Below are 57671 nucleotides of genomic sequence, written 5' to 3'. Positions count from 1 at the left end.
GCGAAGGAGCTCGAAGGCTACGTCGAGCCCAAACCGGTCGCCGAAGTCAACGGGTTCCGCTACGACTACCAGGCGATGCTCGCCAGCGCGATCGCCAAGCCGTCCATGGCGTTCGGGCCGCTGTTCGAGAAGTTCGACTCGCCCCGCAAGGCGGCCCGGCTGCCCGGCCCGCCGTATCACTTCATGTCGCGGGTCACCGAACTGGTCGGCGAGACCGGCGTGATGAAGGCCGGCGCCGAGGTCGTCGTGGAGTACGACGTCCCCGCCGACGCCTGGTATTTCGCCGAGAACGGCGCCGCCAACGGGCACGAGACGATGCCCAACGCGGTGCTCATGGAGGTCGCCCTGCAGCCCTGCGGTTGGCTGGCCAGCTACGTCGGTTGCCCGCTGGACGGTGAGGCGGACCTGTTCTTCCGCAACCTGGACGGGACCGGGACCCAGCACCGCGAGGTCACTCCGGCGACCGGAACGTTGCGAATCCACGTGAAGCTGAAGAGCCTGGCCAAAGCCGCGGGCACCATCATCGTCGGCTTCGACGGGGAGATCACCGCCGACGACGGACCGGTCTACACCTTCGACACCGTGTTCGGCTACTTCAAACGCGAAGCGCTGCAGAACCAAGTTGGGCTCCCGGTCAGCGACGAACAACGTGCCGCACTGGCGCAGGCCTGCGAGGCCCCGGTGGTCGACTTGACCACCCAACCGGCCGAGTTCTTCGGCGCGGGTGCACGGTTGGCGGACCCGATGCTGCTGATGGTCGACCGGATCACCGGCCGCTGGCCCACCGGCGGCGCCGCCGGACTGGGACAGTGGCGCGGCGTCAAAGACGTCAACCCCGGCGAGTGGTACTTCAAAGCGCACTTCTTCCAGGACCCGGTCCAACCGGGATCCCTGGGCATCGAGATGCTGTTGCAGGTCCTGCAATTCGGGATGCTCGACCTCGGACTCGGCAAGGAAGCCGGCCCGTCCGCACGCTTCGAGCCGGCCGCCCTGCACGACGCCATGACCTGGCGGTATCGCGGCCAGATCATCCCCACCAACAAGCAGATCACGGCGCAGGTGGAGATCACCCGGATCGTCCGCGAGGACGCCGGCGTCCTCGCGGTCGCCGAGGCATCGCTGTGGGTGGACAACAAGCGCATCTACACCGCGAGCAACCTGGGCATGCGCATCGTCGCCGGCACCGGGGAAGGGCGCTCCTCGGCCGGTGCCGGCACCATCACGACATCCGCTCCGGCCGCGGTGTCGGCGGGAGGTGCAGTCGCGGCGGCCGCGACCACCACAATGGAAGTCACCCTGGATCCGGTCAGCGACTCCTGGATCGTCGATCACTGCCCGACCTATGTCATCCCCTCGCTGCCGATGATGTCGGTCATGGACCTGTTCGCACAGGCGGCAGCCCGCGCCACCGGCGGAGCCAAGGTTGTCGAGGTCACCGATGTCCAGATGGTTCGGTGGGTCGTGGTCGACTCCCCGAAGCAGCTGCGGGTGGTGCTGGAGCAGACGCAGCAGGCCGGGTGTTTCCAGGGCCGACTGGAGGTCTGGCGTGATGCTCCGCGAGCAGAGTTGTCCCGCTGGGAGATTCACGCGCACGCCGTCGTCGCCACGGCCGCGCAGTACACCGGTGAACCGGAACCGCCGGCCCCGCTGGAAGGTGCGGTGCCCTACGCCAACCCCTACGACGGAACCGTGTTTCACGGTCCGGCCTTCGCGGCCCTGACCGATGGCGCCCGCATCGGCCGCAACGGCTCAACCGGAACGCTCGCGATCGACCGCTGCGCCGTTCCGGCCGGCGAACTGCAGCCGGGACTGCTGGACGGCGCGTTGCACGTGATACCGCACACCGCTATGAGCGTGTGGACCACCGACACCGACCCCGCGTCGTATGCCGATGCCCGCGACCCCGATGTCGGATTCCCGCGCCGCATTCTCTCGGCCCGGTTCTACGCCGACGCTCCCGTGGCGGGAACCGTTGATGTCGAAGCCCGATTCGTGGGCTTCGACGACGACGAAGGCCGCATGCCGACATTCGACCTGTGGCTCAGTGCCGACGGTAAACCCTGGGCGCGCATCCGGATGGCCGAGTTTCTGCTGAGCAAGGGCCCGCTGGCCGAGGTCGGCGGTCCGGAGCGCCGCGCGTTCATGGGGGACCGCCAGCCCGTCCCCGGATTGTCGCTGAGCGAGCGGCTCGGGCGCGGCGTCCTCGAACTCGACACTGCCCGGATGGCAACACTCGACTGGTTCAAGGGCACCCTGCAGGCCGTGTACGGCACGGACAGCCAAGGTGATTCGCTGATGGTCGACATCGTGACCAAGGAGGCGGTGGCAGACGCCGTCCACAACGCGATTCATCCCTCCCGGGTTCAGATCGTCGACGGGCAGGTGAGCTGCCCGGCGCTGCCGCTGGAGCGCATCACCGTCGAGGTCGAGAAACTGCGGCCGGGAGCGTGTCGCGCGAGCGCGTCATCGGTGACCGACTGGGAACCGGTCCGAGCCTGGTGGACCGAGAGCGCGGGGATGCCGGACGGCTGGTTCGGGGAGTTGGCCCTGGGGGCGGTGCTGTCGCGCTACGTACGACACGTCGTGGTCACCGATCCGGCGGCGATGGCGGCGGTGCGCGGCCGGCCCGTCCTCTTGCTGGCCAATCACCAGGTACAGGTCGAGTCGTTGCTGGGCACCACCATCGGATCGTGGCTGACCGGTACGAAGGTCGTCACCATCGGCCATGCCAAACACGAAACGGGCTGGGTCGGCAATCTCTTGCGGATGATCGATACGGCGGCCGGCAAGGAGCTGGGGCATCTTCGCTATTTCGACCAGCAGCAGCCCCAGGAGTTCTTCGGTCTGGTCGATGAGCTCAAGCGCGAAGCCGCGGCCCTGGGAGTGTCGGTCATGGTGCACGCCGACGGGACCCGCAGCGTGAGCTCGGGCCAGCGGGTCGAGCGGCTGACGTCGACATTGCTGGACATGGCGATCGAGATGTCGATGCCGATCGTGCCGGTGTACTTCGCGGGCGGTTTACCCGAGGAGCCGTTGCCGCACAAGCTCGAAGTTCCCTACGGCCATGCCGCCCAGGACTACATTTTCGGCAGGCCGATCCTGCCCGAGGAGCTGCGCGGTCGGCCCTACGCTGAGTTGCGGCGTTACGTGATGGATGCCATCAACGCGCTCGCACCGTTCAGCGATGCGCCGCATCCACCGAACTACGATGTGGAGAGCCGGATTACCGCCGCTGCCCCGGGCGCCTCGCCGCTGGAGTCGGTGTGGTTCTGCATCGAGGACGCGCTGGATTCCCTGCCCGTCGACTGGCGAAACCTGGTCACCGACGATGACTGGGAGACCGTCAAGGCGGATGAGTTCAGTCCGTCCTGACTCAGAGGCTGGGTGCCGGCCTCGCCGGAGCCTTGTTGACGGCGGCCGAGGCGGGCGGCTAGCTTAGGGGCGATCGCGGCACGGCCGTCCAGCTGCGCAGCTGGGCGTAGATCGGCCTTCAACGAATCGTGACCAACCAAGTCTTCGCAGACAGGAGCCCACTTATGGCGTCAGCATCTCTGGGCGTCTACACGTGCCTCGCGTGTGTCGTGTTGCTTACCCTGGCACTCTTTTTGTCCAGCAAATCCTGATCGGTCGCACGACCTCACGGATGTAAATTCCACTGGCCGCAGTCCTGGGCCAGGACATCGTTGACGTCGACTTCGATCCCCCCGACGATCGGCCCCGGGTTCGAGGCGGTACTCACTATCCGCTGATAGAGCACTGCACCGGGGTCGACCTGGCCGCGCGACCAGGATCGGGTCTGCCAGGCCCACCGCTTACCGGGTGTGCGGGAGACCCCGATGACACCGTCGGCGGCCGCCCACTGGCACACGTTCACGCCTCCGTAGACGCCGGTGCGCTGCACTCCCAGTACCGAGTTGATTCCCCGAAACCATTGCAGTGCCACGGTGTTCCAGGTGTTGCGGTCGATGTCGTCGTCGACGCTGAAGAAGATCGGCGCACTGCGCCCGCCGCCTGCCGCGGTGTGCAGCTGCCAGGCGGTCTGCGCGTCGGAGACACCGCCGGGGTATCCCCGGGTGAAATCCGACGGTGCCGTCCCGCCCGGCTTGCCGTACTGGTAGTTACTGACGATCACCAGTCCCGCGGCGGTCAGCGATTCGGCGTAGGGCCGGGTGATCGGCTTGGCGCCGAAGTGCGAACCAGGCCGCGACGTCGACACGTAGTTGATGACTCCGGCATGGCCGGCGGCCCGGATGTCCTGCGCCGGAATCTGGCGCATGGCGTAGTCGATGAGCGTGGGAGCCGCAGCCGACGCCGTCGGCATTCCGGTGGTCGCTGCGCCCAGCCCGGTGAGCGCCGCGGCGGATGCGTACCGCAGTGCGTCACGTCGGGAGACGTGGTTCCGAGGGCGGGAAGTCCGCGGAGAGTCAGGCACGGGCCGATGTTAACAATGTGGCTGCTGTTAATGGTGTTGCCCGCGCCGAGAGCGCTCGGACGCTTTTCCGCAAAGATCGTCGCTTTGCCCGGAAGGCGAGTCGTCGGCGGATACGATTCGTGCGTGTCGACGCCGGTCAGCAATACATCGCCGACGACTCCGCGCGCACCCGAGGTCCTGTTGGTGGTCGCGGGCTGGTGCGTCGTCGCGACGTGCTTCGCTGCGATGGTAACGACCGCTTTGACTGGCGGATCATCGATATCGGCTGTCGCCGAAGCCATCTCGGGCGCGGCGTTGGCGGTGTTCGTGTTGCTCCATACGCTGACGCTCTACAAACCCGCCGGCGCCGTCGCCTACTTGGCCATCGCGGTGACTGTGGGATTCGGCCTGGAGGCGTGCAGTATCGCGACCGGCTTCCCGTTCGGCTTCTACACCCATCACGTGGAAGGACCCCGTGCGTTCGGCGTGCCGTTCACGGTGGTGGCGGCCTGGGCGATTCTGGCCTGGGTGGCTTGGATTCTGGCCCGGGTGATTGTGGGCGAGTTCCGGAGCCGGACGCTGTCGGTCGTCGTGACACCCGTCGTCGCCACCCTGATCGTCGGCGGCTACGACCTGGTGATCGACCCGATCGGGGCCTACGTGCGTCAGATGTACTCCTACCGGTCACCGAGCGGGGTTCTGGGCGTGCCGTTGAGCAACTACGTCGGCTGGGTGATCACCGGGTGGGTGCTGTTCCAGACATTTGCCTTGATTGAACGACGGTGGCGACGGGAACCCACCTCCGTCACCCGGTCGGCGCTGTTGATGCCGGCCGTCATCTGGTTCGGACTCGGCCTGCAGGTGAACCTCGGGCTGCTGCGCGCGGGCGACGCCACGACGACGATCCAGGGCACACCCGTTGCACTGGCCGACATCTATGAGACATGCGCTGAGATGACGTGGTTCATGATGGGCCTGGTCGTGGTCGTCAGCGTGGTCCGGCTCTATCAAGGCACGCCGGCGGCGTCGCCGGAGACCGCCGACTAAAGGCGCACACGGGCCGCTACCCGACCACGATGGGACGCGGCATGACGGTGAGCTTGACCCCATAGCGCGGTGTGCCGAGACCGTAGCCGCCGTGGCGGCCGGCGCCACCCGGAGGAATCGGGGGAGGCATGGCGGTCATCGACCTGCTTTCCGGGGCGACGGTCCAGCCGCTACCCGTCCCGGCGGTGGGAGCACCTGTCGGGGTGGCCGCCGCCCAGCTGGGTGGCGCCGACAACGAACCGACCAGGGTGGCGCGGCCCACACCGGCAGCCACCGGGGAGCTGGCGCCGCCGGCAGCGCGGCCGGCGGCCTCCAGCCCACCAGTGGCCGTCGACGCCAGTGTCATACCGGAGGCCGGGCCGAGCCCGGCGCGGGACAGGGCGGCTGTGCCGCCATCCATGCCGCGTGCCAGAAACCCGAGCGTGGCCAGCCCGGAAAATCCCTCGATGTTGCCGCCGGGGTCGAAAATGCCGGTTGCGGCGATGGTGTTCCACAACTGGGCATTGATATTCAGACCCGACCCATCGTCGCTGCCCCAGGTATCCCCGAAGAGGCCGTCGAAGAATTTGGTCCAGTCCCAATCGGGTGACGACGGCGAGGTGCCCTCCGCCGGCGACGCCATGCTCCGCAACGCATTGGGCAGCTGGGCGTGGGCATCGGTGGGGTCTACACCGCCGGCGGCCGGCCCGCCCTCGTCTTGATGGGTGGTTTCGGGAGCATCTGCGAAGGGGATCAGTTGTGTGGCGGTAGCGGAAGCCGCGGCGTAGCCGTACATCGCGACGGCGTCTTGCGCCCACATCTGGCCGTAACGAGCTTCGGCCGCTGCGATGGCCGCGGTGTTCTGTCCCAGCGCGTTGGTCTTGACCAATGACGCCAGCAGCACCCGGTTGGTCTCGATGGCCGCGGGCGGCACGGTCATGGCGTGGGCCGTGGCATACGCTTCGGCCGCGGCGTACGCCTGTGCCGCTGCCTGCTCGGCCTGCTCGGCGGTCACGCCCAGCCACACAAAGTAGGGTTCGGCCGCCGCCGCCATCGCCGATGCCGATGGCCCCCACCACCCTTGACTGGCTAGGCTAGCCACCAACCACTCGAAAGATGTTGCTGCCGAGCGCAGTTCCGAGGCCAGCAGATTCCAGGAAGCCGCAGCGGCCAACATCGGCCCCGATCCCGGTCCGGCGTACATCCGTGCCGAGTTGATCTCCGGTGGAATTGATCCGTAGTCCATTACCCAAAATCCTTTCAGTAGAACGAGATGACGTTCGCGGCGTCGGTCGCTGCGTATGACTGCGCGCTGCGCTGCAGCGTGTTCACGAACGTCTCGTGCACCGCAGCGGCTCGCTTGCTGATCGCTTGGTACACCTGGGCGTGCCGTGCGAACTGAGCCGCGGTCAGCACCGAGACCTCGTCGGCGGCGGCGGGAATCACGCCGGTAGTCGGCGCTGCGGCGGCGGCGCTCTGCGCGGCCACCGTATATCCGACGCCGCGCAGATCGGCCGCTGTCGCGGCCAGTTCTTCGGGCAAGGCGGACACAAAAGACATCGGAAATCTCCCTCGAGAAGGCATGACGAATTACGCTGCTAAAAGCGGATATTCGCGCGTCACGGCAGCGCACGTCCACGATGAGGACAGCGCTGATACGGTACGGCGCGAACCGGTTCAGAAGGTGAAAGCAGCGCCGGGGCAGGATTCGAACGAAATGATCGTCGAACTCGGATAAGGACTATCGCTCGGACTCAATGTCGCTCTCACCTCCTCACGGCCAGGGCACACGGGGATGCCGTTGCGGCGGGCACATCGGGACAAACCGAACCAGCGCGGAGTCGGCCGGACGGCACCCCTCTCGACAGAGTTTTGGCACTGCACGGCGTATCCAGCCATAGGCCGAAAGCCACTTGGGCTCAACCCTTAAGCCGGGAAGAGCTGTCCTGACCCTGGGCGTCTCTCGACGTTTGAGGTCAGTGGCCTGTATCCGTACAGACGCCTCACCTAGCGAGGTGCGTTCGCGGCCATGGTGGCATCAACGGTGGGGGTAGTCAACTCGAACGAGCAGCTCCGCATACCCAACTGCGTTGCCCAAAAAGGCCAATGCACCCCGAAACGCACTGTATGACAGTGCTATTCGCAATGTAGAGAAATTTGCCCGCCGCAGGAACACGCCATACCGGCGAAAGCCTCGACACGGCGACGGTGGTGAACCACACGAAATACCAACGGATCCCGAGCCCAGCTGATCGACCGAATGCTCGGACGGTGTCGTAGACCGACGATTCGGTGAATCAAGCCGTGCTACCTTCGAAATGGCCGGCGGCCGATCCCTACGCACGTGGTTTCCTGAGCACGGATCGCGTCCGCCCTTGACCTGAATCACCCCATTTACTTAAATGGGCTAGCAGTCACATCAGCGACTACGGAGGAACTTGTGCAGACGTCGGCGTCCGAGGTCTCCGTTGGTTCCGACTACTGCGGTCCCCTGCTCGGGTCCGGCAGCCACCTGGAACGCGCCACGCACGACGCCCTGGACAGGCTGCAGCAGGTGTTGACCCTGCACCCAATGGGCGCTGACCGATTCCGGGCGGGGAACGAGGCCGGCCGGTTCGGCCGAATCTTCGGCGGCCAGCTCATCGCCCAGTCGATGGCAGCGGCCGCGGCCACGGTGCCCGGGCTCACCGCCCATTCGATCCATGCGTCGTTTCTGCGCCCAGGCGACTCCGCCATACCTCTGGAGATCGTCGTCGACCGCACCCGCGACGGGCGCACCATGTCGGCGCGGCAGGTCACCGTACAGCAGGACGGTCGCACCCTGATGGTGGCGACGGTGTCCTTCGACACCAGCCCCGACAGCACAGACACCACCCCCGTGCCGCTGCCCGGACCCGCACCGGAAGCCCTGCCGCTGCTGCAGCACTGGGTACAGCACGCCCCGCCGTACCTGGCCGGGCGGGGTAACACCTGGATCGAACGACCCCCACCACTGGAAGTCCGCACCGCCGAAGCGCCCGTCTTCCTCGGCGGCGCACAGGCGCCGGGCCCGCGTACACATTGGATGCGGTTGCCACGCGAGATCGACCGCGACGCGCAGCTGCACGCAGTGCTGCTTGCCTATGCCAGCGATTACCTACTGGTGGACACCGCATTTCGTGCCCACCCGGAGCCGGTCGACCATGCCACGCACACCGGCCTGACCCTGGACCACAGCGTCTGGCTGCACCGTCCGGTCCATTTCGATCGATGGCACCTCTACACCCAGCAGACCGTCGCCACGGCCGGCCACCGCGCCCTGGTGCACGGCACCATGGTGGATGCCGCCGGTCGCCATGTGGCCAGCACCGCTCAAGAAGTCCTGGTCCGGCCGATAGCCGAGGCGCCCGGACGACAGAAGCCCGAGGATCGGTAGACCTGAGTTCGTATGTGACCGGACAGACGCTGCATGTCGACGGCGGAACGCACGCGGCGGGCGGCTGGTACCACCATCCCGACAGTGGCGATTACGTACTCGGTCCGTCACGGCCTACCAACACTTAGCAACTCCACGCGAAGGAGAGCCGTATGCGGTTCGCTTTCACCTATCCGATCATCACCCATCCGTGTGATCCCGAGTTGGCCTCCGCAGGCGGGGTGACCACCGTTGCGCGGGCGGCCGAGGCCGCCGGGTTTGACGCCATGGGTTTCACGGACCACCCGGCGCCGACCCAGCGCTGGCTCGACGCCGGCGGCCACGACAGCCTCGATCCCTTCGTGGCGATGGGATTCGCCGCAGCGCACACCGAGAAGATCCGGTTCATCCCGAATGTCGTCGTCTTGCCCTACCGCAACCCGTTCGTCGTGGCGAAATCGGGTGCGACGCTGGATCTTTTGTCGGGAGGAAGGTTCACCCTGGCCGTTGGTGTCGGCTACCTCAAGGGCGAGTTCGCCGCTTTGGGGGTGGACTTCGATGAGCGCGCCGCACTGGTCGAAGAGAGCCTGGACGTCATCCGAGCTATCTGGACCGGTGATGACGTCTCGTTCGAGGGCCGACATTTCCGGGCGCACGGGATCACCGCGCATCCGCGACCGGTCAGCAACCCCCATCCGCCGATCTGGATCGGCGGCAACACGGGAAAGGCACGTCAGCGGGTGGCGACGCGGGGTGACGGCTGGGCGCCGTTCCCGGCGCCGCCCGGTCTGGCCAGCACCGCCCGCACCGCCGAGATGAACTCGCTGGAAGCCCTGGCAGCAGGCATCGACGACCTGAGACGACGCTGCGAGAAAGCAGACCGTGACTGGTCCACCATCGACGTCTGCTTCTCGAACCTCGCCGGCGGCCGCCTCGGCTACGACGACTTCGATCCCGGCGCCTATCTGGACGGTCTGGGCCGCCTGGCCGAGATCGGCGTGACCTGGGTCCAGGTCGCGGTCCCCGGCGACAGCCTCGGCCGGGCCGTGGAGGCCCTATCGCATTTCGGTGAATCGGTGATCAGGACGTTCTAGGAACGTCCGGCCAGTACTCTTCGGAGTTGTGACGCGTTCCGCTTCGCGGCGCGAGGTGCTCAGGTATGCCGCGCTACTCGGCCCGGCGCTGGCATTGCCCGGTGCCCTCGGGGCGACGGTCGGCGCGCCGCGGGCCGGTGCGAACGGGCTGCAAGTCATCGATTTCGCCCACCGGCTGGTGTCGCCCGAACAGATCAAGGCCGCCGGTTTCGACGGGGCGCTGGTCTACGTCTCCGAGCTCCGGCCGGGCGCCACCTTCGATTTCAAGCCCGTCACCCGCGACTACGCCGACGGCCTCCGCGCCGCCGGCCTGCAGGTCGCCAGCTGCTACCAGTTCGGCAAGCCAGGTTGGCCGCAGTCGCCGTCGGACTTCACCCGGGGATACGACGGCGGCGTGGCCGATGCGCGGACGGCGCTACGGTTGCACGCCGCCGCCGGGGGACCGCCGTCCGCGCCGATCTTCTTCAGCGTCGACGAGGACATCGACGCCACATCATGGAAGAGTCTGGCGGTCCAATGGTTTCGCGGGATCAATTCCGTACTGGGCGTTGACCGCACCGGAATTTACGGCGGCGCCCGGCAATGCACCTGGGCGATCAACGACGGCGTCGTCGGAAAATCGACCAGCCCGGGTCACCGGTGGGCGTGGCAGACCCGGGCGTGGTCGCATGGGGACCGCGAACCGGCGGCCGTACTCTTCCAACGAGAAATCGTCACCGCGACCGAGCCGGGTTTCGTCATCGACGACGTACATGTCGACGTCAACGACGTCCTCGCCGCGGACTTCGGCCAATGGGACCTCGCCCGACAATAGGGAGAACTTTCGTGATCGGCACATCCTGGGACGCACCACGAGTGGCGCGATGGTCCGGCGTCCTCGGTGTCGTCCTGCCCGCGATCACCTTGCTGGTGTACCCGATCTGGTCTTTCCCGGGAACCCGAACGCAGTCGGTCGACGTGGCGCGGTGGGCCGCCGCGCACCACGATCGGTTGGTCCTGACGATGGCCCTCAATACCGTCGGCGTCACGCTCTGGTTCGTCTTCGGTGCCGCGGTGTGGACGTACCTGCGGGATCGCGTTCCGATGAAATCGATCCTGCCGACCTGCTTCGCCGCGGGCTTCATCGGATGCGTAACGCTGCTGCTCAGCGGATTCACCGCCTTTGACCTGCTGCTGTACCGGCGCCGCAGTGCCGACGCGGCGGCACTGCTCTACGACCTGACGTTCGGACTGCTGGCCATGTCGGGGATGCCCCTGGTGGTGGCGCTGGGCGCGTTCGTGATCGCGGTGTATGCCCGGCAGACGTTGCCGTCGTACGCCGGCCACCTCGCGCTCGCTGCCGCGGTAGTCCATCCGGTGCTGCTGCTGACCTTCGTCTTCCGCGGCGGCCCGCTGTCCCTGGAGGGATATGCGATCACCGCAATGCCGGCGTTCTTGTTCGCCTGGATCCTCGGGACAGCGCTGGCGATGCCACGCGCCGGCGATGGCGCAGCCCCGGGTGCGGCGTCAGCGCCGCGTCGCGGGTCCGGCGCGCGTATCACCTCGCCAGGGCGCTAGCAGTAGCTCGCAGGCGCGCCGCATGTCGCGCTCGGCCTGTGCAGGGGTCGTTTCACCCATCACGGCCCAGGACAAGATGCCGTAGGCGCACTGCTCCACCAGTAGTGCCAGCTGGGTGTCGGCCGGTGCGGGCCGGGCGATGCCGGCGACGGCCAAGACGGCGGCGCGCAGGTCGAAGTCACCGCTCGCCGTTGATTCGGATCGCCGGGCGTTGACCGAGGTGATCATTGCGCGGGCCAGCCGCGGACGCGCGAGCATCGATCGACAGATACTGACCATGAGGTCGGTGACGTCGGCCGCCGGACAGCCCGTCGGCGGGTGCGACGGACCGGCGGTCTGGGTGTAGTGCAACAACAAGGCGCTGAACAGGTGATGCTTGGTGGGGTAGTAGCGGTAGACGGTCGCGATCGATACCGCGGATTGATCGGCCACGTCCTGCATCCGGACGGCCTCCAGCCCGTCGCGGGCACCGAGTCGGGCCGCGGTGGCAAGGATGCGCTCGCAGCGTTGTCGTTGCGCGGTCGTGCTGGGGGTAGCCGCCTCGCGCTCAACCGGCGGGCGGGGCATCAGTGGCTTGGGGGGGCTGTTCGGAGCAACTTCTGCATCAGCCGATGCGAGGCGAGCACGGCTTCGGCACGATCTGAGGTGGCGCGCAGGGCAGGACTGTCGGCGTGGGCCGAGATGACGTGCACCGGGCCCTGGGAGAGCCGGCTGAGTCCTTCGCGCGCGACATCAGCCGGATCGGACACCCGCAACCCCGGCACGTCGAAGTTGAGGCCGGCTCGTGCCATGGCGGGAGTCCTGGTCACGCCGAGCACCAATTCCAGTACGTGCACGTTGTAGTCGCGCAACTCCAGCCAGAGGCCCTCGGCGTAGATCCGGGTGAACGCCTTCGCGCCGCCGTAAACGGTCTGCCGGGCCGAACCGAGATAGCCGGTCAGCGACCCGACCAGCAGCAGACCGCCGCGCCGACGGACGCGCATCGGCCCGCCGAAATGATGGATGAGCGCCAGCGGTGTCCGCACGTTCAGGTCGAGGACGCGCCCGAAGGCCGCCGGATCGCCGTCGAGGAACTCCGCACTGTGGGTGTTGGCTCCCGCGTTGTAGATCAGCAGACCAACCTCGAGCTCCGTCGTCGCCTCGACGATCCGCGTGACCGCGTCCGCACCGGCCAGATCCAAAGGGAGCTCACGGACACGCACGCCGCGTGCCCGGCACCGATCGGCGGTGTCACGCAGCGGCTCTGCCTTGCGCGCGATCAGGACCAGATTGATGCCGGCGTCGGCCAGCTGGAATGCGAACTCGGCGCCGACACCTTCGGAGCCGCCGGCTATCACAGCCCAGGGGCCGTACTGCTGGGCCCACTCGGATTGATCACCGCTGGACAAGGCACGCCTCCATAACTAAAATTCATTCTAGTTTTACTCGGAAGAGGTTACCTCACCCTCGTGGTGCAACGGAAGGCGCAGAGCCATTGCGGTACAACGGCCCCCGGATTCGGTCCCGCTGATGCGGCTCGGCTTGGCCACACCGGTCGTCATCCAGATCCCCGGTACGGCATCGGACTGGGAAGCCGAAGGCGGTGTCGAGGACATCAGCCGGATCGCTTCGGCCGCCGACGAACTCGGGTTCGCCTACCTCACCTGCTCGGAACACGTCGCGGTGCCCGACGAGGCCGCGGCCGGGCGCGGGACGACCTACTGGGACCCGTTGGCCACCCTGTCGTTTCTCGCTGCCCGTACCCGCTCGATCCGGTTGGTGACATCGGTTGTGGTGCTGGGCTATCACCATCCGTTGGAGATCGCCAAACGTTACGGGACCCTCGACCGGCTCAGCGGTGGCCGGCTGACCCTGGGTGTCGGAGTGGGATCGCTGCGCGAGGAGTTCGACCTGCTCGGCTGTGCGTGGGACGACCGCGGCGCCCGCGCTGACGATGCGATGAAGGCGTTGCGGGCGGCACTGTCGGACACCCGCCCCGCCTATCACGGAGCCTTCTACCGGTTCGACTCGATGGTGGTGCAGCCGTGCGCCGTACAACAGCGGGTGCCGATCTGGGTGGGCGGCCGCACCCGCCGTTCGCTTCGGCGGGCGGTGGGCCTGGCTGACGGTTGGGCGCCGTTCGGCCTCAGCGTCGGCGAACTGGCGAAATATCTTGGCTCCGTGGACCTCCCGGACGAGTTCGCGGTTGTCTTGTCGACGCCTCCGCTGGACCCGATCGACGCCCCGCAGCAGGCCCTCGATCGGATCGGCAGGCTGGCTGACATCGGGGCCACCGATGTGAGCTGTGTGATCTCGGCGCGCTCTTCGGCGCACTTCTGCGACCAACTGGCCGCACTTGCCGAGCTGGCCGACCTCCGGCAGCGGGAGCGGCGATGAGCGAGCAACGGCTGGCCGACTTGGAGCGGCGTCTGCAGAAGATCGAGGACGAGCGCGCGATCGAGCGGCTGATCGCGTCCTACGGTCCATTGGTGGACGCCGGCGACCCCGAATCGGTCGCCGCGCTGTGGCGACAGGACGGCGTCTACGACGTCGAAAACTGGCTGATGAACGGCCGCGAGGAGATTGCGGCCATGGTGCGCTCTCGTGGCCACCAGGAGCTGATCGCTCGCGGATGTACGCACTTCCTGGGGCCGGCAGTGGTCACCGTGAACGGCGACGAGGCGGTCGCCGTGTGCGAGTCGACGCTGCTGGTCAAACAGGGCAGCGAGTTTCGCGTCGCGCGCGGCGGCGCCAACTATTTTCACTTCGAACGGGTGGCCGGTTCGCCCGGCCAGTGGCAGATTGTCACGCGGATCACCCGGATGCTGGACGGCGCCGCGGAGAGTCGCGCGTTACTGGTGGACGGCGTTGCCGGGCGCATCCGTTGAGAAGCCCACGGCGTAGCGGCCGAGACGGCCGAAGTCGGTCCGCACAACCCGGCGGCTAGACTGCGCGGAAAAGCGCCTATCCGCCGGCACGGCAGGGGAGATTAATGGATCTGCGGTGGTCGGAGGAAGACCGGGCATTTCAAGCTGAGGTTCGGGAATTTCTCGACCAGAAACTGACCCCTGAGCTGCGCCGCGCGGGCCGGCTCATGACCAGTGTCTACGCCGATCACGAGGCCAGCATGGCGTGGCAGGCGATTCTGCACGAGCGGGGCTGGGCGGCGCCCGCGTGGCCGGTGGAGCACGGCGGCTGCGACTGGAGCCTGACCCAGCACTACATCTTCAGTCGCGAGTCGACGCTTGCCGGCGCACCGTCGCTGTCGCCGATGGGAATCCGGATGGTCGCGCACGCGATCGTCCGGTACGGAACGGACGCGCAGAAGGACTACTTCCTGCCCCGGATCCTCACCGGTGAGGTGTTCTTCTGCCAGGGCTACTCCGAGCCGGAGGCCGGATCGGACTTGGCGGCCCTGTCGATGGCGGCCACCGTCGACGGCGATGACCTGGTGTGCACCGGCAGCAAGATCTGGACCACGCACGCCGGCGAGGCGAACTGGATGTTCGCCCTGGTGCGCACCTCCCGGACCGGCAAGAAACAGCAGGGCATCACGTTCGTGCTGATCGACATGAACTCGCCCGGTATCGAGATCCGGCCGCTGGTGATGACTTCCGGCGAAGAGATCCAGAACCAGGTGTTCTTCGACGAGGTGCGGGTCCCCAAGACCAATGTGATCGGCGAGATCGACAGCGGCTGGACGGTCGCGAAATATCTGCTCGAGTTCGAGCGCGGCGGCGGCGCGGTGGCGCCGGGCCTGCAGGTGGTGGCCGAAGAGATCGCTACGGCGGCAAAGAGTCAGCCTGGGCCGGGCGGTGGCAAGCTCGCCGACGACGACGCCTTCATGCGCAAGCTCGCGGACGCGCGCATTCGCGCCGAGGTTTTGGAGATCCTGGAATACCAGGTGCTCACCGCCGTCGCCGAGGGACGCAATCCCGGGGCGTCGTCGTCGATGCTCAAGATCTTGGGCACCGAGCTGAGCCAGGAACTGACGGCGCTGGCGTTGGAGGCGGCCGGACCGCGGGGGCGCATCTATCAGCCGCATGTCACCGCGCCCGGCGGACCGATCGCCGACTACCAGCCTCCCGCCGACGGATATGCGTCCGGCGAACCGTGGCAGGCGGTGGCCCCGCTGCGCTACTTCAACGACCGGGCCGGCTCGATCTACGCCGGTAGCAACGAAATTCAGCGGAATATTCTGGCCAAGGCGGCATTGGGGCTCTAATGGACTTCAACCTGAACAATGAGCAGCAGATGCTGCGTGACGGCATCACCAAGTTCCTCGCCGCGCGCTACGACCTCGAGACGAGCCGCGCCGCAGCCAAGACCGGCGCCGGCTGGCAGCCCGAGATCTGGCGCGCCTTCGCCGGCGAACTGGGCATTCTGGGTGCGACGTTCTCTGAAGAGTTCGACGGAATCGGTGGCGGCGCCGTAGAACTCATGGTCATCACCGAAGCGCTGGGGCACGCGCTGGTGATCGAACCCTATGTCGACTCCGTCGTCGTCGCCGGCGGACTGCTGCACCGCTCCGGCAGCCCGGTGGCAACCGGCCTGCTCAAGGAAATCGTGGCCGGTACCGCGGTTGCGGCATTGGCTGCCGCGGAGCCGGATTCGGCCGATCGTTGGCAGGACGCGGTGACCCTGGCGCGTCCCGATGGCGACGGCTGGGTGTTGAACGGCTCGAAGATCATGGCCGTGGCGGCACCGCTGGCGACGCATCTGCTGGTCACCGCGCGCATCGAGGGCGAGGACGGCATCTCGTTGTTCCTCACCGAGGCCGACGCCGCCGGCATCACGCTGCACCCGTATCGAACCATCGACGACCGCAGCGCGGCCGATGTCACCTTCACCGATCTGCGGCTTGGTGCTGAGGCGTTGCTGGGTGAGCGGGGCGGCGCATGGCCGTCGTTGGCTCAGGCCCGGGACGAGGGTGCCGCGGCGATCTGTTCCGAGGCGGTCGGTTGCATGCGGAAAGTGTTGGCGGACACCGTCGAATACTGCAAGCAACGCCAGCAGTTCGGGCAGCCGATCGGTAGCTTCCAGGTGCTGCAGCACCGTATGGTCGACATGTTCATGGAGGTCGAGCAGTCAGCTGCCGCGGTCTACCTGGCGATCCTCAACCTCGAGGCCGACGAAGCCTCCCGTGCCCGTGCGGTGTCGGCGGGCAAGGCCACCATCGGCCGGGCGGCCCGATTCGTCGGCCAACAGGCGGTGCAGTTGCACGGTGGGATGGGCATGACCGAGGAGTTGGCCATCGGCCACTACTTCAAGCGGCTCACCGCAATTCAATACGAGTTCGGAACCACCGACTCCCACCTGGCCCGCTACGCAGAGCTGACAAAGGCGTAGCCGGGGCCGGCTACTTCTGCAAGTGGTGCGGGCAGTAAGCGTTGGCGGCGATCGCCGCGAACTGCGCGGCGCCGTCCATGGTCAGCCCGGGGTTGTCGGCCGTCAGTTGTTTGACGACCTTCAATCCCGACTCGCCGTTGTTAGCCATGCTGCAGACGGCATGGCCGGCCACAATGGCCTGATCGCTACTGGCGAAAGTGAGCCCCGCGGCTTTTAGGGCAGTCAGGAAGGCGGCGTCGCCGCCGCCGCCGTCGCCATCATCGGGATCCGCGTACGCCGGCGCGGCACACCCGATGACGGCGGCAATGCCCAAGACCGATAACAGACTGCGCATGCCGTTCCTCCTACTCTTTACTCGGCTGCCTGGCGTCTCCATACTGTGCAATTCCTCTACTGCGACGTGATGAGACGGGCGATCTCGATGTAAAGAGGGATACCGATGGTGACGTTGTAGGCGAACGTCAAACCCAGCGATGCGGCCAGCGGCAGGCTGGGGCTGGCTTCCGGAATCGCCAGCCGCTGGATGGCCGGCACGGCGATGTAGGACGCCGCGCCGCACAGCACGGCGAACAGGACGTAGGTGCCCAGCTGGAAGTGGACGCCGGTCAGCTGCGAGTAGGTGTGTGCGACAAACAGTCCCAGCGTTGCGAACAGGTTGGGAGCCAGCAGGCCGAACACGATGAAGCCACGGCCGGCAGACTTCAGGTCCTTCAACTTGCGCGCCGCAGTCAGACCCATCTCGAGCAGGAAGAGGCACAGGACTCCCTGGAAGGCGGTGACGAAGACCGGGTCGTCGACGCCGGTGACCTTCGAGCCCTGCAGACCGCTGATGAAGCCGATCGCGATACCACCGAGCAGCAGGCAGATGCCCGGGTTGAGGAAGACCTCCCGCAGCAATTCCGGGCTGATCAGGCGCCCGTTCGAGGTCACTTCGGTCTCCGCACGACGTTCGGGGGTCATCTCGATGGCCAGACCGCCGGTCGGGTCACCGGAGGCCTGCGCGGCACCGACGGCTGCCGGGACGGAACCGGCCGGCACCGTGTAGCCCGGCTCGTGCGGCATGTTTCCGGCAGCGTCCATACCCCGGTGGCGCAACCGGGCAACCAGGAACAGCGCCACCAAGCAGCCGGGGATCTCCATGATGGCCAGCATGACGGGCATGTAGGCGTCGAAGGCCATGCCGATGGTGGCCAGCACGCCCATGCAGGTGGCGAAGGTTCCGGCCGAATCGGAGCCGTAGTACCCGGCGACCGTTGCGCGGTCGACCTCTCGCATCTTCGTCAGGTACTTCAGCAACAGGTAGGCGATGGTGCCGATGACGAAGTTCAGCACGAAGCCGGTGACCATGAACCCGAGGATTCCGCCGACCTGGGAGAGGTCGATGCCGGCGAGTTCCTCGCCACCGTGCCAGCCGATGGCCAGCAACAGGTACATCGTCAGGCCCTGATAGACCGCGTTCGGAAACTCGAACGGCACCTTGGCCAGTGCGAGAAGGAAGCCGAAGTAGAAGAACAACAACAGTGGCTTGAACAGGTTGTGCGTGAAGTTCTGCCAAAACTCGAGAAGCATGTCTCTCTCTTTCGGGGGAGGTGGGGAAAGGTTTGGCGCCGCTGTTGGGCGTCAGCTGAGGGGCGTTGCGGCTTTCTTGGCGCCCTTGAGGTGCACGGCGTGAACGCCGGGCTTCCTCGACAATTCGTCAAGCAGTTCGTCGAGTCCGGCCTGGTCGACGTTCCAGTGCTGGACCGCCTCGGGCTGGCTCTGCAGCTTGGCGATCACCGCGTCGAGCTTGACGGGAGTCTTGGCTTTGCCGCCCTGGATCCGGATGCGCCCGCTGGGCACGGTGCGGGGGCTGGCGCTTCCCAGCGCGCCGCCGGCCATACTGCCCAGCGCCGCCTGGTTGATCAGGCCGCCGGCCATCCCCGAGGCGGGGGCGGCAGCCAGGCCTGCGGCGGGAACGCCGGTGGCCGCCAGCCGGATTGCCGGGCTGGCAGAGGCCCAGCTCGGCGGGACGGACAGGTTGCCCACCAGGTTCGCCTCGGACATGGTGGCCGACACCGTCGACGCCAGGCCTGCGGAGGCGGTTCCGGCACGAAGCCCGGCGCCGAGACCGCTGAGCGGCAGGCCTTCGAAAACCCGGCCCACCGGAGTTCCGAACTTCAGCGCGTTCTGGATGGGGAAGTTGGTCAGCAACGAAATGTCGTTGAACGGCGTGGTCAGCCCCGCCGGACCCTTCAGGGCGGAGAACACCGACGCGAAGTTGGCCGGAGCACTCGGATTGCCGGTCAGCTGGGTGAGCAGGTTGTTGACGAAGGTGTTGTACTGGGTCGCCAGGTTGGCCAGGAAATCCAGGATCGAGTTGCTGCCCGAGGTGGCTGCCGCCGACCCCGCGTTGGCCGCTGACGTGGCTGCGGCGGTCCCGGTGGTGGTCTGCGGAGGCTCGGTGAACGCGGTGATCTTGGTGGCCGCGGCAGCCGATGCGGCGTAGGTCTGCATGGCGGCGGCGTCCTGTGCCCACATCTCCAGGTACTGGGCTTCGTTGGCCGCGATGGCCGCGAGATTCTGGCCGAGGAAGTTCGTGGCGTACAGCATCTGGTTCTGGGTGCGGTTGGCCGTAACGACTTCCGGCGGGACGGTCGCCGCGTGCGCCGCTTCGTAGGCGGTGGCCGCGGCCTGCGCCTGGGCGGCCGCCTGAGCCGCGGTGGCCGCGGTCGTCGACATCCAGGCGGTGAAGGGCTGGGCGGCGGCCGTCATCGCCGTTGCCGACGGACCGGTCCACGATTCACTCGCGAGCGAGGCGAGCACCGCGTTGTATTCGGATGCGGCGGTGCTTAATTCGCTGGCAAGACGCCCCCACGCCGTGGCGGCGGCAATGAGCGACCCGGAACCGGGGCCGGCGTACATGTTGGCCGAGTTGACTTCCGGCGGGAGCAAAGAGAAATACATTTCGACACCCTTATCTGGTCGAGTGCGACTGAGTCAGCTGGGGGAGGCCACGTTTCGTCATCGCTGGGTCACTCATCCAGTGCCGGGATCACGATGATGGTGGCCGCCGCGGGATCGGCTTCACCCGGCGGAATGGGACCGAAGGCATCGGATCCGCCGCTGTTGCGCATGGAACGGGTGGCCGCGCCGACGGTTTGGGTTGCGGTGCCGCCTATGCCGCGGCCCAGCAGGCTGGACAGGGCCATCTCACCGAACATGGCGTCCTGACCGGCGACCGCCGCCATCGGGGCGGCCTCCAGGGTTGCCGGCAGTGACGAAGCCATGCTGACCAGCTTGGTCGCCGGCGCCGCGACCGCCCAGGAAGCCGGTACCGACAACTTCCCGACCGTCGCGGCGTTGCCCAGCACGCCCGTGGCACTGCTCAGGCTTGCCGCCGGTAATGCCGTTTGCGCCAGAGGTGCCAGCGGCAGCAGCGCTCCGGTGATGGCTTTCGGGCCGGCGAAGAAGGACTGTGCAGCCATCCCGTTCATGATCCAGGAGTACATCTGCCCGAACGCCAGCCAATAGCCACCGGGGATGGTCGACCAGCCGAGCGGGGTCGTGGGCCCGACCAGTGTGGAGAAGATCGTGTTCCAGCTGTCCAGGAATGAAGTCGATGTTGTCGCCGCCGCGGTCCCCACGGGGTTGGAGGCCAGCGACTGCAGCGCCTGGGGCATCGAATTCAGCAGCTGGGAGACCTGCTGCGAGATGTTGGAGGCCGCCGAGTTTCCGGTCGCCTCTGCCGATGCCGCCAACTGATTGGCCGTGCCGGTCGGGTTGGTGGTCTCCGGTGGCTGGTTGAACGGGGTGAGCTGCGTCGCCGCGGCGGCCGATCCGGCGTAGCCGTACATGGCCCCGGCGTCTTGGGCCCACATCTCCGCGTAGTGAATCTCGGTGGCCGCGATCGCCGGCGTGTTCTGCCCGAGGAAATTCGTCGCGATCAGGGTTGCCAGCTGCGTCCGGTTCGCCGCGACCACCGGTGGCGGCACCGTCGCGGCGAAGGCCGCCTCGTAAGCCGCTGCGGCGGCGCGGGCCTGGTTGGCGGAGAGCTCGGCCTGTGTGGCGGTCGTGCTCATCCAGGTCACGTAGGGCTCGGCTGCCGCGGCCATCGAAGTGGACGACGGCCCCGACCATTCCCCGGTCAGGCTCGAAACCACGGATTCATAGGACGAAGCCGCAGAACCCAATTCGGCCGCGAGCGCGTCCCAAGCCGAAGCGGCCGCCAGCAGGGGGCCGGAGCCCGCACCCGCGTACATACGGCCGGAGTTGATCTCCGGCGGCAATGCAGCAAAATCCATCTCGGGTGACTCCTTACGTCACGCGTTCTGACTGCCGACGCTGAAAACTCGCCGTCGGAACCCAAACCTTAGACGGCCGTTGTCTATTCAAGGTTCCTGCGATGTAAACAGCGTGCGACTTTTTCAATTGACAGTGGTACCAGTGGATCTTTGAAAACTGTTGTGAGGCAGCTGTCATCAAGCTATCCGCAGCGATTCCCCGCTTACATCAAGCTTTTTGACGACTTTTATGCCGTTAATTCCAAACGTAAGAAAGCGCAGCCGGTTCGAGTTTTCCGGCTGCGCCATCAGCCGGATTGCCGAAACCCGTCCACGCCTTTTTGTTCGGGCGGAATTCTCTTCACAATCGTCATCTCAGTCGACTGATAGTACGCAGGGTTAGCTGGAAACTAGCTGTCAGCGAACTGGGTCTTCCCTGTCGCTGTGCTGCAGGCGGCCTGTCAGGCTTGCGGGCGCCGCCTTGACCGCAGGTCAGCGGAACCGGACGTGCAAGGTCGCCAGGCCGAAGATCTTCCGGTTGTCAGACTTCGCGGCGACCAAAATGGTACCGCTGCGGGTCGCCGGGTCCAGCGACTTGATCCGCCCGCTGAACTCGATGTCGGCGCCCTCCTTGGCGGAGACGATCGCCGGCGCCGACAGCCGTACGGCGTAGCGGGTGACGGCGCCCGGGTCACCGGTCCATGCGGAGGCGAATCCCGCGCCCAGACCCATGGTGAGCATGCCGTGCGCGATCACATCGGGGAGGCCGGCCAGCTTGGCGATGTCCTCGTCCCAGTGGATGGGGTTCGCGTCGCCGGCGACACCGGCGTAGTTCACCAGGTCGCCGCGCGCCAGCCGAGTGTGGCGTACGGGAAGTTCGTCGCCGACCTTGACGTCGTCGAAGGACGGGGTCGCCGGGGTTCGGGTCAGGCCGCCTTCGGAGATCCGAACCTCGCCCTCGGGACGCACCGTCTTCTCGTAGGCGGCATCGGATTCGCCGACGTCGAGAATGTTGACGTCGTGCATCATCGCGTTGTGCACGGCCGTCTTGACGGTCGGGTCGATGTCCTCGGCGGTCACCCCGACGACGGTGGTGTGCAGGGTGTGCACCCGCTCGCCGGCGGTGTCGGTGAAGGTGTTGGTGACGGTGATCAAGTCGCGGCCGGCGATGCGGCGCACCGAGGTCAGCTCCACGTCGATCTTCAGCTCGTCGCCGGCGACGATCGGGCGGTGCTGCTCGAAGACCTCTTCGGTCTGCATGTAGGTGTCGTAGCCGACGACCACCGATTCGAACATCCGGCGATTGCAATTCATGCCGGGGGTCGAGGTGAACGTCAGCGGTGCCACTACGTCCGAGTAGCCCATCTCCGCAGCGGCAGCGACGTCCCAGTGTGCGGGGTGATAGTCCTGCACGGCGCGTGCGTACTCGCGAACCTTCTCCCGGCCCACCAGGTAGGTGCCGTCCATTTGGTAGTAATGGCCGACCCGGGATTCGATCGCCGACGTCTCTGCTGCGGTCATGAGTTAGCTCAACCGTTCTATCGGCTGGTTTGCGGAAGCCGACTAAAGCACCCTAGCGGGGATCGCGAGCGCGGCGAAGCCGGGCGCTGCGGGTCGCCGCCGTCGGCTCAGCGGGGATTGCGAGCGCGGCGTAGCCGGGCGTAGCGGCGCCGTCAGGCAGGTGGTGGGTGGCCACCACCACCGTCCGGTCGGCTCCGAACAGGCCGGGCGCGGCCAATACGTCCCGCAGGAGGTCGTCCGCGTCGGCCGCGTCGAGGTGCTCGGTCGGTTCGTCGAGCAGCACGATCCGGGCCGGCGAGAGCAGCGCCCGGGCCAGCAACACGCGCCGTCGCTGACCCGCCGACAGGGCTTCGGCGCCGCCGGCCAGCACGGTCGCCAAACCGTCGGGAAGACCGGCCAGCCACCCCTCGAGGCCCACCCTGCTCAAGGCGGCGGTCAGTTCGTCGTCGCGGCAATCTCCGCGCGCCACAAGCAGGTTGTCTCGGACTGTGGTCGCGAAGATGTGTGCGTCTTCGGCAAAGAAACCGACCGCGGATGGCAGGTCGGCTTCGGAAAGCTCCTGCGGTGCGCTCCCGCCTAACGAAATACGACCGGCCAGCGGTGGCAGCAGACCGGCCAGGGTCATCAGCAGCGTGGTCTTGCCGGCTCCGCTGGGGCCGGTGATCGCCAGCCGGTCGCCGGGCGCCAAATCAAGCCGCACCCGGACGGACCGATCCCCGCGATACCCGGACCGCAGGTCGGCGTGCAGCGGCGCGGTAGCGGCCGAAGTTGCCCGTGGCGCCGCCGGCGCGGCCGCAGCCACGGGATCCGTCGGCGCCAGGTCGACCAGGCGCCGCGCCGCGATCCGTGAACGGGTCAGCGCGACGGCGGCGCCCGGCAGCGCGGTGGTCGCCTCAAACGCGGACAGCGGCAACAACATCAGAATGGCCAGGGTGGTGGGCGCCACGGCATCGGCGAGCCCGATCCCGGCTACCACGGCGCCCAGCACACTGACCCCGACCGCGGCGGTGGGCAGGGCAGCGGCGATCGCGGCCGGTTTGGCGGCCTCATCCAGGGCTGCCCCCCACGCTCGCTGCCGATTCTGGGACGCACCGATGACGGCGGGGAGCAGGCCGGCGATCCGCAATTCGGGGGCGTGGTCAAGCGCTTCCATCGCCGAGACGTCACGCTCGGCGAGGTGGTCGCGGGCCGTGTTCTCCTGTGCTGCGGCGGCCCGCGCGGCCAGCGACGGTGCGACGACGCCGGCGACCAGCAGGCAGGCGGCCAGGACCGCCGCGGCCGCCGGCGAGATCGCCGCGATCACCGCGGAGGCCACCACACCCAGCACCGCCGCCACTGCGATGGGGAGCAGGGCGCGTACCAGGACGTCTGCCAGCTCGTCGACATCGGAACCCACCCGCGCCACCAACTCACCGCTGGGCAGCCGCACCGCGGTCTCTACCGGCCCTCGGGCCAGGCGCCGGTAGAGCTGGCTGCGGGCGTTGCCCGCGGCCCGCAACGCCGCGTCGTGGCTCACCAGCCGCTCGCAGTAGTGCAATACGCCGCGTGAGATCGCGAACGCCCGTACCGCCACCACGGCGATCGACAAGTCCAGTACCGGTGGCATCTGCCAGGCCCGGGTGATCAGCCATGCTGACGTCGCGGCCAACGCGAGCGCGCTGCACAGCGACAACGTCCCGAGCAGGCCGGCCCACAGCAACCGGGGCAGGCGCGGTTGCAGTAACCCGACGGCTTCCCACAGCGGATCAGGCCGGCGCATGAGCTGCGGCTCCCTCGCTGCGCACGGTGACGACCCGGTCGCCGATCGCCAGCACCGGCGCGCGGTGGCCCACCACCACGACCGTCGCGCCGGCGTGAGCGCGTCGCACCAGGGCGGCCAGGACCCGCTGTTCGGTGGCGGCGTCCAGGTGGGCGGTCGGCTCGTCGAGCAGCAGCACCGGCGCCGCCGACCCGAGCGCGCGCGCCAGCCCCAGCCGCTGCCGCTGCCCTAACGACAAGCCGACACCGCCGCGGCCCAACGCGGTGTGCAGCCCGTCCGGCAGCTCCGCGATCACCTCGTCGAATCCGGCCGCGGCGCACGCGGCTTCGGTATCGATGAGATCGCCGAACAACGCGAGGTTGTCCGCCACCGTGCCCGGGATGAGCGCCGGACGCTGCGGCAGCCAGGACAGCTGGGCCCACCATGCCGGCAGGTCGAGTGCGGCGACATCGACGTCGGCCACGGTGATGCGTCCGGAGCTGGGTTCGGTGAGGCCGGCGATAGCCGCCAGCGTGGTGCTCTTGCCGGCACCGTTGGCTCCGGTCAGCACGGTGACCTGGCCGGGGGCGATCACCGCGGTCAGGCCGGCCGGCGCATCGCCGTCCCGGCCGGCCACGCTGAGCCGATCGAGGCGAATCTCCGCGGCACGTGCGACTACCCGGCGGCTTCCCGGCACCTGGCGAACCGGTGCGCCGATCAGCGCGAAGGCCTTCTCGGCGGCGGCGCGCCCGTCCTGGGCTGCGTGGAACTCCACCCCGATCCGGCGCAGCGGCCAATACACGTCAGGCACCAGCAGCAACACGGTCAGGCCGGCGGTCAGGCTCATCTCGCCGAACACCAGGCGCAGGCCGATGCTGACGGCCACCACCGCCACGCTCAGCGTGGCCAGCAATTCGAGCACCAGCGCCGACAAGAAGGCGATCCGCAGCGTGGCCATCGTCGACCGCCGGTGCGCGTCGGACAGTTCGGCGATGCGGCGCTGCGGCCCGTCAGCTCGCCCGAGGGCGCGCAGCGTCGGGATGCCGGCAATCAGATCCAGCAGCCGCGCCTGCAAGGTCGTCATGGCCGCCAAGGCCGCCGCCGAGCGGTCGGCGGTGGCAAGGCCGATCAGCACCATGAAGACCGGGATCAGCGGCAGGGTGATCAGGACGAGTACCGCCGCGCGCCGGTCGTAGCAGGCGATCACCAGCACGGTGACCGGGGTCAGAATCGCCGCGAGTAACAGCGCGGGCAGGTAGGCGGTGAAGTAGGGGCGCAGGCCGTCCAGTCCCCGGGTGACCACGGCCGCCGCGGGATCCCGTTCGATGGCCAGCCGGCGGGGGGAACGCGCTGTGACCGCGGTCAGCACCCGTCCGCTCAGCTCGGCGATCGCGGCGCTGGCTCCGCGCTGACCCAGGCGTGCCTGCAGCCAGTGCGCAGCCGTGCGCACCGTCCACAGCAGCGCGAGCGCTGCCAGCAGCGGTGACCAGTGCGCGACGTTGCGTGTCGACGGTTCGGTGATCACGTGAGACACGATGTCGGCCAACATGATCGCGGATCCGATTGCGCAGGCAGAGATCACCACTCCACAGCCGACCATGGCCAGCAGGAAGCGGCGCACCGCCGTCGATGCCTGCCACAGCCGCGGGTCGAGCGGCGCCCGAGAGGCCCGGGCGCTCAGGACGGTTGCCTCGCCAACCCGATGGACGGCGGGATCTGCTCCGCTGAGATCCGTTGCCGGAAAACCCAGTACGTCCAGCCTTGGTACACCACCACCAGCGGGGCGAAGATCGCCGCCGCCCAGGTCATGATTTTCAAGGTGTACGGGGTGGACGACGCGTTGTAGATCGTCAGGCTCCACTGCGGATCCAGGGTGGAGGGCACCAGCGCCGGGTACAGGGCGCCGAACAACAGGATGACCACCGCCGCGACCACCACCGCGGTGCAGGTGAAGGCCCAGCCGTCGGAGACCCGGCGCCACACCAGCGCCACCGCGGCCAGCTGGGCGACCACCGCGACGCCCAGCACCAGCCAGGTCCAGGTGGTGCCGTATGCCAGTTGGGTCCATACCCCGAAGGCGGCGACCAGCGCGGTCACCGGTAGCGCCAGCCGGTTCGCGAAGCGGTGCGCATCGTCACGGATCGCCCCGGCGGTCTTCAACGCCGTGAAGACCGCACCGTAGAAGAGGAAAAGCCCGCCGGTGGCCAGCCCACCCAGCAGGGTGTAGGCGTTGATCACGTCGCCGAACGCCAGATGGACACGGTGGTCGGCGTCCACCGGAAGGCCCCGGACCAGGATCGCGAACGCCACCCCCCACAGAATCGCGGGCAGCCAGGAACCGGCGGCAATCGCGAGGTCCGCCCACGCCCGCCATTTCGGGTCGTCGACTTTGCCGCGCCACTCGATCGCGACGGCGCGCACGATCATGCCGAACAGGATCGCCAGCAGCGGCAGGTACAGCGTCGAGAACACGGTGGCGTACCAGCCGGGGAATGCGGCGAACATCGCGCCGCCGGCAGTGAGCAGCCAGACCTCGTTGCCGTCCCAAACCGGGCCGATGGTGTTCAGCGCCGCACGCCGGTGGGCTTCCGCTGAACCACCGGTGCTGGCGCGGCCGAACGGCGCCATCAGCATCCCGACTCCGAAGTCGAAGCCCTCCAAGACGAAGAATCCGAGGAACAGCACCGCGACCAGTACAAACCACACCTGTTGCAGACCCACCGCGATGACCTCCTTCTCAGTCAGTAGGCGAATGACAGTGGCGCCACGTCGTTTTCGCCGGGCGGAGCCGGCGGCGCGGGTTCGGCGTCGTGCTCCTGTGGGCCCTCGGCCACGTAGCGTCTGATCAACCAGAACCAGATCACCGCCAGCACCGCATAGACCAGGGTGAACATCACCAGCGAGGTGACCACCAAGCCCGCGCTGTTTCCCGACACACCTTCGGCGACGGTCAGCCGCACATTCGGGTCGCCGGTCGGGTTGGGGGCGACAACCCAAGGCTGACGGCCCATCTCGGTGAAGATCCAGCCGGCGCTGTTGGCCAGGAATGGCATGGGGATGCTCACGAGCGCGAACCAGGAGAACCAGCGTTGCTGCGGGATCTGTCCGCGCCGCGTCAGCCACAGCGCGACCATCGCGAACAGCACCGGAATCAGCAGCAGGCCGATCATCGCGCGGAACGACCAGTAGGTGACGAACAGGTTCGGCCGGTAGTCGCCGGCGCCGAACTTCTGCTCGTAGTGCTGCTGAATGTCACGGACGCCGTCGAGTCGAACGCCGTTGAATCGGCCCTCGGCCAGGAACGGCAGCACATACGGCACCTCGATCACCCGGGTCAGATGGTCGCAGTTGTTCTGCCGTCCGACGGTCAGGACCGAGAAGTTCGGGTCGGTGGCGGTGTCGCACAACGACTCCGCCGACGCCATCTTCATCGGCTGTTGGACGAACATCAGCTTGCCCTGTACGTCGCCGGTGAAGAACAGCCCGACCGCGGCGACCAGTGCGACCCAACACCCGAGGATGGTCGCCGGCCGGTACATGGTGGCCGCGTCACCGTCGGCGGTCTGCGCGGAGCCGCCGGCCCGGGACCGGACCATCCACCAGGCGCTCACCGCGGCGACGAATGTCCCGGCCGTCAAGAACGCGCCGGCGACCGCGTGCGACAGGGCGGCTTGGGCGGTGTTGTTGGTGAACAGCGCCATGATGCTGTCCAATTCGGCGCGTTTGGTCTGCGGATTGAAGTGGGCGCCGACCGGGTGCTGCATGAACGAGTTGGCGGCGATGATGAAGAACGCCGAGAGGTTGGTGGCGATGGCGACAACCCAGATGCACGCCAGGTGCACCATTCGCGGCAATCGGCCCCAGCCGAAGATCCACAGCCCCAGGAAGGTGGATTCCAAGAAGAAGGCGGCAAGCCCCTCCATGGCCAGCGGTGCGCCGAACACGTCGCCGACGAACCGGGAGTACTCGCTCCAGTTCATCCCGAACTGGAATTCCTGCACGATCCCGGTGGCCACCCCCAGCGCGAAGTTGATCAGGAACAGCTTGCCGAAGAACTTGGTGAGCCGGTACCAGGCGACGTTGTCGGTGAGCACCCATACCGTCTGCATGATCGCGACCAACGGGGCCAAACCTATGGTCAGCGGCACAAAAATGAAGTGATAGACGGTGGTGATGCCAAACTGCCACCGCGATAAGTCGACTACATCCATGGGCGATCTCCCGGAGCTGCGGAGCCGATGCTACGACTGAGTGTAGTAGTTGCGTTGGGGTGGCACTAGGTGTTTTCCGTGACAGGTTTGCCGGTTCGCCGGTCAGGAGACGATGGCGGCCAGCGTGCTCCAGCGGCGGTGCCGATGGGCGAACATCAGCCGGATGAACAGACGTGTACCTAAGCCTTTGATGCCGTCATCGGTCTCGATCTCGTCGGTGTAGCGGCAGCGATGCTCGTCGAGGGGAGTGAACGTGAGGCGATGGTTCCAGGTGTGCACGGGCCCGCCGTGTTCGTGGGTGTAGATCGTCAGGTCGTCGAGCTCTTTGATTTCGAGGTGATGAGTCCAGGCCGGGAGGACACCGAACCACCACAGTCGCGCCGACGCGCGGGTGCCCACCTCGATGCGATCAGGTGCTTCCAGTCCGGGCAGTTTGAGGGCCGGGGCGAGCACGAATTGCATCAACGCAGGCTTGCGCGCCAGTGCCGCGGCGCGTTGCGCGGAAATCGGTAGCTCGGTGCTGACGACGACGGTGCTCACGACGGGTTCCCCAGGCGGAACAGGTTGAACCGGTAGGCGTTCACGATTCCGGGCGCAATCCGCGCCAGCGCCGGCAGGCCGTAGCGGTAGCGCGCGGGCAGCGAAGTGGCCAGCTCGGGCTGCGGCGTTGCCAGGGTGCGGCTGTCCAGCAGCTCCATACCCCAGGTGTCGAGTTCACGCGGGTCGTCGCAGACCCACTTCATCCGGGCCGTCAGTGCCTTCATCGCACCGTTGCGGTGCTGGTTCTCGATCATCTTGCGGCCGCCGGTATCGACGACGAGGTGCGATCCCGGGAACCGCGCGGCGAGATTGCGAATGGCGCCGCGCGCCTGGTCTTCGGGGAAGTACAGCAGTACGGCCTCGGCGACGAACAAATACGGGGCCGGTGCGGCGGCGACGGCGTCGAACCAATCGGTCTCCAGGACCGAGCCCGCCAGCATGGTGCGGCGTTCGGTGTCGGCGAAGTAGCGACGACGCAGTTCGATGGTGTCGGGTAGGTCCAGGTCGAACCAGCGCAACCGTCCGTTGTCGACTCGTTCGAAGCGCGTGTTGAGCCCCGTGCCGATCTCGACGACCGTGCCGCTGGGGTGGTCGCGCAGGAATTGGCGGACCCAGACATCGAAAATCGCGGTGCGCAGAACCGAGCCCGGCAACGAGCCGCCACGAAAACGCGCGAAGTCGTAATCCAGGTCGTCGACCAGCTCAGCGGCCCGCGCGTCATGCAGGATCGGATGCCTCTTCGCGTTGTCGCGTGCGCGTCCGTACAGCGGAATCAACAGGGTTTCCTGGACCTCGCCGAGGTCGGGTTGGACTTTGCCCATGACTCACCTCAACAACCTGTCCCCGCAATTTCTGGCCAGCCTAGCCACATCGGTCCCGGCGTGGGGGTTTGTCCGAGGCCGGTCCCCGCTCGGATCCGCCCGCCGCAGAACCTTCCGCGCGCCGTTGGCGATGCGGTACAGTCCGTTGCGGCCCACACGGAACTCGGGTTCCGCCGGACGTTTTCTCTCGGCGCGGTGGCCCTATCCCCGGCGGTGGGCAAGGCAAGGAGATGGTGCGTGTTCGCTCTGCTCAAGAAGCTGTGGATACCGCTGCTTCTTGTCGTCGTGATTGCGCTGGGCGCCTATGTGGTTGTCCGGGTGCGGAACAGCTTCGGTGCCGGCGCGCGGATGGCGACCTCCGACGCGAACGCCGACGACACCAAACCCTTCAACCCCAAACACATCACCTATGAACTGACGGCCCCCTCGGGTGGCACCGTCAACGTCAACTTCCTCGACGAGAACGGGCAGCCGCACCTCGTCGAAGACGCCCCCCTGCCGTGGTCGCACACCATCGTCACCACCCTGCCGTCGATGTCGGCCAACATCGTCGCTCAAGGTGACGTCGGCCTGCAGCATCTGCGCTGCCGGATCATCGTCGACGACAACGTCCGGGATGACCGCAGCATCGACGAATACAAGCCCTTCATCTACTGCTTGGTGAAATCCGTATGAGCGACCAACTGCCGCACCCGCCGCGGTCCCGCATCGCCCGGCTGCTCTGGGTCCTGGCGGTGCCCATCATCTTGTTCTGGTTGCTCATCGCGATCGGCACCACCGTGTTCACCCCGGAGCTCGGCGTGGTGGCGGGCAAGCACTCGGTGCCGATGGCGCCGCTGGACGCACCCGCGTTCAAGGACATGATGACCATCGGTCACAAGTTCGAGGAGTTCGACACCGACTCCACCGCCATGGTCGTGCTGGAGGGCGACGACAAGCTGGGCGACAGCGCGCACGAGTACTACAACGAGATCGTCGCCAAGCTCAAAGCCGACAAGCATGTGCAGAACGTGCAGGACTTCTGGAGCGATCCGCTCACCGCCGCCGGCTCCCAGAGCCCGGACGGCAAGGCCGCTTACGTACAGGTGTTCCTCGACGGCGCCCAGGGCACCACGCCCAGTCACGCATCGGTGGCGGCGGTGCGCAAGATCGTCGACGGCGTGCCCGCGCCACCGGGCGTGCAGGCCCACGTCGCCGGTAACACGGTGCTCAACACCGACACCCTGATCGCCGCCCACAACAGCATGGAACTCATGACGGCGGTCACCATCGGCGTCATCTTCGTGATGCTGCTCGTCATCTACCGCTCGTTGCGGTCGGCGATCGTCGCGCTGATCTTGGTCCGCTTCGAACTGTATGCGGCCGAAGGCATTGTGGCCACGGCCGGCAACCTGGACATCATCGGCCTGACCCCGTACGCGGTCAGCATGGTCACGATGCTGACCATCGCCGCCGGCACCGACTACTTCATCTTCCTGCTGGGCCGCTATCACGAAGCGCGCTCCCGCGGCCAAGATCGAGAAGACGCGTTCCACACCGCCTACAACGGTGTGGTGCACGTGATCGTGGGTTCGGGCCTGACGATCGTGGGCGCCTGTCTTTGCCTGACCGCGACCAAGCTGCCGTATTTCCAGACCATGGGCGTGCCGTGCGCCATCGCTTTGGTGGCCACCATGCTGGCCGGACTGACCCTGGCCCCGGCGGTGCTGGTGGTCGCGTCCAAGTTCGGGATCTTCGACCCCAAACGGGAAGTCTCGGAACGTGGTTGGCGCATCATCGGCACCGCCGTGACGAGGTGGCCGAAACCCATCATCGTCATCACGACTTTCGTCGCGGTCATCGGATTCATCAGCCTGGCGACCTATGTGCCGAACTACAACGACAGGAAGTTCACTCCGGAAGACATTCCCGCGAACGTCGCGCAAACAGCGGCGGAGCGGCACTTCTCCCAAGCGCGGATGAATCCGGAGCTGCTCATGGTCGACGCCGGCCATGATCTGCGCAATCCCGCGGACATGCTCGTCATCGACAGGATCGCCAAGAGCGTCTTTCACGAGCGCGGTATCGGCCGGGTGCAGACCATCACTCGTCCGCTCGGGGCGCCGATCGAGCACAGCTCCATCCCGTTTCAGATCGCCATGCAGGCCTCCGGCCAGTTACAGACCGCCAAGTTCATGAACGACAGCATGGCGTCGATGCTCGAGCAGGCCGACGAGATGGGGCGGACCGTCGCCACCATGGAGCACATGTACGGGGTCATGCAGCAAGTGGTCGACACCACGCACGACATGACCGGCCACATGCACATGCTGCTCGACGACATCGAGACGGTGCGTCAACACGTCGCGGACTTCGAAGACTTCTTCCGTCCCCTGCGCAGCTATTTCTATTGGGAGCCGCACTGTTTCGACATCCCCATCTGCGCGTCCATGCGGTCGATCTTCGACATGCTCGACGACGTCGACACCATGACCGATGACATGGGCGTCACCGTCAAGGATGTCGACCGGCTCGATGTCTTGATGCCGCAGATGCTGGAGGACCTGCCCAAAACGATCGATTCGATGAAGAAGATGCGCGGCTTCATGCTGGCGACGCACAGTTCGATGTCGGGCATCCAGCGCCACCTGCAGGAGAACGCCGAAGGCTCGACCCTGATGGGCAAGTTCTTCGACGAAGCCAAAAACGATGACTCCTTTTATCTTCCGCCGGAAGTCTTCGACAACCCCGACTTCATCCGGGGCCTGAAAATGTTCGTCTCACCCGACGGCCACGCGGTGCGATTCATCATCACCCACCAGGGCGACCCGGCCTCGGTCGAAGGGATCAAGCACGTCCAGGGCATCAGGGAAGCCGTCGCGGATGCGATCAAGGGAACTCCGCTGGAAGGGTCCAAGGTGTCGCTGGCCGGCACCGCGTCGATGTACAGCGACATGCAGGACGGCGTGAAGATCGACCTGATGATCGCCGGCCTGTCCACGCTGATCCTGATCTTCGCGATCATGCTGCTGATCACCCGCAGCCTGGTGGCGTCGCTGGTGATCGTCGGCACGGTGCTGGCGTCGCTGGGTACGGCGTGTGGGCTGTCAGTGCTGCTGTGGCAGGACATCCTCGGGCTGGGCCTGCAGTGGATCGTGCTGCCGCTGACGGTCATCATCCTGTTGGCCGTCGGGTCGGACTACAACCTGCTGTTGGTCTCGCGACTCAAAGAAGAGATCGGGGCCGGCCTCAACACCGGGATCATCCGCGGCATGGGCGCTTCCGGCCGGGTGGTCACGGCGGCGGGCCTGGTGTTCGCGGCGACCATGGCGTCGATGATGGTCAGTGACTTGCGGGTGATCGGGCAGTTGGGCACCGCGATCGCGTTGGGACTGCTGGTCGACACGTTCATCGTGCGGGCTTTCATGACCCCGTCGATCGCCGCGGCGCTGGGCCGGTGGTTCTGGTGGCCGCTGAACACCTTCGCCATGCGGGACCGGCCGGCGCCTGAGCCGGCCGCCGACACCGCGCCGATCCCGCAGCCGACGACGGTGTGACGCTATGGAGTCACGACTTCGGCAACGCACCGACGGACGGCTCGACCGATCCCGCGATCCGGCGATCCTGGACGCCGCCCTGGCGGTTGTTTCCGAAAAGGGTTATGACGCCGCCAATATGAATGACATCGCCGCACGCGCTGGGGTCGGGAAGGCCGCCATCTACCGGCGCTGGGCCTCCAAGGCGGCGCTGGTCACCGACGCGCTCATCTACTGGCGGCCCGATCTGCTCACCAAAGACACCCCGGACACCGGCAGTCTGGCGGGTGACCTCGATGCGCTCATCGAACAGATCGGCCGCAACGACAAGGACCCGGTTCCCAACGACCTGGTGCTGCGCGTGGCCTTGGAAGCCGTCCACGAGCCCGACCTGGCCGCCGCCGTCGACGACCTGGTGCTCGTCAAGGGCAAAGGCTTGGTGGCCAAGATCTTGGCGCAAGCCGCGGCACGCGGGGAAATCGATCCCGACCGGGATTGGTCACTGGTCGCCGACGTCGTCTTGGCGATGGGGCTGCTGCAGGTGGTCCGCGGTCAGACCCTGGACGCCACCTTCGTCCGTCAAGTCCTCGACACGCTGGTCTTGCCGGCACTGCGCGCGCCGTCGCCAGACTGAGATGCCTTACTGGGGGCCCGATGTCACCCCGCGCTCGAAGATTCGGGTGAGTGCCGGCACGATGCTGTGGCGCGGCACGGCGCCGTGTGCAGCCTCGCTGCAGGCTTTGACCAGAAGTCCGAACAGGGCGATACGGATCCATTCCGGGCTCAGCTCCGGGTCGAAGACGCCCTCCTGCTGGCCGCGGACGATGAGGTCGAGGATGGGAGCGGAGTTCGGCAGGTGCTCGGCGGGGATGTCGCGTAGTACGGCGGGGTCGGCGAACAGGAACACGATCCGGTCACCCTCTGGAGCGAGCGTGGTGATCACGCGTCGCATCGCGTCGATCGCCGGGCCCTCAGCAGTCGCCGCGGCGGCGAGGATGTCGCTGATGACGCGGATCGAATCCAGAGTGGCTTCGTAGATCAGCCGTTCCCGGTCGGCGAAATAGCGATGCAGGGTGGAACGGGCGACCTGGGCGGCCGCCGCAATCTCGGGCAGTGTGGCGGTGCGATCACGGGCGAGCACCGATGCCGTCGCGTCCAGGATGGCCGCCCGCGTACGCGACTGCGCACCGGTGAGTTCCGGGCACTCCACATTCATGATTCCCATCATAACCACAGCAACGTCCGTTTGTGGGATGTTGACGTCTCATTAACAGACGTTTAGCATCCCTAATCAGCCGTCCAGGTCCATCTGGCTGCGGCTAACGCGAGCGAGGGATTGGGGGCGGGCGTCAGCGATGAACTGGAATATGTTCGGCACGAACTGGCGTCTGTTCGGCGACTTGGCGGCGATCGTCTTCATAGCGCTGCTGGCCTTCGGCGCCGGCTTGTTCTGGTACATCCGGCGTCTGCAAAGCCGGCCGCCACTGCCGATCAGCGAAGGAATCGGCGCCAGAAGGGCGGTGCTGACCAAACTCCGCAAGCGTCAACCCCTCTCGCCCGATGAGCTGGAGTTCGCGACGCACGCCATCACCGATCTGCGTTCACCGCTGGCATTCTGCATTCCCGCCGCGACGTTCTCGCTGGGCTGTCTCTACGTGCTCGGCAGCCTGGAACAGCTGCACGGCGCCACCCCGTCGGAGCGGACGTTCATCGGGGTGATCCCGATGCTCGGATCGTTGAACATGACAGCTCAGATCGTGCGGGTCAGAAAGCTCAAGAAGCGGCTTCCGGCGGCTTCGGCAGGGGAAGTCGAGTGAGCCCGCAGCCGCGGCGCAGATCTGTGCTGGCGCGAGTCTGGATGCCCCTGGTCGCCGTGATCGCGCTCAGCCTGGGTGCGCTGTCGATGTGGAAGGTCCACCAGATGTCCGCTCCGGGACCGGTTCTGACTGTCAACCCGCCGCAGGCGCCCGAGCAGTTCAACCCGAAGAAGCTCACCTATGAGGTGTTCGGCTCGGTCGGCGACGGCGCCTTGCTTTCCTACCTCGACATCAACTCCCATCCCCACACCGTCGAGTTGGACGCCCTGCCATGGACGCATGACGAGACGACGATGCTGACCGTGGTGTCCGGCAGCATCTCGGTGCAGGTGCGCGGTGACTTCGTCGGCTGCCGGATCCTGGTCGACGACGTGATCCGCGACGAGCACACCAACACCCATGCCAACGCCGACGTCACCTGCCGGGTGAAGTCCGCATGAGCGAGCGTCCCGAGAAGCGGCCCCTGGTCGCGCGCATGGTCCGCCTGCTGGCGATACCGATCATCGTCTGCTGGGGCCTGCTGGCCATGACGACGAACACCTTTGTGCCCCAGGTGGAGAAGGTCGCCGAGGAACTCGCCGGCCCGATGGTGCCGACGTACGCGCCCTCGCAGGCCGCGATGCTGGCCATCGGTGAGAAGTTCGAGGAGTCCACCTCGACCAGCATGACCATGCTGGTGTTGGAGGCGGACCGCCCCCTGGCCGATCAGGACCACCGCTATTACGACGAACTGGTGCGCACGCTGCGCGCCGACACCGAACACGTCCAGTACGTCATGGACACCTGGGGCAAACCGATCACCGCGGCCGGCGCCCAGAGTCTCGACGGCAAGGCCGCCTACGTGCTGCTGCGCCTGGCCGGTGACATCGGCCAGATGCAGGCCAACGACTCCGTTGCCGCCGTGCGGCACACCGTGGCGACTTCCGACCCGCCGGACGGGCTCACGGTCTATGTCAGTGGCGCGGCGCCCCTGGCCGCCGACACGGTGGCGACCGCGAATTCGAGCCTGAACAACATCACGATCGCCACCATCTTCCTGATCATCTTCATGCTGCTGCTGGTTTACCGCTCCTTCATCACCATGCTGGTGCCGCTGTTCGGGGTGTTGATCCTGATGCTGGCCGCCAAGGGGGTCATCGCGACACTCGGGCACTTCGGCTACATCCAGCTGTCGTCGTTCGCGGTCAACATGGTCGTCTCGCTGACGCTGGGTGCGGGGACGGACTACGGCATCTTCTTGATGGGCCGCTATCACGAGGCACGGCTGAACGGCGAAAGCCGCGAAGACGCGTATTACACCGCCTATCGCGGTGTTTCACACGTGATCGTCGGCTCCGGCCTGACCATCGCCGGTGCGGCGTTCTGCCTGAGTTTCGCGCGGCTGAACTACTTCAACACCATGGGGCCGGCGGTGGCGATCAGTATGGTGCTGACCGTCGTGGGCGCCTTGACGCTCGGCCCGGCCATCTTGAGCGTGGGCAGCCTGTTCGGGCTGTTCGATCCGAAACGAACCGTCAAGGCGCGGCTCTACCGCCGGATCGCTACCAGCGTGGTGCGCTGGCCCAAGCCGATCCTGACCGCCAGTGCCGCGCTGGTGGCGGCCGGGGCGGTGTTCGTGCCGACCTATCAGGTCAGCTTCGACGACCGTACCTACCAGCCGCGCAACTCCGCCGCGAATCTGGGATTCGCCGCCGCCGACCGGCACTTCGCCAAGAGCAAGCTGTTCTCCGAGATGCTGATGGTCGAGGCCGATCACGACATGCGCAATTCGGCCGACTTCATCTCGCTGGACCGGGTGGCCAAGGCGCTGATCCGCCTGCCCGGGGTCGCGATGGTGCAGAGCATCACCAGACCGATGGGACGCGCACTCGAGCACGCCTCGCTGCCCTACCTGTTCACCGTGCAGGGCAGCGCCAACGGCCAGCAACTGCCGTTCACCCGGGAACAGAACGCCAACACCGAGAAGCAAGCACAGATCATGGGGCACACCGTCGAGGTTTTGCAGACCACGATCGCGTTGACCCAGAAGCTCTCCGATGAAATGCATTCCACGGTGCTGACCATGGAGGAGATGCAGGCGCTGACCGAACAGATGGATGAGGAGCTGTCCAATCTGGACGATTTCATGAGACCGCTCCGCAGCTACTTCTATTGGGAGCCGCACTGTTACGACATCCCGGTCTGCTGGGCGTTCCGGTCGCTGTGGGACATGATGGACAGCGTCGACAAGCTGGCGGAGAACATCAAGGACGCGGTGTCGTCGCTGGAGGTCGTCGACTCCCTGTTGCCGCAGATGGTCGCACAGCTGAACATCATGGTCGACGACCAGATCGCCCTACGGTCTCTGATCGTGAACACCTACGGCCCCACCAGCATTCAGGCCGAGAACACCGACCAGACTTTCGACGACATGATCAATGTCGGCAATGACTTCGACGCCTCCCGCAGCGACGACTTCTTCTACATACCCCGGCCTGCTTTCGACAACGAGGACATCAAGACCGGCATGCAGCTGATGATGTCTCCGGACGGCAAGGCCGCCCGATTCATCGTCACCCATGAGGGCAACGCCATGGGTCCCGAGGGTATCGAGCATGTCGAGAGGTTCCCCGACGCCATCAAGATCGCGCTCAAGGAGACCTCGTTAGCCGGCGCGAAGATCTACATCGGCGGATCCGGCTCGAACAACAAAGACATTCAGCAATACTCACGATCGGATCTGCTGATCGCCGCGATCGCAGCCTTCGTGTTGATCTTCCTGATCATGCTGGTCATCACCCGAAGCCTGGTGGCGGCGTTGGTGATTCCCGGAACCGTGGCGTTCTCCTACGCCGGGGCGTTCGGGCTGTCGGTGTTGATCTGGCAGCACCTGATCGGTCTGCATCTGCACTGGCTGATCCTGCCGCTGACCTTCATCATCCTGGTGGCCGTCGGATCGGACTACAACCTGCTGTTGATCGCCCGGCTCAAAGAGGAACTTCCGGCCGGGCTGAACACCGGCCTGATCCGGGCGCTGGGCAGTACCGGCGGGGTGGTCACGTCGGCGGGCCTGGTGTTCGCCTTCACCATGCTGGCCATGCTCGCCAGCGATCTGCGCACCATCGGCCAAGTCGGCTCCACCGTCTGCATCGGCCTGTTGCTCGACACCCTGATCGTGCGGTCGTTCATCGTGCCGTCGCTGGTGCGGATGTACGGGCCGTGGTTCTGGTGGCCGACGATCGTGCGGCAGCGGCCACTGCGGCAGCGGCCCGCTAGACCCGCGGCGCAGATCGCGGGCCCAGACCGGCAATGATGTGGTCGCTGACGAAGCGGCGCACGGCGCGGGGATTGTCCAGATTCACCCGCATCGGCGGAAGCAGCTCGAAGCTGAACAGTATCCGCACGATCCATTCACCGGCGCGGCCCGCGTCGAGGGTGCCGTCCACTTCACCTCGGCGTTGCGCGGCGCGCACCAGGGGCATCCACAGCGCCACGGAGCGCTGCATCAAGTCGTCGCCGCCGTGTTCCAGCAACAGGACCAGCACGCTCTGATTGATCGTGCGCGGCTCAGCGGCCGATCTGCGACGATGCGCGGAAATCAGGACAGCCGCGGCCGCGACCTGCTCGGCCAGGGTGCCCAACTCGTTGACCTCGGCGGCCATCGTCTCGATGAACGCCGCGGACAGCTGGTCGAGCGCCGCGGCGATGGCCTCATCGCGGGTGCCGAAGGCGTTGTGCACGGTGCCGCGTGACACGTCCGCCGTTTCGGCGACCGCGGTGAGGCTGAAGCGCCGGGGACCGAGCTGGCGCAGGGTCTCGGTGGCAGCCATGAGCAGTGGCGGCGGGAGCGTCTTCGGTCCTTTTTCACCAGGCACTTGCACACATTATCGATATGTGTACAAATTGATCAACATCACTTCAGCCGTGTCGGGCGCCACGAACAAGGGAGTTGGCTGTGTATGACCTCACGATCACCGGTGGCACCGTCGTCGACGGGACCGGGGCGGACCGCTACCTCGCCGACGTCGGTGTCCGGGACGGGCGGATCGTGGCGGTCCACCGCCGCACCGGAACCGATGATCCGGGTCTGACCGGTGACGCGGCCGAAACGATCGACGCCACCGGCAAAGTCGTCGCACCGGGCTTCGTCGACATCCACACCCACTACGACGGACAGGTCAGCTGGGACAACCTGCTGGAACCGTCCAGCGGCCACGGCGTGACGACGGTTGTCACCGGCAATTGCGGCGTCGGTTTCGCCCCGGTCCGGCCGGGCCGCGAGGAGTGGCTGATCAAGCTGATGGAGGGTGTCGAGGACATTCCGGGCACCGCGCTGACCGAAGGCATCACTTGGGGATGGGAGAGCTACCCCGAGTACCTCGACGTACTCGACCGCCAGAGCCTCGCCGTCGACGTCGGAAGCCAAGTGGCGCACGGAGCGATTCGCGCCTATGCGATGGGCGACCGTGGTGCCCGCAACGAGCCGGCCACCCCCGACGACATCGCGGCCATGAGCCGACTGGTCCAGGAGGCGATCGAGGCTGGGGCACTGGGCTTTTCGACGTCTCGCACGTTGGCGCACCGGGCGATGGACGGCGAGCCGGTGCCGGGCACCTTCGCCGCCGAAGACGAACTGTTCGGAATGGGCCGGGCGATGGCCGCCGGTGGCCAGGCGGTCTTCGAGCTGGCCCCGCAGGGGGCGGCCGGTGAGGACATCATCGCGCCGAAGAAAGAACTCGAATGGATGCAGCGCCTCGGCGCCGAGATCGACCGGCCGGTGTCGTTCGCACTGATTCAGGTCGACGCCGACCCGAACCTGTGGCGCGAGCAGCTCGACATCTCCGCGGCCGCACATCAGGCCGGCAGTGCGCTGTATCCGCAGATCGCCGCGCGTCCCTTCGGCATGCTGCTGGGCTTTCCCGGGCATCACGCCTTTACCCACCGGCCCACCTATCGGCGGTTGAAGCAAGAATGCCGCCGCGACGAACTGGCGCAGCGGCTCGCCGATCCGGCTGTCAAGGCGGCGATCCTGTCCGAAGAGGATCTGCCCGTCGACGCCGCGGTGCAGTTCGACGCCATGTTCGCGCTGGTGCAGCACTCGCTGCACCGCATCTACGACCTGGGCGACCCGCCGGACTACGAGCCCACGCCGGACCGCTCGGTCGCGGCGATCGCCGCGGCGCGCGGCGAGGATCCGTTGGCAACCCTGTATGACCTGATGCTGGCGGCCGACGCCGGCGCGATGCTGATGCTGCCGTTCTTCAACTACGCCGACGGCAACCACGACGCGATCAGGGAGATGCTCACCCACCCCGCCGGTGTGCTCGGGCTTTCGGATGGTGGCGCGCACTGCGGAATGATCTGCGACGCTTCCTATCCCACCTACCTGCTCACACACTGGGCGCGCGACCGGCATCGCGGCGACAAGCTGCCCCTGGAGTATGTGGTGCGCAAACAGTGCCGGGACACCGCGCAGCTGTTCGGCCTCAACGATCGCGGGGTGATCGAGGTCGGCAAGAAGGCCGACATCAACGTGATCGACATGGAGTCGCTGACCCTGCATCCGGCTCGGATGGCTTATGACCTCCCGGCCGGCGGGCGCCGTCTGCTGCAGGGGGCGAGCGGGTATGTTGCGACGATCGTCAGCGGTACCGTCACCCGGCGCAACGGCGCCGACACCGGTGCGCGGCCGGGGCGGCTGGTGCGCGGAGCGCGCCAGTAAGACTGGAAGGGAATCAACAGTTGTCTCGGATGCACCCGTGTGAGCAGGTCGGCCTCGACTTCCTCGAGCGCGCCCCGCAGCGGTTCAGCAACAGCGTCGACCTGGCCGTGACGCCCGACGAGATCTGGGAGGTGCTGGCCGACGCCGAAGCCTGGCCACACTGGGCGTCGGTGATCACCAAGGTGACCTGGACCAGCCCCGAGCCGCATGGTGTCGGCACCACCCGGCTCGTGGACATGCGGGGAGGAATCGTCGGCGATGAGGAGTTCCTGGCCTGGGAACCGGGACGGCACATGGCATTTCGCTTCAACGCGAGCTCGACCTCGGCGCTGGCGGTGTTCGTCGAGGACTACATCATCGAGCCGACCGCCCAGGGCTGCCGGCTCACCTGGACGCTGGCCAATCGGCTGACCGGCCCTGCAGCGTGGTTCTCGCCGATCAGCGGGCCGTTGATGAATCTGGGGTTTCGCCGATTCCTGGCCAACCTGCGCCGCTATACCGACCAGCGGTTCGCGACGGCGGACCGCGGGTAGATGAGCGCGTCCGGATGGTCACCGGAGCAGGGTGCTCCGCAGGCCGGCCGGGTAGCGGTCGTGACCGGGGCCAACACCGGGGTCGGCCTGGAAGTCGCGCGGGGGCTGGCGATCCTCGGCGCCACGGTCGTGCTGGCCTGCCGCAAAACCGACGCGGCCACGGCGGCCCGGCAAGACATTCTGCAGTCGGCTCCGGCCGCGCGCGTCGACGTGGTTCGTCTGGACGTCAGTGACCTGGCCTCGGTGCGGGCTTGCGCGGATGAGCTGCGGGCGCGCTATCCCGTCATCGACATCCTGGTCAACAACGCCGGTGTCATGCATCAGACTCGGCAGCTGACGGTGGACGGCTTCGAGGGTGACTTCGGCACGAACTTCCTCGGGCCGTTTGCGCTGACGGGACTGCTGCTGGATCGGGTGCTCGCCTCCGCGGCGGGACGGATCATCGCGGTGAGCAGCAAGACCCACCGCAGTGGCCGGATCGCGTTCGACGATCTGCAGTTGGCGAAGTCGTTCACCCCCGCGGTGGCCTACACCCAGTCCAAGCTTGCCCAATTGATGGCCACCTTCGAACTGCAGCGGCGGCTGGAATCGTCTGCCAGCCCGGCGATCGCGCTGGCGGCGCACCCCGGGGGCACCCGCACCTCGATCCTGCGTGAGCAGTCCCGGGCGGTCCGCTGGGTGTTCAACAGCCGGTCTCGCTATGTGACGGGGTGGTTCACCCAGGGGCCGGCCGAGGGGGCGCTGCCGATGTTGCGGGCAGCGACCGACCCGGCCGCCATGGGCGGTCAGTTCTACGGCCCGGGCGGGCGTTTCGAGCAGATCGGCCCGCCGGTGTTGGTTCGGGCCGCCGGCCGAGCCTGTGACCCCGACGCGCAGCGGCGGTTGTGGACCGTCGCCGAAGAGCTCACCGGGGTCACCTACTCGCTGACGCGCGATCCGGCGTAGCGCTGCGCGCTGCGCTCACCGCCGGGGCGATCCACCGGCGCAGCAGACGCCGCAGTTCTTCGCCCGATGCCGGCAGCGGTGCCAGGATGAACGACTGCAATGTGCGCAGCACCATCTCGATGATGTCGTCGATGCCCTGATCGTCGAAGCCGGTCCAGTCGACATCCAGGCGCTCCAGCAGGGAGTGCCCGAAGCTTCGGCCGGTGTCGGTGGTGACGGTGACGGCGAAGGCGCTGGCCTGTTGGGTGCGCAGCAGCAGACCGACATAAGGGTCGTGGGGGAGGCGTTCCAGGGTGAGCGCGATGCCCTCGGCGACGGCTTCGCCGGGATCGGTCATTCCGGCCAGCGCTTCGGCGAGCTGGTCCAGAAAGGCGCCGGCGCCGTCGGCCGCGGTGGCCGTCAGCAGCTCCTCGGTGCTGGGGAAATAGCGGTAGACCGTCTGCCGGGTGACGCCGAGGGTGCGTGCGACGTCGGCGATGCTGGTCTGCTCGCCGCGTTCGTCGATGGTCTGGCGGGTGGCCCGCAGAATCCGTGCCACCGCCTCCTCGTCGCTCGCGGGCACATTCCCGCCCCAACCGCGGGTACGCATCAGAACCGCAGTGCCGGAGTGCGCCGCCGATTCATAGCCGGAACGGTAACCCCGGGCGCCGCCCGCCGGCGCAACGCCCGCTGTTGACCGCGTCGTGTCCCGAATGCTAAGCAGGTGCACAGCATCTCTACCGGTACTACGCGGGCTGGTGCACCAAGCTCAACGGCAGCAGCTACCAGGTGCAGATGGAGGGCGGGGTCAACAGCACCTACGCCAACATGCACGCCTACACCTTGAAGGAACCGTACGGCGTGGTGGGCCTGATCTATCCCTGGAATGGCCCGCTGTTCAACGCCTGCGCCAAGGTCGCCCCGGCGCTGGCGGCCGGCTGCAGCAGCGTGGTGAAGCCGGCGGAGGAGACGCCGCTGTCGGCGGTGCTGCTGGAACGGCTGATCGCCCAAGCCGGGGTTCCCGACGGCGTCACCAACTTCGTCATCGGCTATGGCGCCACGGCCGGTGCGGCGATCACCAGCCACCCCGATGTGGAGAAGGTCGCGTTCACCGGATCGACGGATGTCGGCAAGGAGATCATGCGCAACTCCGCGGACAACCTGAAGAAGGTGACGCTGGAGTTGGGCGGCAAATCCCCGGTGCTGATCTACGAAGACGCCGACCTGGACATGGCAATCATGATGGCCGCGATGGGTATCTTCGTGCACTCCGGTCAGGGCTGTGTCTGCGGCTCCCGGATCTTCGTGCAGCGCAGCGTCTATGAGCGCGTCGTCGCGGGCATCGCGATGATCGGGGAAAACTTGGTACTCGGCGGGCCCAAGGACGAGGGCGCCATGATCAGCCCACTGGTCAGCGCCAAGCAACTCGAGCGCGTCATGGGCTACATCGACCAGGGGCGCAAGGACGGCGTCGAGGTGGTGTCCGGCGGATACCGGGTGGACCGCAAGGGCTACTTCGTGAAGCCGACCGTGCTGACCAACATCGACCCGGCCACCAGCCGGCTGTACCGGGAAGAGATCTTCGGGCCGGTGGTCACCATCTTGCCGTTCGACGACGACGACGAGGCCGTGGCGATGGCCAATGACACCAGCTACGGCCTGGCGGCCACGGCGTGGACCACCAACCTGGCTCGCGCCCACAACCTGGGCAAGCGCCTGCAGGCCGGCACCGTGACGTTGAACTGCCAGCTGGTCTTCGATCACAACGTGCCCTTCGGCGGCTACAAGCAGTCCGGTATGGGCCACGAGTTCGGCTACGAGGGCATCGACGGCTATCTGAAGACCAAGTCGATCTGGGCGGCGCTGTAGAGGTCAGCGCGGCAGATTGGGCCACCACACTCGATCGCCGATCAGTGCGAACAGCGCCGGAATCACCAAGGTGCGAACGACGAACGTATCCAACAGGATTCCAAGACCGACGATGATGCCCAGCTGGGTCAGCACGATCAACGGCAGCACCCCGAGCACGCAGAACACCGCGGCCAGCACGATGCCGGCACTGGTGATGACCCCGCCGGTGGCCGACACCGCGCGCACCATGCCGCCGCGGGTGCCGTGTGTGGGGGTCTCCTCGCGGGCACGGGTCACCAGGAAGATGGTGTAGTCCACTCCCAGCGCTACCAGGAACAGGAACGCGAACAGCGGAGTGCTGTTGTCCAGCGCCGGAAACCCGAACAGGTGCAGGCTGGCCCAGCAACCCAACCCGAGCGCGGCGACCGCGCTGAGCACCGTCGCCGCCACCAGGACAGGCGGGGCCAACACCGCCCGAAGCAGCACGAACAACACGGTGAGCACCACCAGCAGGATCAGCGGGATCAGTACCGTGCGGTCGCGCACCGCCCCGTCGCGGACATCGAGGGCCTGTGCGTCGGCGCCACCCACCAACGCCCGCGCGTCCGCCGCACGAACCGAATCTCGAAGTCCGGCAATGGTGCTGAAAGCCGCATCGGTCGCCGGTGCGGCGTTGAGCACCACCGACCACATGGTTCGTCCGGTCTCGGAGACACCCGTCTGGACCACCGAGACGACGCCCGGGACCGCGGTGATCGCCTGCTTGAGTTGCCGAGACCGGGCGGTGGGGCCGATCACGACCGTCGGACTCGCGGCGCCGTCCGGAAAGTGTTCTGCCAGCGTATCGAAGCCGGTCACCGAGTCGGCCTGCAACCGGAACTGCTCAGTCTGCGACAACCCGATTTTGGCACCCAGCAGTCCCGCCGCCGACACCGCCAGAACCGCGACCGCCGCTGTGCACACCACGGCCGGGCGGCGCGAAACGGCATCGGCGACGCGGTGCCACGGGCCGGCGGGCGTGTCCGCGTCGCCCGTAGCTTGAGGAATAAACGGCCAGAACACCTTTCGGCCGAACAGTGCCAGCAGCGGGGGCAGCAGAAACAACACGAACACCGCGGCCACCACCAGCCCGCAGCTGGCGCAGATCCCGAGACTGCGGGTGCTCGGAGTGACCGCCAAGACCAACGTGAGCAGAGCCAGCACCACGGTGGCGTTGCTGGCCAGGATCGCCGGGGCCGCGGCGGCCACCGCGCGGCGTAGAGCCACCCGATGCTCGTGCTCGGTGCGCAGTTCTTCCCGGTAGCGCGAAATCAGCAGCAGCGCATAGTTGGTCCCGGCCCCGAAGACCAGCACGCTGGTGATGCCCGCGGTGGAGCCGTCAAAGGTCACCCCCGCGGCGCGCGCGACATCGGACCCCACCACGGTGGCCACCCGATCCGCGAACGCGATCACCATCAGCGGCACCAGCCACAACACCGGCGAGCGGTAGGTGACGATCAACAGCAGCGCCACCACCAGCGCGGTGACCGCCAACAGGGTGACGTTGGCGCCGGTGAAGGCGTCGGCGATGTCGGCGCCGAACGCCGGCCCGCCGGTGATGTGGGTCGACAGCGTCGGTGGCAGACCGTCGGCGGCAGCGGCCCGCAAGGCCTTGACCGCATCGGTGAGCCCGAAACCGGACAACTCGGCGTTCAACGGCACCGTGGCCAGGGCCGCCTGGTGGTCGGTGGACGGCAGCACCGGCGGGGCCGGCCCGGTGAGCACCTGGGGCACCTTCGTCATACGGTCGCGGGCCGCAGTCACCGCCGCGAGGTCGTCTGGTGTCAACGGCGCACCGTCGGTGCGGGTGGCGACCAGCAGCGCGGTCGCCTGCTCCCCGCCGGCGAAGGTGGACAGCGCCGCGGCGGCGCGGGCTGATTCGGCGCTGGCCGGCAGTGACTCGGGCGATTGGGTGGCGGCGCCGTTGTCGTTGCTGAGCACCATCAGCGCGACGGCGATCAGGATCGGCACCAGCGCAACGAGCCAGGATCGGCGGCCGCTGACGGCGGCGGACAATCGCTCCCAAACCATCCGGCGAGCATCGCACGAAACTTTGGCCGAACAACCGGATGCGCTCTGATCGCCTACTGTGAGGCTCGTGACCAGCAGTGCGAAGACGGCGATCTCGCGCCGCATCTTCCTGCGCGGTGCCGCCTGGGCGGTGCCGGTCTTCGGCGCCGCGCTCGCCGGCCCGCGTGCACTGGCGGCGCCGGCCGGCTCACCCGGGTGCGGCGATCCGTACCAGGTGGTCGACAACTGCGCTGTGGAGTTGCCGGAGGAATTCAGCTGGACCAGCTTCTCCACCACCAGGGCGATTGGCGGCGGCACCAACTACTCCATCCAGTTCACCACCAGGATTCAGCCCGGGCCGCCGGTACCGGCGGAAGCCACCGGCTACCGCATCGACAGCCTCAGCATCGCCGGCACCAAACCGGACGGTTCGGCGTTTTCGGTGGTGCCGTCGCTCGGTGAGACCGGTGAGCGGGCAATCTGGATCCGGACACTCGACTCATCGCTCGGTTTCGTGCTGGATGTGCCCTGGGATGCCAAGCAGTTGGTCCGCAGGTTCGCCTACACCTACAACGTGGTCTACCTCAATTTATCCACCGAGATTCAAACCTGTACCTACGTGACGACGATGCAACTCGCCAACAACGGAGCCGTCGACGGCGGGGTCGGGTCGGTGGCGTTCTCTCCGCCGCGGTTGACCTCCTGCGCCGCCTGAGGTCAGCAGGCCGGGATCGGCTGATCGTCGTCGCGGTGCCCGAAAACACCGAAGCTGTCGACCAGTTGCGCCGATGGCTCGGGAGACCAGTCCCATCCGGCGATCTGATTGCGGGAGCGTCTGCTGAACAGGCCGCGCATCAGCTCGTAGCCGTCGGCCCGCAAAGTGGTCACGGATTCTCCGGAGCCGCAACGCCATTGCTGTCCCAGCTCATCGCTGATCACCAGCGTCGCGGTGTCGCCTAGCAGCCGGCCAGGCAGGCGACCCAACACGTCCAGGAATGGCTGCCAGTGCTCGCGGTCGGTTCGCGGTAGGCCCAACGCCTCGCAGAGGTCTCCTTCGTGGCAGATCACGTCCGCGGCCAGGTTCGGGCCGGTGAACCGTTCGGGCAGACTCGCTTCGGCCGCCGGGGAGGCGTGCTCCCACTCGTCGAGCAGGTCGCCGACCGTGCGTTCGCGTCGTTCGGCGACGTGCCGTGCGGTCCAGTATTCACCCGGCGCGCCGTCGAGCCGCTGCGCCAAGACGTCAGCGGCGCCACCGGCCAGGTGTGCCAGCACGTCGTGCACCGACCAGCCCGGAGTCGCCGGAACCGGAATGCGCAGCTGGTCATCGGTGAGTCCGGCGGCCAGGGTGCTGATCCTGCCGCGCGCGGCCCGGTATATGGCGTCAAGCATGGGAGCCTCCGGTGTCGTGGCGCCGGTGCGTCATGACGCGAATCCCGTGCCGCGCAGGTTGGCCAGCAGGATGCGGGCCAGCAGCACCGGATCGCGCAACCGTGATGGGGAATCCACCAGGTTGCGCACTCGTAGGAACCGCTCGGTCACGGCGATGTCGCGGGACGCGGCGGTCCCCACCGCCTCGGTGAACCACCCGCCCAGTCGGCGGCGGATCGGGTGCGGGCGATCGTTGGCCACGGGACGATCCTGGGCTGCGTTCGCCGCCCAGATCGGTGCGATCTGGGTGGCCGCCGCGCGGAAGAAGCGCTGCGACAGGTCTGGCCCACCCTCTGCCAGACAGTCGCGCAGGGCCAGCGCCTGCAGTGCCGCCACCGTCATGCCTTGCCCGTGCAGCGGATTGAGCCGGCAGAGGCCGTCGCCGATCACCACCAGCCCTTCGGGGAAGCGCGGCATCTGGTGGTAGCGGTGCCACCGTGCCCCGGTGTCATGGGAGACCGCGATGTCGCCGACCGGTGTGGCGTCGCGCAACCCAGCCATGATCGATGCCGGGAGAATCTGCTTGGCCGCGACCTGCATGGCGGTGAAGGTCCTTGGGGGAGAGCCATAGTCGCTGTGCCGAGCAATCGACAGCATCCAGGTGTCGTGCTCGTAGGCCACCAGCAGCAGACCGGGATAGGCGCGCCCCTGGTTGACGAAGACCATCTGGTCGTCGAGCAGTCCGGGCGGGATGCGTAGGAGCTGGCTGGAGTAGGCCCAAGCGGGGCGAAGGCGGTGATCCGGCACGCAGCCGAACCCGTTTGCCGCCAGGAATTCGGCAGTCCGCGAGGCTCGTCCGGTCGCGTCGATGACGAGGTCGGCGTGCAGAACCTGGGTGAGCTTGTTGTCCCGATTCGTGACCCGCACACCGCGAACGACGCCCCGATCGTGCACCGGCTCGACCGCGTCGTGGCCGTCGAGAAACGCGACGTTACTGAGCTTGTCGACGCGCCGGCGGACGTGGAACTCCATGAACGGCCGGCTCGCGCTGTAGATCGCCAGGGCCTGGGGATCGGCGAGCGTGCCGGTGCGGTTGAGCTCATGGCGGCCGATGCGGGCGTAGCGCCCAGACAGATCGCCGTTGTCGATCACCACCGCGCCGGCGGCGGCCAGCTCGTCGAGGATCCCGGGAAACAGTTCGCCGAGGATGCCCGTGCCTCGGGTCAGGAAGCTGTGCAGATGCCGTCCCTGCGGGACCCCTCTGCGCTGGGCCGGGTGATCGGGGAGCCGATCGCGGTCCACGACGGTGACGGAGTCGTAGGACTCCGACGCCACTCGGGCCGCCAGCAACCCGGCTATCCCGGCTCCCAACACCACCGCTGACGTACCCGAACTGACCATCGCAAGCCCCTCTCCGTGACGCAAGGGACCCACGATACAGGAAAATTAAGAAAAATAAGAGTATCTTGGCGTAACAGTAAGATTCCTAGCCCGCCGGGACGGGTGGCGGCGCCATCGGAAGTGTCGGTGTCGATGCGAAGACCTGCGGCGTTGGCGCGGCGGCGACGCTGTCCGCACGGGCGGGGGACGGCGGCTCAGCCGGGATCGGCGCCGGCCGCCGGTGGACGTTGATCGGCCACCAGAACCACCGGCCGAGCAGCGCCGCGATCGACGGAGTGATCAGGCTGCGGACGATGAACGTGTCGAACAGCAGGCCCAGCCCGATGGTGGTGCCGATCTGGCCGACAGACCGCAGGTCGCTGGCGATCATCGCGATCATGGTGAAGGCGAACACCATGCCGGCTGCGGTCACCACCTTGCCGGTGGCGCCCATCGCCCGGATCAGCCCGGTGCGCAGCCCCGTCGCGGTCCCGCGGTAGATCTCCTCCTTCATCCGCGAGACCACCAGCAGGTTGTAGTCCGACCCGACCGCCAGCAGCACGATCACGCTCATCGCGATCACCAGCCACTGCAACTCAATGCCGAACACGTACTGCCACAACAGCACCGACAGCCCGAACGAAGATGCCAGCGACAGCACCACGGTGCCCACGATCACGATCGAGGCCACCAGCGCCCGGGTGATCAGCAGCATCACCACGAAGATCAACACGATGGCCGCGATCGCCGCGATCAACAGGTCGTAGTGCGCACCGGTCTGGATGTCGGCGTAGGTGGCGGCGGTGCCGCCCAGATAGAACTTCGCCTTGGCCAGCGGGGTGCCCTTGACGGCTTCCTTGGCGGCTTGGAGCTCGGCGCCGACGTGCGAGATGCCCTCGACGGTCGCCGGGTCGGTGTCGTGGGTGATCAGGATGCGGGCCGCAGAGCCGTCCGGCGACATCATCAACTCCATCCCGCGCTGAAAGTCGGGACTGTCGAACGCCTCCGGCGGCAGGTAGAACATGTCGTCGTTTTTGGCGTCGTCGAACACCTGGCCCATCACCGCTGCGGTGTCGGTCATCTGCTCGAGCTGCGTCACCACCTGGCTGAAGCTGCTGTGCATGGTCAGCATCAGGTCACGCATGGTGGTGGTGATGGCGATCATCGGCGGGATCTGATCGGCGATCTGCGGGGTGATCCCGTCGACCCGGTCCAGCTGCTGGGCCAGCGTGGCGGTGTTCTCCGCCAGTTGGTCGAAGCCGTCGGTGGCGTCGAACGCCGAGCGGAACGCATTGCAGATGCCGATGTTGAAACAGTGCGGCTCCCAATAGAAATAGTTGCGCAACGGGCGGAACTGGTCGTCGAAGTCGGCGATGCGGTCGCGGACCTCGGCCATGGTGCCTTCCATCTCGTGGGTCGCCTCGTCGGTGCCGTGCGTGGCATCGGAGAGCTGCACGGTCAGTCCGTGCAGCCGGTCCATCACCGCGACCATCGACGAGAGCTGGTCGGCCATCGTCTGGGTGTCATCGAGGCGCGCCTTGAGGAACTGCAGATTCTCGGCCATCGTGACGCCTTGCGCGCTGATCTGAAACGGCACCGATCCGTGTTCCATGGGCGGTCCCAGCGGGCGAGTGATGCTCTGCACCCGTTCGATGCCCGGCACCCGGAAGATGTTGCGCGCGATGCGGTCCAGCACCAGCATGTCGCGGGGATTGCGCATGTCGTGATCCGACTCGACCATCAGCATGTCGGGGTTCATCCGCGCGGAGCTGAAGTGCTTCTCGGCTGCGGCGTAGCCGATGTTGGACGGGACGCCGGCCGGGATGTAGTGCCGGTTGTCGTAGCTGGTCTTGTAACCGGGCAACACCAGAACGCCCACGGCCGCAACGGCACTGGCGGCGGCCAGAATCGGCAGCGGCCAGCGCACCACGGCGGTGCCCACCTTGCGCCAGCCGCCGGTCTTGGTGACCTGCTTGGGGTCGAGCAGCCCGAACCGGCTGCTGACCGCAAGCACCGCCGGCGCGAAGGTCAGCCCCATCGCCAGGATGGTGAACATGCCCAGCGCGCACGGCACCGCCAGGGTGTTGAAGTAGTTCAGCCGGGTGAAGTGCAGGCACAGCATCGCCCCGGCGATCGTCAACCCGGAGCCCAGGATGACGTGGCTGACGCTGGACAGCGTTGTGTTCTGGGCGGTGTCGCGGTCTTCGCCGGCATTGCGTGCCTCGTGGTGGCGCCCGATCAGGAAGATCCAGTAGTCGGTTCCGGCGGCGATGGCCAGCGCGGTGAGGATGCTGACCACGAATGTCGAGATCGCGAAGACGTGGGAGTTGCTCAGTACCGCGATCAGCCCGCGGGCCACGCTCATCTCGGTGACCACCACCAGTAGCCCGATCAGTGTGGTCGCGATCGAGCGGTAGACCACCAGCAGCATCACCGCGATGACGGCCATGGTGATACCGGTCATCTTCACCATCGAGGCGTCACCGGCCTCGTTGGTGTCGGCGACCAGCGCCGCCTGACCGGTCACATAGGAGCGCAGTCCCGCCGGCGGGTCGGACCCCTCGACGATCTCGCGCACCGCGTCCACCGACTCCACGCCCTGCGCCGAGCCCTGATTGCCCGCCAGATGCACCTGCACGTAGGCGGCCCGGCCGTCCTCACTCTGCGAGCCCGCCGAGGTGACCCGGTCGCCCCAGAAGTCCTGCACGTGTTCGACGTGGGCGGTGTCGGCTCGCAGGGTCGCCACCAGCCGGTCGTAGTACTGGTGGGCGTCGGACCCCAACTCGGCATCGCTCTCCAGCACGATCATCAGCACGCTGTCGCTGGTGAACTCACCGAACTTCTCGCCGATGTGCTTCATCGCGATCACCGACGGCGCGTCCTGCGGGGAGAGCGAGACGGCGTTGCGGGCACCGACGACCTCCAGCTGCGGCACTAGCAGGTTGGTCGCGGCGGCCGCGGCGAGCCAGAACAGGATGATCGGGATGGCGCACGCGCGGATCAGCCGCGGGAACCGAGGTGCTCCTGTGCCGGTCGCGCTGTGGTGGCTGCTCATGCCGCTTTCACCACGCAGAAGGTGGCGGCGCTGTGGCCGTCGGCCCGGTGCTCGTCGCGCAGCTCTCCGTTGACGGTGATCCGGCAGCCCAGTTCGTGGCTGTCGCCCTGGGCGATGACGTTGGCGAACACGCTCGGCTGCGTGGTGGTCAGCGTCAGCGACCAGGGCAGCGAGTGGAACTGGGCTTCCTGGGACTGGGCGCGCTCATCGACGTAGCTGACCAGGCCCGACGTCGATGCGGGGCCGTAGAGCTCGTAGGTGACGTACTTCGGCACGGTGGAGACGATCTCGCCACCGGTGCCCCCGGCAACCGCCGCCCCGGCTGCGCCGAACACGCCGTGGAACCGGTAGATGACCAGTCCGCCGATCGCGGCGACGGGGATGATCACCAGCACGATCCACAGCCGTTCGAGCGGTCCGCGAAGCTTTTTCATTGCGCTCATAGCCGTTAACCTTACGATCGTAAAGAAACGAGTGTAAAGTTAAATGGTGCCAGCTCACACTTGCGCGGAAGATGTGTTATGCAGAACGCAAGTGAGGGCAACTAACAAACCGTTAGGATCACCGCGTGCCCACTCCCCCTCGTCGGCGCAATTTGCGAGGTCACGGCGCGCTGCTGCGCGACGAGATCCTGGCTGCCGCTGTTCGGGTCATCGACGGCGCGGACAGCGAAGCCGAGGTTTCGCTGCGGCGCATCGCCCGGGAGGCCGGTATCGCCGCGCCCTCGGTGTACGCACACTTCGACGACCTGGAGCGGGTGCTCGAGGCGGTAGCCGAGTCGAGCTGGGTTCAGGTCTCCGACGAGATCGCCGAGCACGTCCAGCAAGCCACTGACCCGCGGGAACGTCTGCTCATCGGCTGCCGGGTGTATGTGTCGTTCGCGCAGCGCCATCCGCTGCGCTACGCCCTGATGACCCAGGACGGCCACGCCCCGCCTGCGGCTCGCCGGGCGCTGGCCGTCGTGACCCGAGGATTGCTGGCCTGTCGCGGTGAGACGCCGGATTCGGCGTCGGACCCCGATTCCGACCGGATCGCCGCGGCGTTGTCGGTGGCGCTGCACGGCGTCGCGATGCTGCATCGCACCGACACACCGAATCTGTGGCTCAGTAATTTCAGCACCGACGAGGTGATCGGAACGCTGGTTGACGGTGCGACGCTACTGCTGGCCGAGGCCGAACGCGTCTGAGTTGACGACCACGGTGAGCTGTCCGTGGCCACTGTGGAAGCCCTCGCGACTTACAGGCAATTTTCATTGAATGCTCAGCTCGGGCGGTCATAGGCTTGGCGATATCGAGTTTTTCTGCCGCGTCCCGAGGACATGCCATGCGTACAGCGCTTCGTCCCTATGCCACCGCCGGTGTCACCCTGATCGGCGCCGGAATGCTCGCCGCGACACCGGTGGTGTCGGCTGGGCCTGAACTGGTATTACGAGCGGTACAGCTGGCCGCCGGCCAAGATGTGGGTCTGGTCGTCGGCGGCACCGGCACCCCCATCCCGGGACCCGACTACATCGCCGGTGGCGACGCCTACATCCAGCGGATTCTGCCGGGCGCCGTCTCACAGGGTGTGTTCACGCCCGAGGGCGGATCGCCGATCTATACCGGGGTCAAGAGCCTGCCGTTCGACACCTCGTTCGCTCAGGGCACCACCATCCTGACCAGCGACATCGAACAGCAGGTCGCGCTCGGCAACACCGTCGCCGTCTACGGCGAATCGCAGAGCTCGACCATCTCCGGAATGGTGATGCCCCACCTGCAACAGGACGGCGTCGCCGCCGACGCGGTCAAGTTCGTGCTGGTCGGTGACCCGAGCAACCCCGACGGCGGGCTGCTGGAGCGCTTCGAGGGGCTGAGCCTGCCGAGCCTGGGCATCACCTTCAGTGGCGCGACCCCGCCGGACACCATCTACGACACCACCATCTACACCCAGGAGTACGACGGCTTCGCCGACTTCCCCAAGTTCACGCTGAACTTCCTGGCCGACCTCAACGCGTTCCTGGGCATCGAGTACGTGCATCCCACCTATCAGGATCTGACGCCCGACCAGCTCAACAACGCGATCCTGCTGCCGACCACCGAGGGCTACGACGGCAAGACCACTTACTACATGGTCCCGATGGCCGACGATCAGGTGCTGCCGCTGCTGCGGCCCTTCGAGGGCATCCCGGGAATCGGCAAAGCGCTGGTCGACCTGCTGAACCCGGCCCTGACGCAGATCGTCAACCTGGGCTACGACAATCCCGACAATCAGGGCTGGGACGTCGGCCAGGCCAACGTGCCCACCACGTTTGGGCTGTTCCCGTCGACCGAGCAACTGACCACGGCGATGAACAACATGGGCCCCGCTCTGCAGGAGGGCTTCCAGGCGTTCCTCAACGACCTGGAGCACCCAGCGGCGGCCGATCCGTCGTCGATGGTCGGCGATCTGGTGTCCGGCAGCACGCCGTCGTTCACCGATATCGTCAACGGGCTGTCCTCGGCGTTCTCGCAGGCCTACGCCACGCTGCTGCCGACCGCCGACATCCTCACCGCGCTGACGCTCAACCTGCCGGCCTACGCCGCCACCCTGTTCACCGACAACATCGCGACCGATCCGCTGGACGCTTTCGGCCTGCCGCTCGCGGCGAGCACGGGCTTGATGACCCTGGCTGCGGGCATCGAATTCATGGTGCTGCAGGAAACCGCCTCGTCCATCAGCAGCACCCTGCAGGACCTGTTCTGATCGTCGTCTGACTGAGGCGCCCGGTCGAGCGTGACTTTGGCGACGCGTCCACGGCGTGTCACGTCGTGAGTTTCACACTCGCGCGTGGAGCCGGCGGCTTGAGCGCTAGCCGCCGCTGGGAGCGGGGGCCGGCGGCCGAGCCGTCGGCACGAAGCCCTTCAAGACATCGGGCAGGCCCACCGATTGCTGCGGTACCGGCGCGCAGGTGGGCGGGCATTCGGTCAGCTGCCAGGTCTGGCAGCGGTCGGTCCGGAACGCGGTGTCACTCGGCTCGATCAGCACGACTTGCGGCTTCTTGGTCATCGCGCTGTCGAGGGTCTTGTCGCCGCCGATGCGGCGCCAGTAGCAGGCCGCCCCGTCACGCGGCCCGTCGGAGCGGTAGGTGCCGGGCACGATGTCCTTGCCGACCGCGTAGGTGCCGTCGCCGTCGATCACCTGCTTGGGCGCGGGCGGGGGAGCAGGGGTCGGATCAGCCCCGGCGATCCCCGTGGCCGTCCAGCCTGTCCAGGCCGTGGCCAGCATGACCGCCGCGGTCCCGGCCAGCTTGTTCGGTCTCATACCAGGCGAGGGTACCTACGGCCGCAGCGTTACGGCTTGACGCCGACCGTGATCAGATCCGACACCACCAGCGTCCAGGCCGGACGCGCCACGCGATGCTGGTCCGGAACGGTGAAACCGGCGTCGGTGAACAGCGTGCGCATCTCGGCCGGCGTCGGCTGGCGCGCCGGATTCCACCGGATCCCGGTCAGCGCCTTGAGCGGATCGGACAGCCGGGGGCTCATCCCCGTGACCGCCGCCATTCCGCCCGGCGCCAACACTCGGTAGAACTCCCGCAACGCGGCCGGTTGGTTGAAGAAGTGGAACGCCGAGCTGGTGACCACCGCATCCAGCGCCCCGTCTTCGAACGGCAGCGCTTCGGCCGGGCCGGTCAGCCAGTGCACGCGCGACGAGCGCTCCCGTGCCTCGTTGAGCATGCCGTCGGACATGTCCACCCCGTAGACCGCCTCGGGGGACAGCTCACGTTCGATACGGTCGGCCAGGATGCCGGTGCCGCAGGCGATGTCGGCCACCCGGGCCGGCTTGCGCGAGCGCAGCGCGGCAATCAGCTCGTCCTGGGCCGGACGATAGACCCAACGTTGGAGGAAGCGGGTGTCATAGGCCGGAGCGGCGAAGCTCCAGAACCGGGTGACGACGTCATTGAACGCTTGGCGCGGAGCTTGAGACGACATGGCGTGAAATCTACCGCCAGCGCTCCGGCAAGTGCGCCCTGAGCGGGCCGCTCTGAGAAGGTATAGCCATGACCGTCTGCTACCGGCACCCCGACCGGGCCACCGCGCTGCGCTGTACCCGCTGTGATCGCTACATCTGCGGCGACTGCATGCGTAGCGCCGCCGTCGGCCAGCATTGCGTGGAGTGCGCGCAGGCGGGCGGAACGCCGGTGCGCCGGGCGGCGCGGCCGCTGGTCCGCGCTGCCTCGGGGACACCGGTGGTCACCTACGGGCTGATCGCGCTGAGCGTGCTGGCTTTCGTCGCGCAGCTGTCGTCGCACGAGCTGGAGTCCGAGTTGGTGCTGTGGACACCGGCGGTGGCCGACGGGCAGATCTATCGCCTGGTGACGTCGGCGTTCCTGCACTACGGCCCGATGCATCTGCTGCTCAACATGTGGGCGCTGTATGTGGTGGGACCTCAACTCGAGGGCCTGCTCGGTCGGGTGCGATACAGCGCGCTGTACCTGCTCAGCGCACTGGGCGGCTCGGTTGCCGTCTACCTGTTGGCGCCGATCACCACCGCGACCGCAGGCGCTTCGGGCGCCATCTTCGGCCTGTTCGGGGCCACGCTGGTCATCGGACGCCGGCTGCGGATGGATGTCCGCGCGGTGGGTGCGGTGATCGTGGTCAACCTGATCTTCACTTTCACCATTCCGCACATCAGCTGGCAGGGACATGTCGGTGGTCTGATCACCGGGGTGCTGGTCGCGTTCGCCTACGTCTATCCGCCGCAGGCCAACCGGACCCGGATTCAGGCAGTGGCCAGTCTTGCGCTGCTGGCACTGTTCATCGCGCTGATCTGGTGGCGCACTGCCGAATTGGTCTCCTGATCGCGAGCGTGTCATCCCGCTGAGACGCCTGCTTGCCCCCTAAGCTTTCGGTGGTCCACCAGCGAGAGGATCGACCAATCGGCGCCCACGGCGACCAAGATGACATGAGTCGACCGGCCGGGAACCGGACTCGCCGGGCCACCTCGATGCGCACCTCGGGTAAGTCCCGCTGGGTTGCGCCGGCCCCGCGTGCCGCCCGGTTGGCCACCGCGCGCGCCGCGGATCGGATTCGGCGGGAGCGACGACGTCCGGGCATTCACGCGCTGGACGGTCTGCGCGCGCTGGCCGTCGGGTTGGTGCTGGCCGACCATGGCGGCATCCCCGGGCTGTCGGGTGGGTTCCTGGGCGTGGACCTGTTCTTTGTGCTCAGCGGCTTCCTGATCACCTCGCTGCTCATCGACGAGCTGGGCCGGACCGGCCGGATCGACCTCACCGGGTTCTGGATCCGGCGCATCCGGCGTCTGCTGCCGGCCCTGGTGCTCATGGTGCTGACTGTCGCGATCGCGCACGAGCTGTTGCCGTCGGAGGCGGTGGTGGGACTGCGCGAGGATGCGATCGCCGCCTTTTTCTGGGTGGCCAACTGGCGGTTCGTCGCGCAGCACACGGACTACTTCACCGAGGCCGGCACCCCGTCGCCGCTGCAGCACACCTGGTCGCTGGGCGTTGAGGAGCAGTACTACTTCTTCTGGCCGCTGCTGCTCATCGCGATCGCGTTGCTGCTGGGGGCCCTCGCCCGGCGCCGCGGCCGCCTGCCCACCG

Annotated in this window: 50 protein-coding genes, 2 pseudogenes and 1 riboswitch (2 of these 53 running past the window's edge); of the genes and pseudogenes, 26 read left to right on the top strand and 26 right to left on the bottom strand. The window is 67.1% G+C overall.

All coding sequences use genetic code 11. From position 1 onward, the window contains the following. A protein-coding gene (locus ABW16_RS23860; protein ID WP_052956849.1) for a beta-ketoacyl synthase N-terminal-like domain-containing protein crosses the window boundary here: on the top strand, positions 1 to 3372 show its 3' portion. It extends 3903 nt beyond the left edge of the window; the window shows 3372 of its 7275 coding nt (coding positions 3904-7275); its start codon lies beyond the left edge, outside the window; its stop codon occupies positions 3370 to 3372. Between the two features lie 265 nt (positions 3373 to 3637). Here ABW16_RS23860 and ABW16_RS11030 read toward each other — a convergent pair whose 3' ends face one another. Beyond that, entirely contained in the window at positions 3638 to 4432 is a 795-nt protein-coding gene (locus ABW16_RS11030) for a DUF1906 domain-containing protein (protein ID WP_047319208.1), read from the bottom strand. Positions 4433 to 4555: 123 nt separating this feature from the next. Between ABW16_RS11030 and ABW16_RS11025 the strand changes: the two genes are divergently transcribed. Next, positions 4556 to 5458: a carotenoid biosynthesis protein gene (locus ABW16_RS11025; RefSeq protein ID WP_052956848.1), complete on the top strand. Its 903-nt coding sequence runs from the start codon at positions 4556 to 4558 to the stop codon at positions 5456 to 5458. 16 nt (positions 5459 to 5474) lie between these two features. Here ABW16_RS11025 and ABW16_RS27990 read toward each other — a convergent pair whose 3' ends face one another. Next, on the bottom strand, positions 5475 to 6683 hold the full coding sequence (locus ABW16_RS27990) for a PPE family protein (RefSeq protein ID WP_047319207.1): 1209 nt from the start codon (positions 6681 to 6683) through the stop codon (positions 5475 to 5477). Between the two features lie 14 nt (positions 6684 to 6697). Beyond that, the gene (locus ABW16_RS11015) at positions 6698 to 6997 is read right to left on the bottom strand and encodes a PE family protein (RefSeq protein WP_047319206.1); all 300 of its coding nucleotides are present in this window, start codon (positions 6995 to 6997) and stop codon (positions 6698 to 6700) included. 289 nt (positions 6998 to 7286) lie between these two features. Next, positions 7287 to 7459, bottom strand: a riboswitch (M-box (ykoK) riboswitch). A 418-nt stretch (positions 7460 to 7877) separates the two neighbouring features. On the opposite strand from ABW16_RS11015, the gene ABW16_RS11010 reads away from it, so the two are divergent. The 5 genes and pseudogenes from ABW16_RS11010 to ABW16_RS10995 all read left to right on the top strand — a co-directional run bounded on the left by ABW16_RS11010 (position 7878) and on the right by ABW16_RS10995 (position 11482). After that, positions 7878 to 8852 (top strand): acyl-CoA thioesterase, encoded by a 975-nt coding sequence (locus ABW16_RS11010; protein ID WP_047319205.1) that lies wholly within the window; start codon positions 7878 to 7880, stop codon positions 8850 to 8852. Further along, positions 8852 to 8980 (top strand): annotated as a pseudogene (locus ABW16_RS27165) (oxidoreductase); the annotation flags it as partial. The gene ABW16_RS11010 and the pseudogene ABW16_RS27165, both read left to right, overlap by 1 nt. Positions 8981 to 9004: 24 nt before the next feature. Then, positions 9005 to 9925, top strand: a complete 921-nt coding sequence (locus tag ABW16_RS11005; RefSeq protein WP_047319204.1) for an LLM class F420-dependent oxidoreductase — start codon at positions 9005 to 9007, stop codon at positions 9923 to 9925. An 88-nt stretch (positions 9926 to 10013) separates the two neighbouring features. Beyond that, positions 10014 to 10739, top strand: coding sequence for a DUF1906 domain-containing protein (locus ABW16_RS11000; protein WP_233424747.1), 726 nt, complete (start codon positions 10014 to 10016; stop codon positions 10737 to 10739). A gap of 11 nt (positions 10740 to 10750) precedes the next feature. Further along, positions 10751 to 11482: a hypothetical protein gene (locus ABW16_RS10995; RefSeq protein WP_200900644.1), complete on the top strand. Its 732-nt coding sequence runs from the start codon at positions 10751 to 10753 to the stop codon at positions 11480 to 11482. On the opposite strand, the gene ABW16_RS10990 is transcribed toward ABW16_RS10995, so the two are convergent. Beyond that, a complete protein-coding gene (locus ABW16_RS10990) occupies positions 11432 to 12049 on the bottom strand; it encodes a TetR family transcriptional regulator (RefSeq protein ID WP_047319202.1) in 618 nt (205 codons plus the stop codon). The two genes, ABW16_RS10995 and ABW16_RS10990, sit on opposite strands and share 51 nt — an antisense overlap. Next, on the bottom strand, positions 12049 to 12870 hold the full coding sequence (locus ABW16_RS10985; RefSeq protein ID WP_047319201.1) for an SDR family NAD(P)-dependent oxidoreductase: 822 nt from the start codon (positions 12868 to 12870) through the stop codon (positions 12049 to 12051). Before ABW16_RS10985 ends, ABW16_RS10990 begins: the two co-directional genes overlap by 1 nt. Positions 12871 to 12991: 121 nt before the next feature. Here ABW16_RS10985 and ABW16_RS10980 point away from each other — a divergent pair, with 121 nt between their 5' ends. The 4 genes from ABW16_RS10980 (at position 12992) to ABW16_RS10965 (ending at position 16810) form a co-directional block, all read left to right on the top strand. Then, positions 12992 to 13858: an LLM class F420-dependent oxidoreductase gene (locus ABW16_RS10980; RefSeq protein ID WP_047319200.1), complete on the top strand. Its 867-nt coding sequence runs from the start codon at positions 12992 to 12994 to the stop codon at positions 13856 to 13858. Further along, entirely contained in the window at positions 13855 to 14349 is a 495-nt protein-coding gene (locus tag ABW16_RS10975; protein ID WP_047319199.1) for a nuclear transport factor 2 family protein, read from the top strand. Before ABW16_RS10980 ends, ABW16_RS10975 begins: the two co-directional genes overlap by 4 nt. A 104-nt stretch (positions 14350 to 14453) precedes the next feature. Then, positions 14454 to 15686, top strand: a complete 1233-nt coding sequence (locus ABW16_RS10970; protein WP_047319198.1) for an acyl-CoA dehydrogenase family protein — start codon at positions 14454 to 14456, stop codon at positions 15684 to 15686. Then, a complete protein-coding gene (locus tag ABW16_RS10965; RefSeq protein ID WP_047319197.1) occupies positions 15686 to 16810 on the top strand; it encodes an acyl-CoA dehydrogenase family protein in 1125 nt (374 codons plus the stop codon). Before ABW16_RS10970 ends, ABW16_RS10965 begins: the two co-directional genes overlap by 1 nt. 10 nt (positions 16811 to 16820) lie before the next feature. Here ABW16_RS10965 and ABW16_RS10960 read toward each other — a convergent pair whose 3' ends face one another. The 11 genes from ABW16_RS10960 to ABW16_RS10910 all read right to left on the bottom strand — a co-directional run bounded on the left by ABW16_RS10960 (position 16821) and on the right by ABW16_RS10910 (position 29900). Then, positions 16821 to 17144: a DUF732 domain-containing protein gene (locus tag ABW16_RS10960; RefSeq protein WP_047319196.1), complete on the bottom strand. Its 324-nt coding sequence runs from the start codon at positions 17142 to 17144 to the stop codon at positions 16821 to 16823. A 56-nt stretch (positions 17145 to 17200) separates the two neighbouring features. Beyond that, positions 17201 to 18379, bottom strand: a complete 1179-nt coding sequence (locus tag ABW16_RS10955) for a sodium-dependent bicarbonate transport family permease (protein WP_047319195.1) — start codon at positions 18377 to 18379, stop codon at positions 17201 to 17203. A gap of 51 nt (positions 18380 to 18430) precedes the next feature. Further along, positions 18431 to 19753 (bottom strand): PPE family protein, encoded by a 1323-nt coding sequence (locus ABW16_RS10950; protein ID WP_047319194.1) that lies wholly within the window; start codon positions 19751 to 19753, stop codon positions 18431 to 18433. 68 nt (positions 19754 to 19821) lie between these two features. Beyond that, positions 19822 to 21090 (bottom strand): PPE family protein, encoded by a 1269-nt coding sequence (locus ABW16_RS10945; protein WP_047319193.1) that lies wholly within the window; start codon positions 21088 to 21090, stop codon positions 19822 to 19824. A 471-nt stretch (positions 21091 to 21561) separates the two neighbouring features. After that, positions 21562 to 22590: a fused (3R)-hydroxyacyl-ACP dehydratase subunits HadA/HadB gene (locus ABW16_RS10940; RefSeq protein ID WP_047319192.1), complete on the bottom strand. Its 1029-nt coding sequence runs from the start codon at positions 22588 to 22590 to the stop codon at positions 21562 to 21564. A gap of 52 nt (positions 22591 to 22642) precedes the next feature. Then, entirely contained in the window at positions 22643 to 24349 is a 1707-nt protein-coding gene (gene cydC / locus ABW16_RS10935; protein WP_082134055.1) for a thiol reductant ABC exporter subunit CydC, read from the bottom strand. After that, entirely contained in the window at positions 24336 to 25949 is a 1614-nt protein-coding gene (gene cydD / locus ABW16_RS10930) for a thiol reductant ABC exporter subunit CydD (protein WP_047319191.1), read from the bottom strand. The genes cydC and cydD overlap by 14 nt, the downstream gene beginning before the upstream one ends. 56 nt (positions 25950 to 26005) lie before the next feature. Beyond that, positions 26006 to 27049, bottom strand: coding sequence for a cytochrome d ubiquinol oxidase subunit II (gene cydB / locus ABW16_RS10925; protein ID WP_047319190.1), 1044 nt, complete (start codon positions 27047 to 27049; stop codon positions 26006 to 26008). A gap of 20 nt (positions 27050 to 27069) precedes the next feature. Further along, entirely contained in the window at positions 27070 to 28539 is a 1470-nt protein-coding gene (locus ABW16_RS10920; RefSeq protein WP_047319189.1) for a cytochrome ubiquinol oxidase subunit I, read from the bottom strand. 102 nt (positions 28540 to 28641) lie between these two features. Beyond that, on the bottom strand, positions 28642 to 29001 hold the full coding sequence (locus ABW16_RS10915) for a hypothetical protein (RefSeq protein ID WP_412178199.1): 360 nt from the start codon (positions 28999 to 29001) through the stop codon (positions 28642 to 28644). A 74-nt stretch (positions 29002 to 29075) separates the two neighbouring features. After that, the gene (locus ABW16_RS10910; protein WP_047319187.1) at positions 29076 to 29900 is read right to left on the bottom strand and encodes a class I SAM-dependent methyltransferase; all 825 of its coding nucleotides are present in this window, start codon (positions 29898 to 29900) and stop codon (positions 29076 to 29078) included. 237 nt (positions 29901 to 30137) lie between these two features. Between ABW16_RS10910 and ABW16_RS10905 the strand changes: the two genes are divergently transcribed. Genes ABW16_RS10905 through ABW16_RS10895 form a run of 3 tightly spaced genes read left to right on the top strand, consistent with a single transcriptional unit; the run spans position 30138 to position 34049 of the window. Next, entirely contained in the window at positions 30138 to 30575 is a 438-nt protein-coding gene (locus ABW16_RS10905; RefSeq protein WP_109519560.1) for an MmpS family transport accessory protein, read from the top strand. Beyond that, positions 30572 to 33436 (top strand): MMPL/RND family transporter, encoded by a 2865-nt coding sequence (locus ABW16_RS10900; RefSeq protein WP_047319186.1) that lies wholly within the window; start codon positions 30572 to 30574, stop codon positions 33434 to 33436. The genes ABW16_RS10905 and ABW16_RS10900 overlap by 4 nt, the downstream gene beginning before the upstream one ends. A 4-nt stretch (positions 33437 to 33440) precedes the next feature. Then, positions 33441 to 34049 carry a TetR/AcrR family transcriptional regulator gene (locus ABW16_RS10895; RefSeq protein ID WP_047319185.1) on the top strand — a complete coding sequence of 203 codons (609 nt, stop codon included), beginning with the start codon at positions 33441 to 33443 and terminating at the stop codon, positions 34047 to 34049. Between the two features lie 6 nt (positions 34050 to 34055). Here the strand turns inward: ABW16_RS10895 and ABW16_RS10890 are convergent, their stop codons facing one another. Further along, a complete protein-coding gene (locus ABW16_RS10890) occupies positions 34056 to 34631 on the bottom strand; it encodes a TetR/AcrR family transcriptional regulator (protein WP_082134066.1) in 576 nt (191 codons plus the stop codon). A gap of 139 nt (positions 34632 to 34770) precedes the next feature. Between ABW16_RS10890 and ABW16_RS10885 the strand changes: the two genes are divergently transcribed. Genes ABW16_RS10885 through ABW16_RS10875 form a run of 3 tightly spaced genes read left to right on the top strand, consistent with a single transcriptional unit; the run spans position 34771 to position 38524 of the window. Then, positions 34771 to 35232, top strand: a complete 462-nt coding sequence (locus tag ABW16_RS10885) for a hypothetical protein (protein ID WP_047319184.1) — start codon at positions 34771 to 34773, stop codon at positions 35230 to 35232. After that, a complete protein-coding gene (locus ABW16_RS10880; RefSeq protein ID WP_047319183.1) occupies positions 35229 to 35672 on the top strand; it encodes an MmpS family transport accessory protein in 444 nt (147 codons plus the stop codon). The genes ABW16_RS10885 and ABW16_RS10880 overlap by 4 nt, the downstream gene beginning before the upstream one ends. A 35-nt stretch (positions 35673 to 35707) precedes the next feature. Beyond that, positions 35708 to 38524, top strand: coding sequence for an MMPL/RND family transporter (locus ABW16_RS10875; RefSeq protein ID WP_412178198.1), 2817 nt, complete (start codon positions 35708 to 35710; stop codon positions 38522 to 38524). Here ABW16_RS10875 and ABW16_RS10870 read toward each other — a convergent pair. Beyond that, complete coding sequence (locus tag ABW16_RS10870; protein ID WP_052956846.1) at positions 38484 to 39086, bottom strand: TetR/AcrR family transcriptional regulator; 603 nt, start codon at positions 39084 to 39086, stop codon at positions 38484 to 38486. The genes ABW16_RS10875 and ABW16_RS10870 overlap by 41 nt on opposite strands. An 80-nt stretch (positions 39087 to 39166) precedes the next feature. On the opposite strand from ABW16_RS10870, the gene ABW16_RS10865 reads away from it, so the two are divergent. From ABW16_RS10865 to ABW16_RS10855, 3 genes are read left to right on the top strand one after another with little or no spacing between them, the layout of a single operon-like run. Then, entirely contained in the window at positions 39167 to 40933 is a 1767-nt protein-coding gene (locus ABW16_RS10865) for an N-acyl-D-amino-acid deacylase family protein (RefSeq protein ID WP_047319180.1), read from the top strand. Between the two features lie 29 nt (positions 40934 to 40962). Continuing rightward, positions 40963 to 41466, top strand: coding sequence for an SRPBCC family protein (locus ABW16_RS10860; RefSeq protein WP_047319179.1), 504 nt, complete (start codon positions 40963 to 40965; stop codon positions 41464 to 41466). Further along, positions 41467 to 42411 (top strand): oxidoreductase, encoded by a 945-nt coding sequence (locus tag ABW16_RS10855; protein ID WP_047319178.1) that lies wholly within the window; start codon positions 41467 to 41469, stop codon positions 42409 to 42411. It begins immediately after the preceding gene. Here the strand turns inward: ABW16_RS10855 and ABW16_RS10850 are convergent. Continuing rightward, complete coding sequence (locus tag ABW16_RS10850; RefSeq protein WP_047319177.1) at positions 42380 to 43000, bottom strand: TetR/AcrR family transcriptional regulator; 621 nt, start codon at positions 42998 to 43000, stop codon at positions 42380 to 42382. The genes ABW16_RS10855 and ABW16_RS10850 overlap by 32 nt on opposite strands. Before the next feature lie 128 nt (positions 43001 to 43128). Between ABW16_RS10850 and ABW16_RS10845 the strand changes: the two are divergent. Further along, positions 43129 to 44259: pseudogene (locus ABW16_RS10845) on the top strand (aldehyde dehydrogenase family protein); the annotation flags it as partial. Between the two features lie 3 nt (positions 44260 to 44262). Here the strand turns inward: ABW16_RS10845 and ABW16_RS10840 are convergent. Continuing rightward, positions 44263 to 46311 carry an MMPL family transporter gene (locus tag ABW16_RS10840; RefSeq protein ID WP_047319176.1) on the bottom strand — a complete coding sequence of 683 codons (2049 nt, stop codon included), beginning with the start codon at positions 46309 to 46311 and terminating at the stop codon, positions 44263 to 44265. A 67-nt stretch (positions 46312 to 46378) separates the two neighbouring features. On the opposite strand from ABW16_RS10840, the gene ABW16_RS10835 reads away from it, so the two are divergent. Continuing rightward, positions 46379 to 47005 carry a hypothetical protein gene (locus tag ABW16_RS10835; RefSeq protein WP_047319175.1) on the top strand — a complete coding sequence of 209 codons (627 nt, stop codon included), beginning with the start codon at positions 46379 to 46381 and terminating at the stop codon, positions 47003 to 47005. Between the two features lie 2 nt (positions 47006 to 47007). Here ABW16_RS10835 and ABW16_RS10830 read toward each other — a convergent pair whose 3' ends face one another. The 4 genes from ABW16_RS10830 to ABW16_RS10815 all read right to left on the bottom strand — a co-directional run bounded on the left by ABW16_RS10830 (position 47008) and on the right by ABW16_RS10815 (position 52536). After that, positions 47008 to 47679: a maleylpyruvate isomerase family mycothiol-dependent enzyme gene (locus ABW16_RS10830; RefSeq protein ID WP_047319174.1), complete on the bottom strand. Its 672-nt coding sequence runs from the start codon at positions 47677 to 47679 to the stop codon at positions 47008 to 47010. 30 nt (positions 47680 to 47709) lie between these two features. Next, the gene (locus ABW16_RS10825; RefSeq protein ID WP_047319173.1) at positions 47710 to 49059 is read right to left on the bottom strand and encodes an FAD-dependent oxidoreductase; all 1350 of its coding nucleotides are present in this window, start codon (positions 49057 to 49059) and stop codon (positions 47710 to 47712) included. Positions 49060 to 49144: 85 nt separating this feature from the next. After that, a complete protein-coding gene (locus tag ABW16_RS10820) occupies positions 49145 to 52093 on the bottom strand; it encodes an MMPL/RND family transporter (protein ID WP_082134054.1) in 2949 nt (982 codons plus the stop codon). Further along, positions 52090 to 52536, bottom strand: a complete 447-nt coding sequence (locus ABW16_RS10815; protein WP_230987306.1) for an MmpS family transport accessory protein — start codon at positions 52534 to 52536, stop codon at positions 52090 to 52092. Before ABW16_RS10815 ends, ABW16_RS10820 begins: the two co-directional genes overlap by 4 nt. Positions 52537 to 52661: 125 nt before the next feature. Here ABW16_RS10815 and ABW16_RS10810 point away from each other — a divergent pair, with 125 nt between their 5' ends. Together ABW16_RS10810 and ABW16_RS10805 are read left to right on the top strand one after the other, a co-directional pair. Continuing rightward, positions 52662 to 53279 carry a TetR/AcrR family transcriptional regulator gene (locus ABW16_RS10810; RefSeq protein ID WP_230987304.1) on the top strand — a complete coding sequence of 206 codons (618 nt, stop codon included), beginning with the start codon at positions 52662 to 52664 and terminating at the stop codon, positions 53277 to 53279. A gap of 137 nt (positions 53280 to 53416) precedes the next feature. After that, positions 53417 to 54814 (top strand): PE-PPE domain-containing protein, encoded by a 1398-nt coding sequence (locus tag ABW16_RS10805; RefSeq protein WP_047319171.1) that lies wholly within the window; start codon positions 53417 to 53419, stop codon positions 54812 to 54814. A gap of 105 nt (positions 54815 to 54919) precedes the next feature. Here ABW16_RS10805 and ABW16_RS10800 read toward each other — a convergent pair whose 3' ends face one another. Continuing rightward, positions 54920 to 55372 (bottom strand): hypothetical protein, encoded by a 453-nt coding sequence (locus tag ABW16_RS10800; RefSeq protein WP_047319170.1) that lies wholly within the window; start codon positions 55370 to 55372, stop codon positions 54920 to 54922. 29 nt (positions 55373 to 55401) lie between these two features. Beyond that, positions 55402 to 56043, bottom strand: coding sequence for a class I SAM-dependent methyltransferase (locus ABW16_RS10795; protein ID WP_047319169.1), 642 nt, complete (start codon positions 56041 to 56043; stop codon positions 55402 to 55404). 68 nt (positions 56044 to 56111) lie between these two features. On the opposite strand from ABW16_RS10795, the gene ABW16_RS10790 reads away from it, so the two are divergent. After that, entirely contained in the window at positions 56112 to 56912 is an 801-nt protein-coding gene (locus ABW16_RS10790; protein ID WP_047319168.1) for a rhomboid family intramembrane serine protease, read from the top strand. 146 nt (positions 56913 to 57058) lie between these two features. Next, positions 57059 to 57671: the 5' portion of an acyltransferase family protein gene (locus ABW16_RS10785; protein WP_082134053.1), read on the top strand. It continues 1463 nt past the right edge of the window; the window shows 613 of its 2076 coding nt (coding positions 1-613); it begins with the start codon at positions 57059 to 57061; its stop codon lies beyond the right edge, outside the window.

The organism is Mycolicibacter heraklionensis, assembly GCF_001021505.1.
Classification (GTDB): Bacteria; Actinomycetota; Actinomycetes; order Mycobacteriales; family Mycobacteriaceae; genus Mycobacterium; species Mycobacterium heraklionense.
Note: the sequence above shows the minus strand (reverse complement) of the source record. Positions and strands in the feature narration are given on the sequence as shown.

Bases quoted from the DNA above. Each gene is read 5' to 3' on its own strand.
- ABW16_RS27990 (WP_047319207.1), bottom strand. From the start codon at position 6,683: ATGGACTACGGATCAATTCCACCGGAGATCAACTCGGCACGGATGTAC.
- ABW16_RS11015 (WP_047319206.1), bottom strand. From the start codon at position 6,997: ATGTCTTTTGTGTCCGCCTTGCCCGAAGAACTGGCCGCGACAGCGGCC.
- ABW16_RS11005 (WP_047319204.1), top strand. From the start codon at position 9,005: ATGCGGTTCGCTTTCACCTATCCGATCATCACCCATCCGTGTGATCCC.
- ABW16_RS10990 (WP_047319202.1), bottom strand. From the start codon at position 12,049: ATGCCCCGCCCGCCGGTTGAGCGCGAGGCGGCTACCCCCAGCACGACC.
- ABW16_RS10980 (WP_047319200.1), top strand. From the start codon at position 12,992: ATGCGGCTCGGCTTGGCCACACCGGTCGTCATCCAGATCCCCGGTACG.
- ABW16_RS10975 (WP_047319199.1), top strand. From the start codon at position 13,855: ATGAGCGAGCAACGGCTGGCCGACTTGGAGCGGCGTCTGCAGAAGATC.
- ABW16_RS10970 (WP_047319198.1), top strand. From the start codon at position 14,454: ATGGATCTGCGGTGGTCGGAGGAAGACCGGGCATTTCAAGCTGAGGTT.
- ABW16_RS10965 (WP_047319197.1), top strand. From the start codon at position 15,686: ATGGACTTCAACCTGAACAATGAGCAGCAGATGCTGCGTGACGGCATC.
- ABW16_RS10960 (WP_047319196.1), bottom strand. From the start codon at position 17,144: ATGCGCAGTCTGTTATCGGTCTTGGGCATTGCCGCCGTCATCGGGTGT.
- ABW16_RS10955 (WP_047319195.1), bottom strand. From the start codon at position 18,379: ATGCTTCTCGAGTTTTGGCAGAACTTCACGCACAACCTGTTCAAGCCA.
- ABW16_RS10950 (WP_047319194.1), bottom strand. From the start codon at position 19,753: ATGTATTTCTCTTTGCTCCCGCCGGAAGTCAACTCGGCCAACATGTAC.
- ABW16_RS10945 (WP_047319193.1), bottom strand. From the start codon at position 21,090: ATGGATTTTGCTGCATTGCCGCCGGAGATCAACTCCGGCCGTATGTAC.
- ABW16_RS10940 (WP_047319192.1), bottom strand. From the start codon at position 22,590: ATGACCGCAGCAGAGACGTCGGCGATCGAATCCCGGGTCGGCCATTAC.
- cydC (WP_082134055.1), bottom strand. From the start codon at position 24,349: ATGCGCCGGCCTGATCCGCTGTGGGAAGCCGTCGGGTTACTGCAACCG.
- ABW16_RS10920 (WP_047319189.1), bottom strand. From the start codon at position 28,539: ATGGATGTAGTCGACTTATCGCGGTGGCAGTTTGGCATCACCACCGTC.
- ABW16_RS10915 (WP_412178199.1), bottom strand. From the start codon at position 29,001: ATGCAATTCGTGCTCGCCCCGGCCCTCAAACTGCCCGGACTGGAAGCA.
- ABW16_RS10910 (WP_047319187.1), bottom strand. From the start codon at position 29,900: ATGGGCAAAGTCCAACCCGACCTCGGCGAGGTCCAGGAAACCCTGTTG.
- ABW16_RS10900 (WP_047319186.1), top strand. From the start codon at position 30,572: ATGAGCGACCAACTGCCGCACCCGCCGCGGTCCCGCATCGCCCGGCTG.
- ABW16_RS10895 (WP_047319185.1), top strand. From the start codon at position 33,441: ATGGAGTCACGACTTCGGCAACGCACCGACGGACGGCTCGACCGATCC.
- ABW16_RS10890 (WP_082134066.1), bottom strand. From the start codon at position 34,631: ATGAATGTGGAGTGCCCGGAACTCACCGGTGCGCAGTCGCGTACGCGG.
- ABW16_RS10885 (WP_047319184.1), top strand. From the start codon at position 34,771: ATGAACTGGAATATGTTCGGCACGAACTGGCGTCTGTTCGGCGACTTG.
- ABW16_RS10875 (WP_412178198.1), top strand. From the start codon at position 35,708: ATGGTCCGCCTGCTGGCGATACCGATCATCGTCTGCTGGGGCCTGCTG.
- ABW16_RS10860 (WP_047319179.1), top strand. From the start codon at position 40,963: ATGCACCCGTGTGAGCAGGTCGGCCTCGACTTCCTCGAGCGCGCCCCG.
- ABW16_RS10855 (WP_047319178.1), top strand. From the start codon at position 41,467: ATGAGCGCGTCCGGATGGTCACCGGAGCAGGGTGCTCCGCAGGCCGGC.
- ABW16_RS10850 (WP_047319177.1), bottom strand. From the start codon at position 43,000: ATGCGTACCCGCGGTTGGGGCGGGAATGTGCCCGCGAGCGACGAGGAG.
- ABW16_RS10840 (WP_047319176.1), bottom strand. From the start codon at position 46,311: ATGGTTTGGGAGCGATTGTCCGCCGCCGTCAGCGGCCGCCGATCCTGG.
- ABW16_RS10830 (WP_047319174.1), bottom strand. From the start codon at position 47,679: ATGCTTGACGCCATATACCGGGCCGCGCGCGGCAGGATCAGCACCCTG.
- ABW16_RS10825 (WP_047319173.1), bottom strand. From the start codon at position 49,059: ATGGTCAGTTCGGGTACGTCAGCGGTGGTGTTGGGAGCCGGGATAGCC.
- ABW16_RS10820 (WP_082134054.1), bottom strand. From the start codon at position 52,093: ATGAGCAGCCACCACAGCGCGACCGGCACAGGAGCACCTCGGTTCCCG.
- ABW16_RS10815 (WP_230987306.1), bottom strand. From the start codon at position 52,536: ATGAGCGCAATGAAAAAGCTTCGCGGACCGCTCGAACGGCTGTGGATC.
- ABW16_RS10805 (WP_047319171.1), top strand. From the start codon at position 53,417: ATGCGTACAGCGCTTCGTCCCTATGCCACCGCCGGTGTCACCCTGATC.
- ABW16_RS10800 (WP_047319170.1), bottom strand. From the start codon at position 55,372: ATGAGACCGAACAAGCTGGCCGGGACCGCGGCGGTCATGCTGGCCACG.
- ABW16_RS10795 (WP_047319169.1), bottom strand. From the start codon at position 56,043: ATGTCGTCTCAAGCTCCGCGCCAAGCGTTCAATGACGTCGTCACCCGG.
- ABW16_RS10790 (WP_047319168.1), top strand. From the start codon at position 56,112: ATGACCGTCTGCTACCGGCACCCCGACCGGGCCACCGCGCTGCGCTGT.